Below are 56,832 nucleotides of genomic sequence, written 5' to 3'. Positions count from 1 at the left end.
CACCCGGATCTGCGCGGCGCTTGCGTGCGCGCCGCCGATATAGCCGAGCACGGGCATGCTCGCGCGCACGGCCGCCGTGACGCCCGTCACGCTGTCCTCGACGACGAGACACCGCGCCGGCGGCACGCCGAGGTCGGCCGCGGCGCGCAAATAGACGTCGGGCGCGGGTTTCGGATGCGCGACGCGGTCCGCGCACCAGAGCCGGTTGTCGAAGAACCGCGCAAGGCCCGTGCGAATCAGCGCGGTCTCGACGTACTCGGTGTGACTGTTGCTCGCGCACGCCTTCGGCAACCCGATCCGGTCGAGCGCATCGGCAATGCCCGGCACCGCGGGCGCGAGCACGGCCGCGTCCTCGACCTTGCGCCGGATCTGTTCGACGTCGTCGTCGGACAGCGTGTCGCCCGCATGCGCGGCCATGGCGTCGAGCACGCGCTCGATACGCAGGCCGAGCAGCGGCTGGATCAGCGGCTCGATGTCGAGCGCCGGCCAGCGCCGTTCGAGCAACTCGACGAGCACCTTCGACGCGACGGCTTCGCTGTCGATGAGCACCCCGTCGCAATCGCAGATCAGCGCGTCGAACGAAGACGTCATGGCTTGGACATTCATCTACGGTCTCCCGGATCGAAAAGACATACGCGCATCGCGCGCTCTCCGGTTCCTCTTACATGCTCGTGGCGGACGCCCCGCGCTTGCCCATCCGCGGCCCGGCGCGGCGAAGGCCGCCGGGTCGCCGCCCAACCGATCGCGGTGCGGCCGCGGCGCGCGGCTCGGTTCGATCCGAATTCCGCCCACCGTGGCCGCCCGCCTCCCTGATCGCCCGTCTACTTGACCGCGCCAAACGTGAGACCGCGCACGAGTTGCTTCTGCGACACCCAGCCCACGATGAGGATCGGCGCGACCGCGAGCAACGAGGCGGCCGACAGCTTGGCCCAGAACAAACCTTCGGGACTCGAATACGACGCGATGAACACCGTCAGCGGCGCCGCGTGCGAGCTCGACAGATTGATGCTCCAGAACGCCTCGTTCCACGCCATGATCACGAGCAGCAGCGCGGTCGACGCGATGCCGGGCAGCGCCATCGGCACGAGCAGGAACACGATCTCCTGCCATGTGAGCGCGCCGTCGATCCGGCCGGCTTCGAGAATGTCGCGCGGGATTTCGCAGAAGTACGTGTACGCCATCCAGACCGCGATCGGCAGGTTCATCAGCGTGTAGACGATGACGAGACCGCTGACCGTATCGAGCAGGCCGACGTTTTTCCAGAGCACGTAAATCGGGATCAGCACGCCGACCGACGGCATCATCTTCGTCGACAGCATCCAGAGCAGGATCTGCTGCGTCTTCTTCGTCGGAAAGAACGCCATCGCGTACGCGGCCGGCACGGCGATGATCAGGCAGAGCACCGTGACGCCGATCGAGATCAGGATCGAGTTCCACGCGAACGCGAAGTAGTTGCTGCGCGCGAAGACCTCACCGAAGCTTTCGAGCGTCGGCGTGAAGAACAGCAGCGTCGAATACGCCTGGCCTTCGGACTTGAACGCCGTGATCGCCATCCAGAAGATCGGGAAGAACAGCAGCAGCGCGACGATCCACGCGACGATGCCGAGCATCTGGTCGGCGAACGACGTCTTGGCCTTGGGCTTGCGCCGCTTCTTCGCGCGCGCGCCGGGTGCGCTCGCCGGTGTCGCCGGCGTTCCGGACGTATGCGCGATCGTGCTCGCGAGCGGATGGCCCGCGGGCGTGACGGCGCCGGCCGCGGCGTCCGCCGCCGCGCTCGCCGCGACGGGCGAGCCGTAATCCGCGCCGGAGGTCGATGAAGCCGTGGCGGAGTAACTCATGATTCATACTCCCCTTTGAGGTTGCGCGCGAGCATGCGCACGAGGAAGAACGAGACGATGTTCGCGAGCACGACCGCAATGATCCCGCCCGCCGACGCGAGGCCGATATCGAACTGCTGAAGGCCCAGCGAATAGATCAGGTACGAGAGATTCGTCGTCGCCGTGCCCGGGCCGCCGCTCGTCGTCGTATAGATTTCGGCGAAGATCGACAGCAGGAAGATGGTCTCCATCATGATGACGACCGTGATCGGCCGTTTCAGATGAGGCAGCGTGAGGTTGAAGAACATCGAGATCGCGCCTGCGCCGTCGATTTTCGCGGCTTCCTTTTGTTCCTGGTCGAGCGACTGGATCGCCGTGAACAGAATCAGGAACGCGAACGGCAGCCATTGCCACGCGACGATGACGATGACCGCGAACATCGGGTATTGGGCAAACCAGTCGATCGGCTGCAGACCGAGCGCGAGCATGCCGCGCGCGATGAGTCCGTAGACCGGATGCAGGATCATGTTCTTCCAGATCAGCGCGCTGACCGTCGGCATCACGAAGAACGGCGCGATCGCGAGCAGACGCGCGACGCCCTGGCCCACGAATTTGCGGTCGAAGAGCACCGCCATCAACGTGCCGCCGACGATCGTGATGATGAGCACCGAGGCGATGAGCACGAGCGTGTTGACGATCGCGGGCCAGAACGCGGGATCGCCGACGAGGAACTGGTAGTTCTGGATCCCCGCGAACCCCTTGAGGTCGGGATTCAGCAGGTTGTAGTTCGACAGCGAATACCAGATCGTCATCGCGAGCGGTACCGCCATCCAGATCAACAGGAGCGAGACCGAGGGCGACATGAGCCATCGGCTCGCGCGACGCGCCTTCGGCGGCGTGAGGGTCGATGCGTCGACCACCACCGGTCCGGTGGCGAGCGCCGCGCGACGCGAGATCGGGTTAGGCATGATGAATTCGTCTCCTATGTCCTGCCGGGTGCTGCACGGTACGGCGGGGATTGCGTTGTATCGCCGGGCGCCGCCGTGTCACGCTAGATGCCGCTCGATACCGCTTGGTGCCGACGAACGCGGCCGCGTGCCGCGCGCCGTCGGATGCCGCGAAGGCTGACGTGGACCGGCGCGGACCCGCTCTTGGCGGTCCGCGCCGCCGACGGTGCGCGGCGGCGAATCGGCCGCATCGCGCACGCGGCGCACCCGAGCCTGCCGGGCGCGCCGCTCGTACCGCTTACTTCTGGTACCCGGCCTGCTTGACCGCGCGATCGGCGGCCGCATTGCCCGCGGCAAGCGCCTGGTCCACCGACATCTGACCCGCGACCGCTCCCGAGATCGACTGGCCGACGACCGTGCCGAACGACTGGAACTCGGGAATGCCGACGAATTGCACGCCCGTGTACGGCACCTTCTGCGCCGACGGATCGTTCGGATTCGCGGTCTGGATCGCGTTGAGCACGAAGCTCGCGAACGGCGCGGCAGCCTGGTATTCAGGGTTCTTGTACGTCGATTCGCGCGTTCCCGGCGGCACCGAGGCCCAGCCTTCATCCTTCGCGACGAGCGCGATATAGTCCTTCGACGTCGCCCATTGGATGAACTTCTTCGCGGCGTCCGGCGACTTCGACGACTTCGGAATCGCGAGCGCCCACGACCAGAGCCAATGCGAACCCTTGGCCGTGACTTCGGTCGGCGCGGCGGCGAAGCCGACCGTATCGGCGATCTTCGAATCCTTCTTGTTGTAGAGCATGCCCGCGGCGACGGTCGCATCGATCCACATCGCGCACTTGCCGCCCGACATCAGCGTCAGGTTTTCGTTGAAGCCGTTCGAGCTCGCTCCCGGGGGACCGTCCTTCTTGAGCAGGTCGACGTAGAAATTGATCGCCTTCTTCCACTCGGGCGACGTCAGCTGCGCATGCCAGTTTTCGTCGAACCAGCGGCCGCCGAACGCGTTGACGAGCGTCGTCGTATAGGCCATGTTTTCACCCCAGCCGGCCTTGCCGCGCAGGCAGATGCCGTACTGGCCGTTGGCCTTGTCGGTGAGCTTGTCGGCGAAGTCCTTGATCTGATCGTAGGTCGGCGCGTCGGGCATCTTGAGCCCCTTGGCCGCGAACAGATCCTTGCGATAGAACGTCATCGAGCTTTCGACGTAGAACGGCAGCGCATAGAGCGTGCCGTTGTACGAGAGACCGTCGCGCGCGGTCTTGACGACGTCGTCGAGGTCGTAGTCGGGCGACAGGCCCGTCATCGGCGCGAGCCAGCCGCGCTTGCCCCACTGCGGCGCTTCGTACGTGCCGATCATCATGACGTCGAACTGGCCGCTGTTCGTCGTGATGTCGGTCGTCGCGCGCTGACGCAGCACGTTTTCCTCGAGGATCACCCAGTTGAGCTTGATATCGGGGTTCTGCTTCTCGAAGTTGTCGGCCGAGATCTTCTTGAGCTCGATCATGTCCGGGTTGTTCAACGTCGCGATCGTCACCGTCGTGGCCGCTTCGGCGTTGACCGCCACGCATGCGAGCGTTGCACAGGCTGCCGGAATCATGGCCTTCCACGGCCGGAAATTACGTTTCATGTTGCGTCTCCTGAGGATGCCGGCTTGTTGATCTTGAACGCCGGTGTGTGGTGTTGCTATGGGTGGTGCGGATCGTGTTGCCTGCCTATGACCTCTGCCCTGCGTGCGGACGTCCGTGCGTGCGAGCAAGGCGCGGACCCGCGATGCCTCTGAATCAGCTCATCCAGTTCCCGCCGTCGACGTTGAGCGTCTGCGCGGTGATGTAGTCGGCGTCGCGCGACGCGAGAAACAGCGCCGCGCCCGTCAAGTCGTCGGGCACGCCCATGCGTCCGAGCGGCACCGCATCGCCGACGAGCTGCCGCTTCTCGCCGAGCCGACGGCCTTCGTACTTCGCGAACAGCGCATCGACTTCGTCCCACATCGGCGTGTCGACGACGCCCGGCGCGATGCCGTTCACGTTGATCCGATGCGGCGCGAGCGCGAGCGCGGCCGACTGCGTATAGCTGAGCACCGCGGCCTTCGTCGCACAGTAGTGCGACACGAGCGCTTCGCCGCGCCGGCCCGCCTGCGACGCCATATTGATGATCTTGCCGCCCTCGCCCTGGTCGACCATGCGTTGGGCAATCGCCTGCATCAGGAAAAACATGCCCTTCACATTGACCGCGAACAGACGGTCGTAGACGTCCCACGACTCGTCGAGCAGCGGCCGCATATCGAACAGCGCCGCGTTGTTGAACAGGATGTCGATGCGGCCGAACCGCGCGACGGTCTCCGACACGATCCGCGCGATGTCCTCGCGCCGCGTCACGTCGGCCTGGAGCGCGAGCACGCGCTCGGGACCGTAGACGCCGAAGCGCTGTTCGATCGCGGCCGGGGGCTTCACGTCGACGAGCACGCAGCGCGCGCCCGCGTCGAGGTAGCGACGCGCCACGGCTTCTCCGATACCGCTGGCCGCGCCCGTGAGCACGGCAACCTTGTCTTTGAGGATCAAAGCGTCTCCTGGCGATCGATGCCGTGTGGTGCGGCGTTCATCGGGCGATCTGACGTTCGTCCGATGAACCGAAATCGATCTTTTGTTCATTGAATGATCGAATGATCTGTAATGAGTCTAGGAAAGTCAAGGTCGGGTAAACACGTTTGCTCGCGTCCGGCCGTCTTTGCTTGCATCGGAAGCGCGGCTCGACGCGACGCGTCGGCACGCGAATTACCCGCGTTTTGGGACGCATCCCACTTAGATCTCACTTCGGCGCAAAGCGAGGCATACTGGGCGCCCCCGAGCCGCTACGCGGCCCGGACCGAAACACCCCGAACCGCCCCTGTAAGCCGCACGCCCATTGACCGACCTATGAAAATCACGAAGCTGACCACCTACCGCCTGCCGCCGCGCTGGATGTTCGTCAAGATTGAGACCGACGAAGGCATCGTCGGCTGGGGCGAGCCGGTCATCGAAGGCCGCGCGCGGACGGTCGAGACGGCCGTCATCGAGATGGGCGAAACGCTGATCGGACAGGATCCGTCGCGGATCAACGATATCTGGCAGACGCTCTATCGCTCGAACTTCTATCGCGGCGGCCCGATTCTCATGAGCGCGATCGCCGGCATCGACCAGGCGCTCTGGGACATCAAGGGCAAAGCCCTCGGCGTGCCCGTCTACGAGCTGCTCGGCGGCCTCGTGCGCGACAAGATGAAGACCTATAGCTGGGTCGGCGGCGATCGTCCCGACGACATCGTCGAGCACATGAAAAAGCTCATGGCCGTCGGCTTCGATACGTTCAAGATGAACGGCTGCGAGGAAATGGGCATCGTCGATACGGCGCGCGCGGTCGACAAGGCCGTCGCGAAGATCGGCGAAATCCGCGCGAAGCTCGGCAACGCGGTCGACTTCGGCCTCGATTTCCACGGCCGCGTGTCGGCGCCGATGGCGCCCGTGCTGATCAAGGAACTCGAACCGTTCCGTCCGCTGTTCATCGAGGAACCCGTGCTCGCCGAACAGGCCGAGTACTACCCGCGGCTCGCCGAGCGCACGTTCATTCCGATCGCGGCCGGCGAACGCATGTTCTCGCGCTTCGAGTTCAAGCGCGTCTTCGCGCAGAGCGGCCTGTCGATCGTGCAGCCCGATCTCTCGCATGCGGGCGGCATCACCGAATGCGTGAAGATCGCATCGATGGCCGAGGCCTACGATATCGCGCTCGCGCCGCACTGCCCGCTGGGTCCGATCGCGCTCGCGTCATGCCTGCACGTCGACTTCGTCTCGCGCAATGCCGTGCTCCAGGAACAGAGCATGGGCATTCACTACAACCAGGGCGGCGAGGTCAACGACTACGTCAAGAACAAGGACGTCTTCAAGTTCGACAACGGCCATATCCACGCGATGAAGGGACCGGGTCTGGGGGTCGAGATCGACGAGGAGGTCGTGATCGAGCGCAGCAAGCAGGCGCCCGACTGGCACAACCCGGTCTGGCGTCATCCGGACGGCGCGGTCGCCGAATGGTAAAACGCTGAGCGCGGCGTGCGCGCGCGATCGGTCGATCGGCTAGTCGGCTAATCGGTCCATCGCTCGCCGCGCCGCATGCGCACATCGGGTCATGCATCATCGGGGCGCATCGGGCCGCCGCGCGAACGATCGCGGTACGCGCATCGCCCGCCTCGCCGTGTCCATGACCGTCTGTTTCAATCGCCTTCCGCGCGCCCGTTTTTCCTGCGAAATCCCTGCGACTTCCTTTCATTCACACGACACTCAAGACCCCGTCGGCCCCCGTCAGACGGGCCTCCGAGCGAGATTGGCGCGGTCTCCCTTACCCGGAATTACGCGCCGTGAAATTGAGAAAGCGGTGCCCTTCATATTGAAGATTTCGTAATAGACGCGGTGCTTATCGTGAAGGCTCCTAACACCAAGAGGAGTCCACCATGAGCATCAGCAGTCTCACCAGCAGCACCGCGAGCAGTTCGCTGTACGGGCTGTCGACGACCCTGTCGACCACGCCCGCGTTGAGCGACAGCCTCGCTTCGCTGACCGATTCGAGCAGTTCGAGTTCGGGCACCAGTTCCTTCCTTGCCGCGCTCGAAAAGACCCTGGCCGAACTCGGCCTGTCGATCGACGAAACGAACGGCACGTCGGCCACGTCGGCGACGACCGCCTCGACGTCGACATCGGGCACGACGTCCGCGGATACGACGACCGCATCGACCTCGACGAGCGATTCGACCGGTTCGACGGATTCGACCTCGGCGAGCACCGACACGTCGTCGACCGACGACACCGATTCCTCGTCCAACACCGCGCTCCAGGAACTCATCGGCGCCATGTTCCAGATGCTCTCGAGCCTCCAGCCGAGCGGCGCGACGTCGTCCTCGTCGAGCAGCGATTCGTCGGTCAGCGCGGCAAGCAGCGCACCGCCGCCGCCTCCGTCGGGCGGCTATAACGATCTCGGCGGCGCGCTCAACGCGCTCGCGCAGGCGATCGGCGCGAGCAGCTCGTCGAGCAGCTCGGGCGACTCGACCTCGGGCGATTCGTCGAGCGATGCATCGGACACGGCGTCGGATACGTCATCCTCGTCGTCGACGAGCTCGACGTCGTCGCTGAGCAGCGAACTCGCGACGCTCGAATCGGACTTCACGAGCGCGTTCGGTTCGAACTCGGGCACGACGCTCGAAAGCTTCGTGCAGACGCTTGCCGACAACCTGGGCTCGGGATCGGGCTTCGGGCAGTCCGGCAGCTTCGTCGCGACGTCCGCCTGAGCTTCGATCGATCCGGCAGCCGACGCCCCGCCCCATCGCGCGCAATCCCCGCGTCGCGCGATGGACGCGCGGGCGTTCCCCGGCAAATCTGACCGATCCCCTTTCTCCGCCAATGCTGGCGCGCCTGAGCGCGATGTCCGACGCGCGCGTTCGCCTCGGGAGTAAGGTCCGGTAAGGCAAAACGGACCCTTCCGGTAAGGAATGAAAGCGGCCGCGACGCCCTTGCACGCTCGTGCGTCATAGAATGAGCCGCATGAAACCTCATGTACTTGTCGTCGACGACGACCCCGTGGTGCGCGATCTGCTGCGCCGCGTTCTGCAAGGCAACGGCATGGACGTCTCCGTGCTCCACGACGCGTCCGGGCTGCGCCGCCGGCTGACACTCGAACGGCCGTCGCTGATCCTGCTCGACATCATGATGCCGAACCTCGACGGCCTTCAGGCGCTCAAGGCGCTGCGCGAAGCCGGCGACGACGTGCCCGTGATCTTCCTGTCTGGCCGCGGCGGCGTGGTCGATCGCGTCGTCGGCCTCGAATTCGGCGCGGACGACTATCTGACCAAACCCTGCGACTCGCGCGAACTGCTCGCGCGGATCAACGCCGTGCTCCGGCGCCGTGGCCGCGTGCCGAGCGCCGCGCCCGAACAGCGCGACACGTTCACGTTCGGCCCCTACTTGCTCGACTACACGACCCGCACGCTCGTGCGCGACGGTGAGCGCATGGACCTGCGCGACGGCGAATATGCATTGCTCAAGGTCTTCAGCACGCATCCGCTGACCGTGCTGTCGCGCGCGCGGCTGCACGATCTGCTGCACGGCGACGACTACGCGTTTCGCGACCGCTCGCTCGATGTGTCCGCGTGGCGACTGCGGCGCGTCATCGAGACCGATCCGTCGAATCCGCGCTACGTGCAGACGGTGCGCGGCAAGGGCTATATCTTCGTGCCGGATGCGCGGGAATTCGCGGAGCTCGGGATCGGCAGCGAAGTCGCATGAAGCGTCGGTTCGATACGCTGTTTGTCCGGCTTGCGCTGACCTCGCTCGTCGTCGTGCTGCTCGTGCAGATCGGCGGCATCGCGATCGTGCTGATCCAGCGTCCGAAGCACGACGTCGAGGGTTACGCGCGCGGCCTGCAGATCGCGGTCGAAACCGCGCATATGCACGAACAATCGGGCCTCATCGAGCCGCTCGACTTCGGACCGCCCGGGGGACCCGGGCACGGATATCCGCCCGGACCGAACCCGATCGCGGGCCTCGGGCGCTATGCGCCGCACCCGCATCCCGGCCCCGGCGACATCGACCGCGGTCCGCCGCACGGCATGGACGGCGGCCCCGAAGGCCCGCTTTCCGGACCGCGACCCGATGACGGCGACGGACCGCGGATTCCCCCCGACACGGATCTCTCGCATCGGCCGCCCGACATGGGCCCGATGCATCCGCCGCGGCGCGTGCGCTACGTCGACGTCAAGGCGTCCGAAGCGCTGTCGTTGCCGGCCAATCCGATCATGCGCAACCGGCTGCTCGCGGTGCTCGCCACCAAACTGCCGACGGGTACCGATATCCGCGTCGACAACGAACAGCCGACCCACCTCTGGGTTCGCTACCCCGCCAGCGCGCGCTGGATCGTCATGCCGTTCGACGAACCGCCGTCGCCGCCGATCTTCGCCGAACTCAGCATCATGGCGATCGCGTCGATCGTGCTCGCGTTGATCGCCGCCTGGCAACTGCAATTACCCGTGCTCCGCGTCGCGCAGGCGGCGCGCGCGTTCGGCCGCTCGCGGCGTCTGCCGCCCGTCGAACCGAGCGGCCCGCGCGAGCTGCGCGAACTCGCGATGTCGTTCAACGACATGATGCGGCGCGTCGAGGAAGCCGAGAACAGCCAGGCCGTCATGCTCGCGGGCGTCGCGCACGACCTCAAGTCGCCGCTCATGCGGCTGCGCTTGCGCGCCGATCTGCTCGACGACATCAGCGAGCGGCAAGGCTTCCTGCGCGATGTCGAATCGCTCACGCATATCGTCGAGCAGTTCCTGCTGTTCGCGAACGAATCGCCCGAACCGGGCCCGCAGATCGAGGTCGACGACGCGTTGCGCGCGCAGTACGGGCAGGACGAAACGAGTGACGAATCCGATATCGATGCGCTGTTCGCGCTGTCGCTCCACGCGGGCCGCGCATTCCGGCTGCCGCGCACGCTGATCGACCGGCTGATCGGCAACCTCGTCGACAACGCGCTCGATCACGGCGAACCGCCGGTCTCGATCGCGACACGCCGCGACGGCGACCATTGGGTCATCGAGATCCGCGATCACGGTCCGGGCATCGATCCCGCGCAGATCAACACGGTCATTCAGCCTTTCGTGCGGCTCGATTCGTCACGCGGCGGCGAAGGGCATTGCGGGCTCGGCCTCGCGATCGTCCATCGGCTCACCCAGCAGCAGGGCGGCGAATGCACGTTCGCGAACGCGCCCGACGGCGGACTCGTCGTGACCATCCGCCTGCCGGTCGCGGGCCCTGCCGGCGCGGCGATCACAGCCTCGAAACGCTTGCCTTCCTGACGCTCCGGTATATCCATCCGATACGCGGTCTCCTACGCTCCAGCGCCTCGCTGCGCCCCAAACGCATCGGGCCGCGTGCAGACGATATCTGCGCGCGGCCCGATCGGTTCGACTCACCTTCGACTCACTTTCGACTCACTTTCGACTCAACCCGGATCGGCCCTGACGAACCGTCGCGCACGGTGACGGACGATCACGCGCAACGGCGCAAGACAACGCGCCATCGCGAACCATTGCGAAAGGTGCCGATCGATGTTTCAGATCAATGCTTGGGCCCACCGTGCGGCAGGCTGTCGAGACGCGCGAGCGACTCGTCGAGCGCGCCGCGCAGCGTGGCGATCGCGTCGTCCGCGTGCGCCGGCTTGAGTTGCGTGTCGGCCAGGCGATGGAAGACCAGGTCGCGGATGATGGGGTCGTGCGTCTTCGCGAGCACGCTCCGGTAGAACGCGGGCAACTCGGAAGCGCGGTCGGTCTCGACGTAGAGCGATGCGATCTCGTCGATCGTGCGGATCGCGGCGTGAACCTCGGGCGGGCCTTCGGGCCGTCCCTCAAAGCCAGGCCCGCCGTGATGCGGACCCCGATCGGCGAACCCGGCGCCGGGCGGCGGCGGGAAACCGCGCGGGCCGTCGGGCAGCGCGCCCGCGGGCGGCGCGATCGACGCGGGCGCCGACGATGCGGTCGTGGGCGAGTTCGCATCGGCAGTCTGCGCAAGCACCGGCGCGGCAAAATGGCACGCGACGCAAAGCGCCAGCAATTTGGCCAACTTCATTGAAAAGACCTCACGGATCAGACGTCCCCATCGACCATATGGTCCGGACGATGCGTGAAGCCTGACACGGGCGCCAGGTATCCGAGGTGAAACGTAAGGTCGCGTAATCTTGCAATCGGATACCGATATCGCACGGCCTCCGTATCGCGATAATCGCTCGCCCCGAAAGCGAAGCGGTGCGCGCGACGAATCGTCGCTGAATCGCCGCTGAATCGCGTATTTCAATCGACCGGCACCTGAATCCGCCGTCTCGCATCACGCCCATTTTCGACGCGCCGCCCTTTCAATATGAAAAATATCGAAAGCCCGATAAAACAACGACGACATCCCTGACGACTCTTCCATTTCACGCGCAAGTCGATTGCACATCGCGTATCGAGCACGATAATCAAGAGAAGACTTTTTATGCATCCGATTCATCTTCGATCCAAGAAAATATAATCGGCAATCGATGTGGTATCGCTTGATTCCGCTTCGATATTTTCCTATGTTTACGGGGCAGCAAACCCTTTACCCATGGCCGCGCCAGGCCGATTCACGGGAGCCCCTATCGACGCACATCCCCCCCTCGATTGCAATCTCGTCACGCTGATTCACGATGATATTTTCAATCCCTCATCGGAATGAGCGCATGCGACATTCCATGAATTGGGTCCGCCATCCAATTTCAGGAGGCGCACATGGCCAAAGAAGAGAAGTCATTTAAAGAATTAGTGGATGAAGCGCCCGTGCATGCCGTCCATGAGACGGCCACGCTCACCGGCACATTATCGCGCTCGGACGAGTCCGGCAAATTCGTGCTGACGCTCGGCGACGGCCGAACCGTGAAACTCGCGGTCGATGCGGTCAAACGCCATAAAGTCCTCGGCAGCTCCGGCGCGCAAGCCATCGTCGAAGTCGAGGTCGACGTCAAAAGCATCCCGGCCGACACGCCGGCTCCGTTCGGACAGACGACCGACCTCAAGCTCAAGCCGCTGCTCGACACGTTCTATACGTTCGATCATCCGAAGAGTCCGTTCCTCGATACGCACCCGGGCGTGGCGCCCGACGTCACGATCGCCTGGTGGGATCCTCCTCTCCCCAAGGAGCGCGACGCGGTCCATGCGTTCAAACCGCCCTTGCACGATCACAGCGTCGCGTGGTTCGACCCTCCGCCGAAGCCTCCGTTCGTCGATACGCACCCGGGCATGCCCGAGGTCTCGGTCCCGGTCTTCGACAAGCCCCCGTACGACGAAGTTGTCGGGCCCGTTACGCCGCCGTTCGGCTCGACCGTGCAGAACCCGGCCGCTCAGCAAGGCGCCGCGCCGTTTTCGCTCGCGGCGGCCCGGCAGGCGCCGGCCAACGCGCTGGCCGCCTTGCAGAATCCGTGGGCGGCCTGGGCGGCCGCATGGACGGGCGTCGCCCAAGACACCGCTTAGCCGATACGCCGACGCGCACGCCATCGCGCCGTGCGCGCATCGGCGTGCGCGGCGCACTTGATCGAGGCATGTGCCCTTGAAAATCCTGATCGTCTCGTCCCTCGACGACCCCCACGCCCTCGCGGTCATGCGGGCGCTCGCCGGCATGCGCGGCGTCGATACGGCGTTGCTCGATCTCTCGGCCTTTTCACAGCGCCTGTCGGTCTCGATGGACTTTCGAGGCGGCGCGCGAACCTACGGCCTGCATCATGCGGACGGCCATGTCTCGGACCTCGGCGAGATCGGCGCGATCTGGTGGCGCCGGCCGCAACCGTTCGCCTTGTCGGCGGCCATGACGGATCCGCATTATCGGCAGTTCGCGATGTCGGAAGCGCAGACCGCGTTCCGGGGCCTCTGGCAGTCGCTCGATGCGTTCTGGATCAATGCGCCCTCGAAGGATGCGATCGCGTCCGACAAACCGTGGCAATTGAAGCTTGCGCAGCAGGCGGGCCTCGAGATCCCCGCCACGCTGATCACGAGCGACCCCGATGCCGCGCGCGCATTCTGGCGCGAGCACGACGGCAACGTGATCTACAAACAGTTTCTCGCGCTGCCTCAGACCTGGCGGGAAACCCGGCGGCTCACACAGGCGGACATGGCGTTCGCCGACACCGTGCGCGAGACGCCCGTCATCTTCCAGCGCTTCGTCGAAGCCGACGCGGATATCCGGGCGATCGTCGTCGGCGACGCGATCTTCGCGGCCGGCACCGACGTCCGCGCGGCCGCCTATCCGACCGACGTGCGCATGAACCTCGACACGCGCTACACGGCCTGCTCGTTACCGCCCGCGGTCCACGCGGCGCTGCTCGCGCTGATGCGCGAGATGGGCCTGGAATACGGCGCGATCGATCTCCGGCGCACTCCCGATGGACGGTATGTGTTCCTCGAAATCAATCCCGCGGGCCAGTTCCTCTACATCGAGATGATGACGGGCCTGCCGATCTCGGCGGCGCTCGCCGCACATCTGGCAAGCGGCAGCCGCGCGGCATAAGCGCGGGCGAAAAAAAACCCTCGTGCCAGGACGAGGGCTTTTTTGTGCGACGCCTGCGACATCGCGATGATTCGATGCGCGCCGCGCACGTCAACGGCAATCGGACGATACGAGTCGGCATGCGCCACGATCCGCGCGACGCCGGCGCCGACATCGATCCATCCGGATCGACGCAATCAAGCGCCGAAGTTTTGCGCCGCGAAGTCCCAGTTCACGAGGCTCCAGAATGCCTCGACGAACTTCGGACGCGCATTGCGATAGTCGATGTAGTACGCGTGTTCCCAAACGTCGAGCGTGAGCAGCGGCTTCGCATCGGTCGTCAGCGGCGTCGCGGCGTTGCTCGTCGAGACGATGTCGAGCGAGCCGTCCGGCTTCTTGACGAGCCATGCCCAGCCCGAACCGAACGTGCCGACGGCGACCTTCGTGAACTCTTCCTTGAACTTGTCGTACGAGCCGTACTTCGCGTTGATCGCTTCGGCGAGCTTGCCCGTGGGCTGGCTGCCGCCCGGCTTCAGGCTGTTCCAGAAGAACGTGTGATTCCAGATCTGCGCCGCGTTGTTGAACACGCCGCCCGACGACTTCTTGACGATCTCCTCGAGCGAGAGGTTCTCGAACTCGGTGCCCGGGATCAGCTTGTTCAGGTTCGTGACGTAGGTCTGGTGATGCTTGCCATAGTGAAACTCGAGCGTCTCTTCCGAGATATGCGGCGCGAGTGCGTTCTTGGCGTACGGCAGCGGCGGCAACGTATGTTCCATGGTCATTCTTCCTGTTGTGGGGGGACTTGAATAAAACGGGGCGGGGACTACCGTTGATGCTCGGCGTGACGCGCGACTTCGGATTGTAGGCGATCACGCATCATGAGGGGTCCCCGCGATTTTCATGCCCGTCGCGACGCGCCGCGAGGCGGCATATCGGACCGGATGAATGCGATATCGACGACGCGTGCATGGCGGCCCTCGTCCTAGAACTCGGTATCGAGCCGGGGCTGGACGTCGGTAATCCCGATGTCGGCCGAACCGTCGGCGAGATGCACGGTGACGCGGCGGCCGCGTTCGAGCGCGCGCGGGTCGCGCACCGCGTGTCCCTTGGCGTCGAGCACGGCCGCGTATCCGCGTTCGAGCGTGCGGCGCGGGCTCAGCAATTCGGCACGCGCGCGAAGTTCGCGCACGCACGCGAGACGCCGCTCGTGCGCGCGCTCGAACGATTGGGTCAGCCGCGCGCGCGCCTGGGCGATCCGCGCGATCTCGGCCGCGAGATCGGGACGTTGCCGGCGCCACCGCATGTCGAGCAGCGCAAAGCGCGCACGCGCATGCTGGGTCGTGCCGCGCGCCGCGCGCGCGAGCCGCGTCGCCCATTGGTCGAGCTGCTGCCGCTGGCGTGCCAGACGCTCGGCGGGGCTCACGAGCCGCCGCGCGAGCCAGTCGATCTGCTGCGCGCGGCGTTCGATACCGCGTTCGAGCGCGCGCGCGAGCTGCGCATGGTGATGGCCGAGTTCGCGCACGAGCAACGCGCGCTGCGGACTCGCGAGTTCGGCCGCGCCGGTCGGCGTCGGCGCGCGCACATCGGCCGCGAAGTCGGCGATCGTGAAGTCGGTTTCGTGACCGACGCCGCTCACGACGGGAATCGGCGAGCTCGCGATCGCACGCGCGAGCGCCTCGTCGTTGAACGACCAGAGATCCTCGATCGATCCGCCGCCGCGACATACGATCAGGACGTCGACCTCGTCGCGCCGGCCCGCGCGTTCGACCATCTCGCGCAAGCGCTGTGCCGAATCCGCGCCCTGCACGGGCGCCGGATAGACGATCACCGGCACATGCGGCGCGCGGCGCACGAGCGTCGTGACGACATCGCGCAACGCGGCGGCCGCGAGCGACGTGACGACGCCGATCGCACGCGGATGCGTCGGCAGCGCGCGCTTGCGCTGCGCATCGAACAACCCTTCGGATTCGAGCTGCTGCTTGAGTTTGAGGAACGCCTCGAACAGCCGCCCCTGCCCCGTGCGCCGGACCTGTTCGACATTGAGCTGGAGTTCGCCGCGCGGTTCGTACATCGCGACAAGCGCGCGGACCTCGATGCGGTCGCCTTCGCGCGGCGTGAAATCGGCGTATTGCGCGCGTCCGCGAAACATCACGCAGCGGATCTGCGCCGACGCATCCTTGATCGAGAAATACCAGTGGCCGCTCGCGGCGCGCGTGAAATTCGAGACCTCGCCGGCGATCCAGGCAAGCGGAAACGCGCGTTCGAGCACGTTCGCGATCGCGCGATTGAGCGCCGACACAGGCAGGACGAGGTCGCCGCCGCTCATCGGCGTCTCCGAGGCGCGTGAATTCGGCCAGTCGTCGTCTCGATTCATCTGAGCTCGTCAGCTTTGCGGGGATGTCAAGCTTAACCGACATCGGGGCCCGATCACGAGATAGCCCCACGAACCGGCATCCCGTGCGACGCCCGCCTCGGCCGCAAGCTCAACCAAGCGAGGGTCGCAAACCACGGGCCCGGGCATGGTTTTTAAAACGCGGGCTCGAAGCTATCCACATCGGCGCCCGATCCACGCGTCTGGTCTGAGAAATGTGCGGTCGCGCACACTGAAACCCGCATGGCGCTTGGCTTTGCGGCAATTTCTGCCGTGTCAGAGAGTTTTGCCCGAATCGCGCGGAGCCTTGCCAGGCATAGGTTTGCGGGAAATGTCAAGCGCCGGCGGCGGCAAAAAGATGTGTGCGGCTGCGTACTTTACCGAGAAGCCTCAAAACACGGCACGCCAACGCAATTCTTGCCGGATGAACGACTTATGCCGGATTTAGCAGAGTTCTTCACAAAGTTATCCACAGCAACTGGGGATAGCCGCCCAACCCGCGCGGAGGCGGCTCGCCGGGCGTTCGCGCGGGCTCGGCGACCTTGTCCGAGGGCGCGGCTCAGGCTACAGTGCTGAGCCAGTCGCCGGCCCTCCGCGAAAAAATTGCAAGCTTCGCGCGGCCGGCTCACGCTTCGTGCGTTTCCTGAGTGACTCCCGTCTTGACCTCGACCCGCTCGGCACAGGCCGAACTCTTCATTACGCGCGCATGGCAAAAACGCGGCGGATTCGCGTGGGCGCTGTGGCCGCTGTCGCTCGTGTTCGGCGCGATCGCCGCCGCGCGTCGCGCGAGTTTTCGGCTCGGGCTGCGCACGGTCGAGCATGCCGGCATTCCGGTCGTCGTCGTCGGCAACGTGACCGTCGGCGGCACCGGCAAAACGCCGACCGTCATCGCGCTCGCGCATGCGCTGCGCGAGGCGGGCTTCACGCCCGGCATCGTGTCGCGCGGCTACGGGGCGAAAGTGAGCGTGCCTGTCGAAGTCCGTGTCGCCTCGAACGCGGCGCACGCCGGCGACGAGCCCTTGCTGATCCGGCGGCGCAGCGCGGCCCCCGTCTTCGTGCACCCGGACCGTATCCGCGCGGTGCGCGCGCTGCGCGCCGCGCACCCCGACGTCGACGTCGTGATCAGCGACGACGGGCTCCAGCACTACCGGCTTGCGCGCGACGCCGAAATCGTCGTCTTCGACCATCGGCTCGGCGGCAATGGCTTTCTGCTGCCCGCCGGACCGCTGCGCGAACCGTTGTCGCGCGCGCGCGACGCGACGCTCGTGAATAACCCGTACGACCGTGCGCTGCCGCCCTGGCCCAACACGTTCGCGCTGCGGCTCGCGCCCGGCGATGCATGGAACGTCGCGAACCCGGCGCTGCGCAGACCGCTCGCGCAGTTCGCGCATGCGCGCGTGCTCGCGGCGGCCGGTATCGGCGCGCCCGAGCGCTTCTTCGCGACGTTGCGCGCGCAAGGCATCGTGCCGTCGACGCGCGCGCTGCCCGATCATTACCGTTTCGATTCGAACCCATTTATCGACGACGACGTCGACACCGTCCTGATCACGGAAAAGGATGCGGTAAAATGCTCCGCCTGGCGCGACGACCGGCTCTGGGCCGTCCCGGTCGATGCCGTCCTGGACCCGCGCCTGATTGCGCTTGTTGTGGAGAAACTTCGTGGACGCACGCCTGCTTGAAATTCTAGTCTGCCCGTTGTGCAAGGGCCCGCTGACGCACGACCGCGCCGCGCAAGAACTGATCTGCAGCGTCGATAAACTCGCGTACCCGATCCGCGACGGCATTCCCGTGATGCTCGTCGGCGAAGCCCGTCAAACTGTCGAAGGCACCCTCGTCGAGCCCGGTCCCGCCGGGGATCGATGAGTCGCCCCGAGCGCGGCCAGGCCGCGCCCGCGACGCACGGCGGCGCATCGATTCCGTTCATTGCCGTCGTACCCGCGCGTCTCGCCTCGACGCGCTTGCCCGATAAACCGCTGGCCGATATCGGCGGACGGCCGATGGTCGTGCGCGTCGCCGAACGCGCGCGCGAGGCGGGCGCGCGGCAGGTGCTCGTGGCGACCGACGCGCAATCCGTCTTCGACGCGGTGACCGATGCGGGCTTCGACGCCGTGCTCACGCGCGCCGATCATCCGACGGGCACCGATCGTCTGGCCGAAGTCGTCGAACAGCAAGGCTGGGACGACGAGCAAATCATTGTCAACGTGCAAGGCGACGAACCGCTGATCGACCCCGCGCTCGTGCGCGACGTGGCCGCGCATCTCGCGAAGCTGCCCGACTGCGCGATCGCGACGGCCGCTCATCCGATCACGGATCCGGCCGAGGTCTTCAATCCGAACATCGTCAAGGTCGTACCCGACGCACGCGGCGTAGCGCTCTACTTCTCGCGCGCGCCGATTCCGTGGTCGCGCGACGCCTATCAGGCGGCCTGGCCCGACGTCGCGTCGATGCCCGCGTCGACGGCCGCCGTTTATCGGCATATCGGACTCTATGCGTATCGCGCGGGTTTCCTGCGGCGATTCCCGCATCTGAGCCAGGCGCCGATCGAACAGGCCGAAGCGCTCGAGCAGTTGCGCGCGCTCTGGCACGGCGAGCGCATCGGCGTGCTGGTCACCGAGCACGCGCCCGCACCCGGCGTCGACACGCCGGCCGACCTTGAACGCGTCCGCGCCCTCGTGGCGGCGGGCGACTGAAAAAAATTCACATCTTCTTTGGAGACATCACCATGCGTTTGATCCTGTTGGGCGCTCCGGGCGCGGGAAAGGGCACCCAGGCCAATTTCATCAAGGAGCACTTCAACATCCCGCAAATCTCGACGGGCGACATGCTGCGCGCGGCCGTCAAGGCGGGCTCGCCGCTCGGCGTCAAGGCCAAGGGTTTCATGGACGCCGGTGAGCTCGTCCCCGACGATCTGATCATCAATCTCGTCAAGGAACGGCTCGCCGAGCCCGATTGCGTGAACGGCTACCTGTTCGATGGTTTCCCGCGCACGATTCCGCAAGCCGAGGCGATGAAGCAGGCCGCCGTGGCAATCGATTACGTCGTCGAGATCGACGTGCCGTTCGACGAGATCATCGTGCGCATGAGCGGACGCCGCACGCACCCCGCGTCGGGCCGTACGTATCACGTCAAGTTCAATCCGCCGAAGGTCGAAGGCAAGGACGACGTCACGGGCGAGCCGCTCGTGCAACGCGACGACGACAAGGAAGAGACCGTGCGCAAGCGTCTCGACGTCTATGTCGCGCAGACGCGTCCGCTCGTCGACTACTACTCGGACTGGGCCAAGCACAACGGCACGGACGCACCCGTCGCGGCGCCGGCCTATCGGAAGATCTCGGGAACGGGATCGGTCGATGCGATTCGAGACCGCGTACTCGGCGCACTCGCGTGAGCGAGGCACGCGACGCGATCTCGCGACGGACACAGGCGACCCTCGGGTCGCTTTTTTTTCGCGCGCGCGAACGCAATCGGGACGCCTCGCACGCGCCGGTGAACCCGCAGTGTCATGCCCGATCCGCGCGAGACGGTCACAGACGGTCTCGCCTCTGTACGACCGGCATCGATCCGATGCCGGCCCTTCGCTGAACGCCGACAAGGAGCACGCGACATGCAGATCCAGGACAACGTTTTTATCGTGACCGGCGGCGCGTCGGGCCTCGGCGCCGGCACAGCGCGACGGCTCGCGGAGCAAGGCGGCCGTGTCGTCATCGCGGATCTCAACATCGATGCGGGCACGGCGCTCGCGCGCGAGATCGGCGCCGCATTCGCTTCATGCGACGTGACGCGCGAGGCCGACGCACGCGCCGTGGTCACGGCGGCTGCCGGCCTCGGTCCCGTGCGCGGCCTCGTCAATTGCGCGGGCGTCGCGCCGGCCGCGAAGACCGTCGGCAAAGACGGCCCTCACCCGCTCGACCTGTTTGCGAAGACGGTGTCGATCAACCTGATCGGCACGTTCAACATGATCCGGCTCGCGGCCGCCGCGATGCAGTCGCTCGACCCGAACGGCGATCAGGAACGCGGCGTCATCATCAATACGGCATCGGTCGCCGCCTACGACGGGCAGATCGGCCAGGCGGCCTATGCGGCCTCGAAAGGCGGCATCGTCGCCATGACGCTGCCGATCGCGCGCGATCTCGCGCGCAGCGGTATCCGCGTCATGACGATCGCGCCGGGCATCTTCGAGACGCCCATGCTGCTCGGCATGCCGCAGGAGGTCCAGGACGCGCTCGGCGCGAGCGTGCCGTTCCCGTCGCGGCTCGGCAAGCCGGTCGAGTACGCCATGCTCGTTCAGCAGATCCTCGCGAACCCGATGCTCAACGGCGAAGTGATCCGCCTCGACGGCGCGATCCGGATGCAGCCCAAATAGACCGGCGGACGCGGGCCGGTGCCGGACGCACGCGACCCGCACGCACGAAACGGGCCGCAAGCAGGTCACGAACGGGCCACAAACGGGCCACGAGCAGGCCGCAAGCGGACCTCGAACGGCGCCCGCGCGGCGCGTTCGAGCGGCGCCTCCAAACGCGGGGCGACCGGCGCGAAAAAGGCGCGTGCCGGCCTACAATCGAACGTACGCGCGGCGTCGTGCGGCTGTCCGCTCGCGGGCAGTCGGCCCGTCACGCGTCGCCCGTGCCGCCGCACCGGGCAGGCTGCGCACCCATAACAACAAGACACGACGATCAGGAGGCCCCGCATGAAGTCGCTTGCCGAGCAGATGTCGATTTATCAGCGCTACCACCGCAATCCGAAGAACAAGGCGACGCATTTCGTCGGCGTCCCCGCGATCGTGCTCGCCGTCATGCTCGCGTTGTCATGGGTACCGATCGGGCACTCGGGCATCACGCTCGCCGACGTCCTCGTCGTGCCGTTGCTCGTCTATTACTTCCGTCTCGACGGCCCGCTCGCGCTCGCGTCGACGATCGTGCTCGGGGCGCTGCTCGCGCTCGCGCACGGGCTCGACGCGAATCTGTCGCAGACCGGCGCATGGATCGCGTTCGGCGTGCTGTTCGTCGGCGGATGGATCGTGCAACTGGTCGGACACGCGTTCGAAGGACGCAAGCCGGCGCTCGCCGATAACCTGTTCCAGGTCTTCATCGCGCCGATCTTCCTCGTGGCCGAGGTCTTCTTCGCGTGCGGCTACAAGCCGGGACTGCGCGAGGCCGTCGAAGCGGGGCATCCGCGACACGCATGACGCCGCGCGCGGCGAGCGACGGGTGTGTCGCGCGTTACAGCGCCTCGTCGTCGCCGCCGCGCGTACGCTGACGCAGTTCTTCGAGCTGCGATTCGATGACGGTCGCGTCGTCGGCGTCGGGCCGCAGTTCGAGATACCGTTCGAGGTCCTCGACGGCGGGGCGGAAGAAATCGAGCCGCGCGAACGCGAACCCGCGGTCGCGCCGCTCCTCGATCCGCTCGGGCAACAGCACGACGAGCCGCTGCTGGATCGCGAGCAGGCGCTGCCAGCGCTCGGTCTGGATATAGAGCGATTTCAACGTGCGCAGCATCTTGGCGACGATCTCGCGATCGGTCGCCGGCATCAGCAGCGTGCGCAGCACGCTCGAGATCGATTCGCCCGAATGCTGGCGCACATACGGTTCGAGCATATCGACGAGACGCGACTCGGACAGCGCTTCGCCCGTCGTCGGATCGAGCATGATCTCGCCCGCGGGCGTCGTCACGCGCAGCAGGAAATGACCGGGGAACGAGACGCCTCGCGCGGGGATCCCGAGCTGCGAGCTGATCTCGAGATAGAGCACGGCCAGCGAAGTCGGCACGCCGCGCCGGCGCTGGATCACGATGTTCAGATGACTGTTGTCGGGATCGTTGTAGTCGTTGAGATTCGCCCCGAAACCGAGCTCGCCGAAAAAGAACCGGTTCAGCGTCTGCAGTTTCTGCGTGATCCCCGCATCGGCCGCGATGCGCTTGCGCACGCGCAAGGCGAACTCGTCGATCGTCGCGAGACACCCCTGCAGATCGAGATCCGGATAGGCATCCTGAGCGATCGCAAGGGCCGCTTCCGTCAGTGGAAAACCGACATCTTCGGCCACGAGCGTGCCGAAGTATTCGAGCAGGCGTGTCGCCATCAACTGACCCGTCGTTTGAAGAACGTGTACTTGAATCCCATTGCCCACAGCATGCCGAAGTACAGCGCGGCCACCGCGACCAGGCTCGCGCCGAGCAGGCTCAAACGCACGAACGGCGTGTGACGCAGGCCCACCCAGTCGAAGCTCTGACTCAACCATAGCAGAACGCCGGCCAGAACGAGGCACGCGCCGAGCAACTGAACGAGAAATTTGCCCCAACCGGCCGACGGCTTGTAGATGCCGCGCCGTACGAGCCCGATATAGAGCAACACGCCGTTCAGGCAGGCCCCGACGCCGATCGCGAGCGCCAAGCCCGCGTGCGCGAAGATCGGTACGAACAGATAGTTGCAGATCTGCGTGACGACGAGCACGACGAGCGCGATCTTGACCGGCGTCTTGATGTCCTGCTTCGCATAGAAGCCCGGCGTCAGGATCTTGACGACGATCAGGCCGACGAGCCCGACGCCGTAAGCGGTCAGCGCGCGCGACACCATCTCGACGTCGTGCGCGTTGAACCGGCCGTAGTCGAGAATCGAAGCGACGAGCGGCTTCGCGAAGAAGAACAGCGCGATCGCGCTCGGCGCCGCAAGCAGGAACGTCAGGCGCAGGCCCCAGTCGAGCAGCGCCGAATACTCGCCGTGATCGGCGTCGCTATGCGCTTTCGAGAGGCTCGGCAGCAGGATCGTGCCGAGCGCGACACCGAGCATCGCGCTCGGAAATTCCATGAGCCGGTCCGCATAGGTGATCCACGAGACGCTGCCCGCGGCGAGCCGCGACGCGATGTTCGTGTTCATGATCAGACTGACTTGCGCGACCGACACCGAGAACGTCGCCGGCACCATCTTCGCGAGCACGCGCTTGACGCCCGGATGCCGGAGCGCGCGCATGAAATGCAGACCGATGCGCGGCAGCATGTCGATCTCCTTGAGCCCGGGAAGCTGCACCAGGAACTGGAGCACGCCGCCCACGAGCACGGCCCACGCGAGCGCGTAGATCGGCACGGCCACGTGGGGCGCGACGAAGAGGGCCGCGAAAATGAACGACACGTTGAGCAGCACGGGCGCGAACGCGGGCAGCGAGAACTTGCGATAGACGTTGAGCACGCCCGCGGCCAGCGAGGTCAGCGAAATCAGCGCGATGTAGGGAAACATCACGCGCGTCATGTGCACGGCGGCGGGGAAGCCGTTGCCTTCGTCCTTGAGGCCGGTCGCGACGGCGAACACGACGGCCGACGCGCCGAGCATGCCGAACAGGGACAGCAGCGAGAGCACCCAGGTCAGGACCGTCGACATGGCGTCGACGAGCGCCTTGGTCTCGTCGTGGCCCTTTTGCTGCTTGAACTCGGCGAGGATCGGCACGAAGGCCTGCGAAAACGCGCCCTCGGCCGAAAGACGCCGAAGCAGGTTCGGGATCCGGAATGCGACATTGAAGGCGTCGGTGAGTGGACTGGCGCCGAACGTACGTGCGATCAGCACTTCGCGCGCGAGTCCGGCGATCCGCGAGAGCAGCGTGAAGCCGCTGACGGTGAGGAGGGCTCGGAGTAGATTCATGTTGGCGCGTATTATACGGACCGATACCAGCCCGGCAGCCTCCGCACCACGAGGAACTCGTAACGGGCGGTAAATGCCCGCGGACGGCATCGGATAGAGCCGACCGGGCGCCTCCCGGTTCGGCACGGCCAAGCCGCCCGACCCCCGCGGTTCGACGGGTTCAGTGGGTTCGGCGGCGCACGAACGGGTGCGGGCTGTCGTGTGATCCCAGCCCAAGCTAGGGCGCCGGATTCCCGAGCGCCGGTGCCCGATCCAGACGAATGCGTCACGCTCGGCTTGTCATTCCGGCCGGGACGCTGCTATACTCCGCCGTTTCTGAATTTCCTTTTCCGCGACCGCGGCCGAAGCCGGCAGTCGCATTGCCGGAACCGATCGAGGACACCATGGCCAACACCGCACAAGCACGTAAGCGCGCTCGCCAAGCCGCCAAAGCCAATTCCCACAATTCCGCACTGCGTTCGAAGCTGCGCACGGCCATCAAGGCTGTCCGCAAGGCGATCGACTCGGGCGACAAGGAAAAGGCTGCCGAAGTGCTCAAGGCATCGTCGAAGACGCTCGACATCATTGCCGACAAGAAGATCGTTCACAAGAACAAGGCTGCTCGCCACAAGAGCCGCCTCGCCGCTGCCGTCAAGGCGCTGTCGACCGCTGCCTAAGCGTCCGAAGCACGTTTGACGCGCGTCCGGTATTGCGCCGGACGCGGCTTCCAGGCCGGCTCGATGCCGGCCTTTGCACGATATTGACCGATCCGCGCTCAGGCGCCCTGCCGCCCTCCGAAAGGACCGGCGCGAGGTTCAGACGCGCGAGCGTCGGATTCACCGAGGCTCGAAGCGCCCACGCGCATCGCTTCGTGCGGATTCGACTGGCCCGAGGCTCAGGGCGCGCGTTGAACCGCGCTCGACTCGATCCACGTCAGCCAAGCGACGAAAAAAAGCCCGCTGTTGCAGAAGCGGGCTTTTTGCCGTTTACGCGACCCTCGCGCGAACCTTTCGAACTCAAGCGCATCGCGCCGGCGTTATCGCACGCCCAACTTAACGCACGCCCGATTAACGCACGCCCGATGCGAGACGCGCCTTCTCGGCCGCGACCGATTCCGCGTGATCGGGCATCGAACAGCCCTCGGTGACCTGCAGATTGTTGTCGCGCGCGAAATTCATGACGAAGTCGAACGCCATCGGCTCGATATCGCGCAGCCGTTCGTCGACAACCACGCACTTGATGTTGCCGAACATCTCGGGCCGCACGTAAAGCGAGTACTTGAGCCTCGCGTTGGCGCCCGACGCGCCCGGACCGAATGCCGACATCACGCCGCAGAGCCGCTCCGACCAATCGCTCGGCCGAAACGTCTTTCCCTCTTTCGTCACGCCCTGTATGAAAAACTCTCTTGGGAAAGATGTGTCGGCCATATGCAATACCTTGTGGGCCGGCGGTCTGAGCTCCGGCTCTGACTGAAAACTCACACCATCGCGTGAATGGATCGCACGTCCGCGCCGATTGCCCGCGAACAGCATGCACGCGCGGTTCGCGGCACGCTCTCCGGCTCGTTCCACGCACCGGAAAGTGTCGGAATTATACCGCAGAGCAACAAACCAAACACGAGATTCAACCCAACTCTTCTATAAGACCTAACACGTTCGACCCGTGTGCATCCGCATCGCCGCACGGCCGCTCAGGATACTCCGGACCCGCTGCGTTTCGCCAGGCTGCGTGCCGCGCATGCGCTCGGCCCGGCTCGTCAAAGACGGTGAAATCCTTTATGCTTGAGACACTTATTCCACGAACGGCGGCGCCGTCCGGATCGACAGATCCGGGTCAGTCCGCCGATTTTGTTTTATGGCTCAAAAAAACATTCGGCACTATCTGCAGTTCAAGGACCTGACCCGCGACGAGTACACCTACCTGCTCGATCGATCGCGCCTCCTCAAGCAGAAGTTCAAGAATTACGAGACCTATCACCCGCTGCACGACCGCACGCTCGCGATGATCTTCGAGAAGAACTCAACGCGCACGCGGCTCTCGTTCGAAGCAGGCATTCACCAACTCGGCGGTCACGCGGTCTTCATGAATACGCGCGACACGCAACTGGGCCGCGGCGAACCGATCGAGGACGCTGCCCAGGTCATTTCGCGGATGACCGACATCATCATGATCCGCACGTTCGGCCAGGACATCCTGCGCCGGTTCGCCGACAACTCGCGCGTGCCCGTCATCAACGGCCTGACCAACGAATATCACCCCTGCCAGGTGCTGGCCGATATCTTCACGTTCTACGAACATCGCGGACCGATCGCGGGCAAGACCGTCGCCTGGGTCGGCGACGCGAACAACATGCTCTACACGTGGATCGAGGCCGCGCACATCCTCGGCTTCAAGGTCCGGCTCTCGACGCCTGCCGGCTACGCGCTCGATCCGGCGCTCGTCGCGCCCGAGACGCACGGCGATTTCGAGGTCATCGCGAACCCCAACGAAGCCTGCGACGGCGCCGATCTCGTGACGACCGACGTCTGGACGAGCATGGGCTTCGAACAGGAGAACGAGATCCGCAAGAAGGCGTTCGCCGACTGGTGCGTGACCGAGTCGATGATGGCGCGCGCCAAGCCCGACGCCTTGTTCATGCACTGCCTGCCCGCGCACCGCGGCGAGGAAGTCACGGCCGAGGTCATCGACGGTCCGCAGAGCGTCGTCTGGGACGAAGCCGAAAACCGGCTGCACGTCCAGAAGGCGCTCATGGAGTTCCTGATGCTCGGCCGCGTGAGTCATTGAACGCCGTTCACCGAACGCGTCCGCGCTCGCTTCGCGGCGGCGGCCCGGCGGCCTCCGCCTGTTTTAATGTCACAATAACGGGCTTCGCGGCCTCGTCTGGCCGCCGCGAACCTGTCACGAGTCAACCATGAGCGAAATCAAGAAAGTAGTGCTCGCCTATTCGGGCGGTCTCGACACCTCAGTCATTCTCAAGTGGCTGCAGGACAACTACGACGCCGAAGTCGTCACGTTCACGGCCGATATCGGCCAGGGCGAAGAACTCGAGCCGGCCCGCGCCAAGGCCGTCAAGCTCGGCATCAAGCCCGAGAACATCTACATCGACGATCTGCGCGAGGAATTCGTCCGCGATTTCGTGTTCCCGATGTTCCGCGCGAACGCGATCTATGAAGGCGAATACCTGCTCGGCACGTCGATCGCGCGTCCGCTGATCGCCAAGCGCCAGATCGAGATCGCACGCCAGACCGGCGCGCAAGCCGTCTCGCACGGCGCGACGGGCAAGGGCAACGACCAGGTCCGTTTCGAACTCGGCTACTACGCGCTCGAACCCGGCATCAAGGTCATCGCGCCGTGGCGCGAATGGGACCTGCTGTCGCGCGAGAAGCTGCTCGCCTATGCCGAGAAGGCCGGCATTCCAATCGAGATGAAGCACAAGCAAGGCGGCGCGCCGTACTCGATGGACGCGAACCTGCTGCATATCTCGTATGAAGGCCGCCACCTCGAAGATCCGAAGGCTGAAGCCGAAGCCGATATGTGGCGCTGGACCGTCGCGCCCGAACAGGCGCCCGACACGCCCGAATATCTCGACATCGGCTACGAGCACGGCGACCCCGTGTCGCTCAACGGCAAGCGCCTGAGCCCCGCCGAGATGCTGACCGAACTCAACCGGATCGGCGGCAAGCACGGCGTCGGACGTCTCGATCTCGTCGAAAACCGGTATGTCGGCATGAAGTCGCGCGGCTGCTATGAAACGCCGGGCGGCACGATCATGCTCAAGGCGCACCGGGGCATCGAATCGATCACACTCGACCGCGAAGTCGCCCACCTCAAGGACGACCTGCTCGCGCGCTATGCCTCGCTGATTTACAACGGCTACTGGTGGGCCCCGGAGCGCAAGGCGATTCAAGTGCTCATCGACCATACGCAGCAGAACGTCAACGGCTGGGTTCGCGTGAAGCTCTACAAGGGCAGCGTCTCGGTCGTCTCGCGCGACTCCGAGAACACGCTGTTCGACAAGACGATCGCGACGTTCGACGACGACGGCGGCGCATACAACCAAGCCGATGCGGGCGGGTTCATCAAGCTCAACGCGCTGCGTATGCGAATTGCCGAGAACGCGCGCCGCAAGCGTTCGTAAAACGCGTCATCGCACGCGTCATCGCGGGTCCGGTGCATTGCGCGCCGCGCCTATCGCACCGCAAGCCACCCTTCGAACGTCACGTTCAGCGAGGGTGGCTTTTTTTATCAAACCACGACCGGTTCCGCTTCGAGCATGACGCCGAACCGCTTGAACACGTCGTCGCGAATCGCATCCGACAGCGCGAGCACATCGGCGCCCGTCGCCCGTCCGCGATTGACGAGCACGAGGGCCTGCCGATCATGAACGGCCGCGTCGGCGATCGCGCGTCCCTTCCAGCCGCATCGATCGATAAGCCAGGCCGCGGCGAGCTTGCGCGATCCGTCGGGCTGCGCATACGACACGACGTCCGGCACGGCCGCGGCGAGTTCGGCGAACTGCCGCGCATCGATGACCGGGTTCTTGAAGAAGCTGCCCGCATTGCCGAGCGTCGCGGGGTCCGGCAATTTCGCGCGGCGCACGCGGACGACCGCGTCGAAGATGTCGCGCGGCGACGGATCGGTCACGCCCGCCTCGGCGAGCGCGCGCGCGATATCTGCATACGCGGCCCGCGCGCGCCACGTCTTGGGGAAGCGAAACCGCACCGAGACGATCAGAAAGCGTTCGCGCGCGACGTGCTTGAATACGCTGTCGCGATAGCCGAACGCGCAACGCGCGTCGTCGAATTCGACGATCTGTCCCGTTTCGAAGTCATAGGCGCGCAGCGAGTCGAAGTATTCGGCCATTTCGAGGCCGTAGGCGCCGATGTTCTGGATCGGCGCGGCGCCGACCGTACCTGGGATCAGCGCGAGATTCTCGAGGCCGTTGCATCCTTGCCCGAGACACCACGCGACGAACGCATGCCAGTTCTCGCCCGCGGCCGCCTCGACGATCCACGCATCGTCGTCTTCGTCGACGATGCGCCGCCCTTCGAGCGCGACGAGCCAGACCGAACCCGGAAAATCGCGCGTCAGCACGACGTTGCTGCCGCCGCCGAGCACGAGACGCGGCGCGGCGGCGAGCGCCGGATCGCGCGCCGCGAACGCGCGCGCCTCGTCGATATCCGACTCGTGCTCGATTCGGCACGCTTGACGCGCGCGGACGTCGAAACCGAACGTGTTGTGTTCGCGAAGGGCGTAATCGGAGAAGAAACTGGGCATGGAGGCGACGCGACGGGGGCTTGGAAAAGCAGGCCACGCCGGTAAAATGACGGCGACCCGTGATTATAGCGAGGGCCTGACGGGCCCCGGAGAAAACGCCATGCCATCGTTCGACGTCGTCAGTGAAGCAAACATGATCGAAGTCAAGAACGCGGTCGAGCAATCCAACAAGGAAATCTCGACGCGCTTCGACTTCAAGGGCTCAGACGCCCGCATCGAACACAAGGAACTCGAACTCACCGCGTACGCGGACGACGATTTCAAGCTCGGTCAGGTCAAGGACGTGCTGACGTCGAAAATGGCCAAACGCAACGTCGACGTGCGCTTCCTCGACTACGGCAAGATCGAGAAGATCGGCGGCGACAAGATCAAGCAGGTCATCAAGATCAAGAAAGGCGTGAGCGGCGACCTCGCGAAGAAAATCGTCAAGGCGATCAAGGATAGCAAGCTCAAGGTCCAGGCAAGCATCCAGGGCGATGCGGTCCGTGTGACGGGCGCCAAACGCGACGATCTGCAATCGGCGATCGCGCTGCTCAAGAAAGACGTCACCGATACGCCGCTCGATTTCAACAATTTCCGCGACTGAAAAAACGAACGGCCCGTCGTGACGGGCCGTTTGATGTGTCGTTGGACGTGTCGCTCGATCGCATGCGCCTGATGCTTTCGCACGACGCTTTCGCACGATGCGTGCGCGCGTTCGCTCAACGCGCCCGCGACGCGATCACTCGCGTTTCTTCTGGCCGATGCGGCTCTCCTTGCCGGCCATGAGCTTCGCGATATTCGCGGAATGGCGCCAGATCAGCAGGATCGACATGACGATCACGGCGACCGAAATCGGCCCGGGACCGTACATGAAGAACTCATAGAACGGCGCGAAGACGGCCGCCGCGAGCGCGGCCAGCGACGAGTAGCGGAAGAAGAACGCGATGATAAGCCATGTCGCGAGTGTCGCGAGACCGAGCACCCAGCTCAACGCGAACAACACGCCCGCCGCCGTCGCGACACCCTTGCCGCCCTTGAACTTGAAGAACACGGGATAGAGGTGGCCGAGGAACACGGCGATCGCCGACAGCGCGATCGCCTCGTCGCCGAGGCCGTACCGGGCGCCGAACGTCGACACGAGCCAGACCGCGAACCAGCCCTTGACCGCATCGCCGAGCAGCGTGAGGATCGCCGCCGTCTTGTTGCCGCTGCGCAGGACATTGGTCGCCCCCGGATTGCCCGAGCCGTACGTGCGGGGATCGTCGAGCCGCATCGCCTTGCTCACGACGACGGCGAACGAGATCGACCCGATCAGATAGGCCAGCACCAGCGCGATCAACAGGTTCAGCATGGAGAATTCCGAATAAGAGGACGGGCGCAATTGTAACGAAGCACGGACACGCCCGCGCTTGGGGCAACTATGGACCTCAATCGACGCTCGCGCAGTCGACGGGTTTCGCGTGAAGCCATTCCGTGAGCGCCGCCGGCGCCATGCTCACGAGATACCCGCGCTTGCCGCCGTTCAGATAGATGCGATCGAGGGCCAGCACGCTCGACTCGACATAGACGGGCATCGTCTTGCGCGTGCCGAACGGCGAGGTCCCCCCGACGAGGTAACCCGAATGCCGGTTCGCGACCTCGGGCTTGCACGGTTCGACGCGCTTCACGCCGATCTGGCGCGCGAGATTCTTCGTCGACACGGTCCGATCTCCGTGCATGAGCACGACGAGCGGCTTCGCGTGCTCGTCCTCCATGATCAGGGTCTTGACCACATGGTGTTCGTCGACGCCGAGCTGGCGCGCCGACTCGGACGTACCGCCATGTTCGACATACTCGTACGGATGCTCGCCGAACGCGATCTGGTGACGGCGCAGAAACTGCGTGGCCGGTGTTTCGGAAACATGCTTGGTCTTGCTCATCGTTCAGCTCGGGGGGCGGTTCGGAGTTCGAGATTGGGTGGGAAGTCTGGTTCAGCGATCAACGCGCGGCTCGGATCCCGACGTCTGACGCGCGCCGCGACGGCGGCACGCAGAAACGTCGCGCATCGTCCCGGATACCTCAGCCGCGCGGATGATGCGTCGCATGCAAGCTCTTCAGGCGTTCGCGCGCGACGTGCGTATAGATCTGCGTCGTCGAAATATCCGCATGACCAAGAAGCATCTGCACGACGCGCAGATCCGCGCCGTGATTGAGCAGATGCGTCGCGAACGCGTGTCGCAGCGTGTGGGGCGTGAGGCGCGCCGCGATATTCGCCGTCAGCGCATAGCGTTTGACGAGGTTCCAGAACTGCTGCCGCGTCATCGCGTCGCCGCGCGCGGTCACGAACATCGCGTCGGCCGCGCGTGCGCCAAGGATCTCGCCGCGCGCTTCGTGCAGATAACGCGAGAGCCACTCGTGCGCCTGCTCGCCGAAGGGCACGAGCCGCTCCTTGAGCCCCTTGCCCATCGCACGCACGACGCCTTCGTTGAGCCCGATCTCGACCGTCTTCAGATTGACGAGCTCGGAGACCCGCAGCCCGCTCGCGTACATGAGTTCGAGCATCGTGCGGTCGCGCAAACCGAGCGCGGTCTCGACATCGGGTGCGTCGAGCAGCGCCTCGACCTGGGCTTCGGTCAGCGTCGACGGCATGCGCAAGGGCTGCTTCGCCGTCTGCAGGCGCAGCGTCGGATCGACGCTCACGAGATGCTCGCGCAGCGCCCACGCGAAAAACCGTCGGAACACCGAGAGCCGGCGGTTCGCCGAGGTCGCCTTGTCGCGGCTGCGCGCCGCCGCGTACGCGATCAGATCGCCGCCGTCGGTCTGCGCGATCGGCTTCGCGTTGCGTCGCGCGAGCCAGTCGGCGAACAACCGCAGATCGCGCCGATACGCATCGAGCGTATTGCGCGAAAGGCCCTGTTCGAGCCAGAGCGCGTCGCAAAACGCATCGATCGCGCGCAGGCTGTCCGCGTGCGACGCGGGAAACGGCGCGTCCTGATCGACAGCCACGTTCGATTGCCGGCCGCGCCGCCGCGGCGCGACGTCGCCGGACACGCCCGGGTTCTCGGCGGCGGCGCCGCGCGTGCTCGTCATCTCGCTGTCCACTGTCCGTCGTCGCGTCGTTGAATAGGGTCTGTCGTCAAATCTCAGGCCTCGCGCAGCGCCCATTCGACATGCTCGCGAATCAGCGGCGACGCGTCGTCGGCGCGGCTTCGCAGCGCCTCGATATACGCGTCGCGCTGCGCGCCGTGCGCCGTCGCGCGCACCGCGTTGCCGAGCCCGACCGCGAGGTTGCGGACCCACCGCTCGTAGCCGATGCGCCGGATCGCCGTGCCCGCCAGTCTGTCTTCGAAATCGCGCGACGTCCACTGCCAGAGTTCGAGCAGCGTCGCGCGATCGAGGCCGTTGCGCGTCTCGAAGTCGTCGACGCGTGCGGGCTGCGCGAACTTGTTCCACGGACACACGAGCTGGCAGTCGTCACATCCGTAAATGCGATTGCCGATCAGCGGCCGCAGCGGTTCGGGAATGCTGCCCGCGAGCTCGATCGTCAGATACGAGATGCAGCGACGCGCGTCGAGCGTGTACGGCGCGATGATCGCCTGCGTCGGGCAGACGTCGATGCAGCGCGTACATGAGCCGCAGTGTCCGGATGCCGGCGCGCGCGCGACGCGCCCGCCCGAGGCGACCGTCGCGACGTCATCGCTCGTCGCGGGCGTCGGCGATGCCGCCGTCGCGCCTGCGCCGTTCGACACAAGCGTCTGCGCGGTCGTCTGCGGCGCAGGTTCCGCGGCCGTCGCGGACAGCCGCGATGCGTCCCGCGCGTGCGGCTCCCGATCGGCCGAATCCACCGGCAACGGCAGATCGACGAAGATTTCGCCGAGGAAAAAGAACGAGCCGGCGTCGCGTTCGAGCAACAGTGTGTGCTTGCCGCGCCACCCGATATCCGCGCGTGCGGCGAGCGCGACTTCGAGCACGGGCGCCGAATCGGTAAATACGCGATAGCCGAACGGGCCGATCTCGGTCGCGATGCGCTCCGAGAGCTTCTGCAACCGGTTGCGCAACACTTTGTGGTAATCGCGGCCCCGTGCGTAGACGGACACGACGGCGTCTCCGGGACGCTCGGCGCGCGCGAGCTGCGCGGCGCGCCACCCCGAACGCGGCTGCCCGGGGGGCCGCCGGGTCGTCTCGGCACGCTCCGGACCCGCGCCCGACGCGTCGGAGGCGGTCAAATCGACCGGCAGATAGGCCATCCGTAGGCTGATGACGCGCAGCGTGCCCGGCACGAGTTCGGCGGGCCTCGCGCGTTTGAGCCCATGTTTGGCCATATAATCCATCTCGCCGTGGAAGCCCGCTGCAAGCCATGCCTGCAGCGCCTGTTCGGCATCCGAGAGGTCGGTGTCCGTGATGCCGACCGCATCGAACCCGAGTTCGCGCCCCCACTGCCGAATGCGCGCGGCGAGCGTCGCAAGCGCATCGGCGTCGAGCGCGGCATGCGGCGCATGCCCCGTCTCGACAGCGCACGGATCAAGCGCGGACTCGGTGTTGAGTGGATTCATCCTGAACATTTTACGCAATGCCTGCAGCCCCCGTTGCATCCGTCGAGCCCCTGACACCGCTGAGCGAGCGTGTCTTCGAACTGCCCGATGAAGCGGCGAGCCTCGCATTCGGCGAACGATTCGCGAATGCGCTACGCGCGACGCGCGCCGGGCTGCACGTCCATCTGCTCGGCGATCTCGGCGCAGGCAAGACGACGCTCGTGCGCGCGACACTGCATGCGCTCGGCCACACGGGACGCGTGCGCAGCCCGACCTACACGCTCGTCGAACCCTATCGGATCGTGCCGCGCGAAGACGATGTCAACGAACTCGAGGCCCCGCGCGTCTACGACATCTATCACTTCGATCTTTATCGATTTGCCGACCCCGCCGAATGGATCGAAGCGGGCTTTCGCGAATATTTCGACGGCCATGCGCTGTGCCTTGTCGAATGGCCGCAAAAGGCCGGCGCGCTGATCGGCGCGCCCGACCTGTCGCTGAGCCTCGACCTCGCCGGCGAGGGCCGTGTACTGACCGCGCGTGCGTACAGCGCGCGCGGCAAGGATTGTCTGGACCGATGCTGATCAAACCGTTTCATTCGCTCGAAGCCGCCGCGACCGCGACACCGAACCGCAAGCGCCGCCAGGTGCTGCGCGCCGGCGTGTCGACCCTCGCGCTCGCGCTCATCGGCCCGAAACTCGCGCATGCGAGTTCGGTGCTCGGCGTGCGCGTGTGGCCCGCACGCGACTACACGCGCGTGACGATCGAATCCGATCAGCCGCTCGACTACACGTCCCGTCTGCTCGAGAACCCCGATCGCGTCGTCGTCGATCTCAACGGGCTTGAACTCGATCAGGCCCTGCGCGATCTCGTCTCGAAGATCACGCCGAACGATCCGCAGATCCAATCGGTCCGCGTCGGGCAATTCGCGCCGCACGTCGTGCGCCTCGTGCTCGATCTGAAGGACGCGGCCAAGCCGCAGGTCTTCGCACTGCCGCCCGCGGGTTCGTACCGCTACCGGCTCGTGTTCGATCTCTATCCGGCCGTGCCGCCCGATCCGCTCATGGAGCTGCTCGCGCGTACCGAGCACAAGGAAGAGACGTTTGCGGCGCAACAGGCGCAGGCCTCGAACAACGGCGTACCGCGGCCGCCCGCGAGCTCGCAGCGCGCGCTCGCGGGCTCCGCGGATCACGTCGCCCCCGGCGCGCTGGCCGGTACCGCGCGCGGCGCGGCGCCGAATGCCGGTCAGGGCAGCGACGACGACGCGAACGGCAACGCGGGGGCGGGCTTCGGCGCCGGCGGCGGCACGAACGCGGGCACGCTCGCCGCTGCGCCGCTCCACGACACGTCGCCGGGCGAAGACAGCGATGCGTTCTTCCAGAAGTACGCGAGCGGCGGCAACACGAAGCCGGCCGCCCGAAACGCGGCGAACCCGACGCTCGCCGACGCGACGCCGAACACGGACGGCGCATCGCGCGGCAAGACGACCGCCACCCCGCCGCTCGCGAAAGCGACGACGGCCACGACAGGCACGACAGCCACGGCGCCCGCGACGACCGTCGCGCAATCCAACGATCGCGCCGACGACCACACCGACGACGACGGCCTGCTGCCGGCCGCACCGCCGCGCAAGGGCGCCAAAACCGTGCGCCTGCTGACCGTCGCGATCGACCCTGGTCACGGCGGCGAAGATCCGGGCGCGATCGGCGGCGCGGGCACCTACGAGAAACACGTCGCGCTCGACATCGGCAAGCGCCTGCGCGCGAAGATCGACGCGCAACCGAATATGCGCGCGATGATGACGCGCGACGACGACTTCTTCGTGCCGCTCAACGTGCGCGTGCAGAAGGCGCGCCGCGTCGAGGCCGACCTCTTCGTATCGATTCACGCCGACGCGTTCACGACGCCCGAAGCGCGCGGCTCATCGGTGTTCGCGTTGTCCGATCACGGCGCGTCGAGCACGGCCGCGAAGTGGATGGCGGACAAGGAAAACTCGTCGGATCTGATCGGCGGGATCAACATCAAGAGTCAGGACGAAAGCGTATCGCGCGCCCTGCTCGACATGTCGACAACGGCCCAGATCCGCGACAGCATGCGTTACGGCGGCTTCGTGCTCGACGAGATCGGCGACATCAACAAGCTTCACAAGGGCTCGGTCGAGCAGGCCGGCTTCGCCGTGCTCAAGGCGCCCGACATCCCGTCGATCCTCGTCGAGACGGCGTTCATCAGCAATCCCGAAGAAGAGACGAAGCTCAAGAACGACGCCTATCGCGACCGGATGGCCGACGCGATCCTGCGCGGGATCAAGCGCTATTTCGCGGCCAATCCGCCGCTCGCGAAGAACCGGATGGCGTGAAGAAGAACGCTCGACAGCGTCCGCGCTAGACGACGACCTGCGCCGTCGTCGGCGCAAGCTGCCCCTGCTTCGCGAGAAAGCCGTGGATTTGCGCGACGACCGCGGCCCCCTCGCCGACGCCCGACGCGATCCGCTTCGTCGAGCCCGAGCGGACATCGCCGATCGCGAACACGCCGTCGACACTCGTCTCGAGCGTCAGCGGCGGCGTCTCGGTACCGGGCCGCGCCGCGACGCCCGTCAGCACGAAACCGTGGCTATCGAGCGCGACGCCGCAATGACGCAGCCACTCGGTATTGGGGTCCGCGCCGATAAACAGGAACAGATAGCGCGCGTCGATCGACTGCTCGCCGGGCAGCGATGCGCTTCGATAGCGAATCCGCGCCAGCCCGCGCTCATCGCCTTCGAGCGCTGCGATCTCCGTGCACGGATGCAAGGTCACGTTAGGCAGCGCCGCGATCCGGTCGATCAGATAGCGCGACATGCTCGCATCGAGACTCGTGCCGCGAATATAGATGTGCAGATGCTTGACGTACGACGCGAGATAGACGGCCGCCTGCCCGGCCGAATTGCCGCCGCCGACGAGCACGACCTCCTCGTGCTTGCAGAGCTTGGCCTCGACGGGCGACGCCCAGTAATAGACGCCGCGCCCCTCGAAATTCAAGAGATTGTCGATCGGCGGACGCCGGTAAACCGCGCCCGACGCGACAACGAGCGCGCGCGTATTCACGTGCTGTCCGCTCTTGAGCGAGATGCCGAGCTGATAGTGCGTCGCCGCCGAGCAACTGCAATCGAGCGCGACGATTTCGGCCGGAATCGCGATATGCGCGCCGAACTTCTGCGCCTGCACGAACGCGCGGCCCGCGAGCGCCTGCCCCGAGATGCCGGTCGGGAAACCCAGATAATTTTCGATGCGCGCGCTCGCGCCGGCCTGCCCGCCCGGCGCCCGGCAATCGAAGACGGCGACCGACAGCCCCTCGGACGCTGCATAGACCGCCGCCGCGAGCCCCGAAGGCCCCGCGCCGACGATCGCGACGTCATAGACCTGCGATTCGTCGAATTCGGGCAGCCATCCGAGGCACGAGGCGAGCCGCCCCTCGTCGGGATTACGCAGCACGGTGCCGTCCGGACAGATCACGAGCGGGAAATCGTCGGGCTTGGCGGCCACGCGCTCGACAAGCGCCGCGGCTTCGGGATCGGTCTTCGCGTCGATGACCGTATGCGGATGATTGTTGCGCGTCAGGAACCCCTGGAGCGCGGTGAGCTGAGGCTCATTGCCCGTACCGACGAGCACGGGGCCGCCCGCGCCATGCTGGATCAGCGAGACGCGGCGCAGAATCAGCGCGCGCATGATCACTTCGCTGAGTTCGGCATCGGCGATCAGCAGCGCGCGCAGGCGCTCGGGCGTGATCATGATCGCTTCGAGGTCCGTCGCGGCGAATCCGTCGACGAGCGTCGGGCCGCCCGAGATCGACGCGACCTCGGCGATGAAATGACCCGCCCCTTTGTCGCCGACCGATTCGTTGTGCCCGAGCGCGTCGCGCCGCACGACGCGCATCGCGCCCGAGAGCACGACGTACATGCCCGGCGCGGGTTGCCCGACGCGCAGCAGTTGCGTACCGGCCAGATAGTGCCGGACGTCGCCGAACTGCCGCATACGCGCGATGTTCGCGTCCGTGAGCTTCGGGAACATCTGGTGCATGCGCGAGTTCAGCGACGAAAACGGCGCCTCGACCGGAGCAAGCTCGACGGGCGCAACGGGGGCCGCGGCCGCCGTCGCGTCATCCGCCGCGCCTGAGGCCGGCGCTTGCGACGCCGCGGGTTTTCCTTCCGAATTCGAAGTCATTGCGATTCCTGAAGAGATCGTGCAGAAATTCAGCGTTCACCGAAATCCGTCGCTTGGCCATCCGGGCACGTGTCGGGTCGCCATCGGCGTCGAAGTCCGGGATCGGGATCGGGATCGGGATCGGGATCGGGATCGGGATCGGGATCGGGATCGGGATCGGGATCGGGATCGGGATCGGGATCGGGATCGGGATCGGCACTATTGCATCACGCCGGAAGTCCCTTGTCCGGCCGGGATATCGAACGCGTCGAAAGACGCCGCCGGCGCCCGCCGCCCAGCGGCCTCCGAGCGGGCACGCCGACGCCGCATGGCCGCAGCCGGACACGCACACGCGGAACGGGATGCGATCCGCCCGATCGCGTCGGCGCGCGTTCAGACCGCCTTGACGGCGATCCCGATCTCCGCGTCGTTGGCCGCTTCCTCGACAATCGGCGCGACCTGCCAGCCCGCCTCGCGCCACGCATCGAGTCCGCCGCGCAGCGGCAGAACGTCCTTGAAGCCCATTTCGGTGAGCTTTTTCGCCATCCACGCGGCCGACACCTCGTTCGGGCACGAGCAATAGATCACGACCTTGCGTGCCCGATCGTACTTCTCGGCGATCGCGTCGAGCTGACGCTCGTCGGCGAAGATCGAGCCGGGGATCTGGAACGGATCGAGCGTGCGCTTTTCGGCCGAACGGATGTCGAACACGACCGGGCGCGTGGTATCGACCTGCGTCTCGGCTTTCATGAGGTGATAGAGCTCGTCGACCGACATCCGCGCGTCCGAGAGCGTCTTCATGAGGGTCTCGCGACGCCACCAGCGATAGCTGACGTAGAGGACCACGATGACGGCGAGCACGAGCGCCGCATCCTTGCCGAGCCGGTTCATGCTCATGAAGATCATGTCGATCTGCGGCGCGAACGCAACGCCGACGAGCAGACCGACGGCCGCCCAGAGCGCGGCGCCGATCGCGTCGTAGCGCAGGAACATCGTCAAGGGCACGCCCATCGCACCCGCGAGCGGAATCGAAACGAGCGACAGGCCCGGGATGAACTTCGAGACGGCGAGCACACGCACGCCCCAGCGGCCGAAGAAACGCTCGGTCTTCTTGACGCAGGTGTCGCGCGACAGCGAAATCTGGCAGATCGTCTGCAGCGTCTTGCCGCCATAGACGCGGCCCGCGAGGAACCAGAGCGTATCGCCGAGCACGCTGGCGCAGACCGACATCGCGAGCGTGGGCAGCAACTGAGTCCAGAGCGGACCCGGATGCATCATCGCCATCGCGCCAAACAGGATCAGCGTCGGCAACGCCGGCACCGGCAGGCCGACGGCCGACGCAAATACGCTGATAAAGACGATTACCGGGCCGTACTGCGCCAGCAGGTCGTGCAACATGCGAACTCTCCGCGAGATCCAGGTGCCGATCGCCGATACCGGCCGGCCCTCTTTCGAAAAGGCCGGGGCGGCACGCTCGCCCTGCGCGTCGGCGCGGCAGCGTGCCGCGGCGCAACCCGCCAGGCGATACGATCAATCAAAATATTATGGTGTCAATATCGCCGGTCGCAAGGGGCATTTCAGCACGCTTTCGACGCACGGCGCGAAACGACCGGATCTCGCGCCTGGCGCCGCGTAAAAATTTCACCTGCTTGAGATGACACCCGCATGATGACGCGAACGCATTGTGCGTGCGACGGCCCTGTGCCGACGCCTACGACCGCACGCGACCGTCGCGCCGCGCGAGCTTGTACAGCGCACCCGCCGCGACCGGCACGGCGGCCGCCGCGACACCGACGAGCACGATGACGTTCAAGTACTGACGCACGAACGGCAGATTGCCGAAAAAATACCCGCCGAAAACGAGCAACAGCACCCAGAGCGCCGCGCCGAGCACGTTGAAGATCTGAAACCGGATCGCGCTCATCGCGCCGACGCCCGCGACGAACGGCGCGAACGTGCGCACGACGGGCACGAAGCGCGCGAGCACGATCGTCTTGCCGCCATGACGTTCGTAGAAATCATGCGTCTTGCGCAGCGCCTTCTGATCGATCAGCCGCCAGTCGCGCTCATAGACCTTCGGTCCGATATATCGGCCGATATGGAAGTTGACCGTGTTGCCCAGCACGGCCGCGACGATGAGCAGCCCGATCAGCACGGGCAAACTCAGCGCATGCGAGACGCAGAACGCGCCGCCCACGAACAGCAGCGTGTCGCCGGGCAGGAAAGGCAGCACGACGAGCCCGGTTTCGCAGAACACGATTGCAAACAGCACGAGATAGATCCATGCACCGTACTGCGCGACGAATGTGCCGAAAAATTTGTCGATGTGCAGCACATAGCCCGCGAATTGCAAAAGTGTATCCAAGTGAGCTTCCTGTCGATCGAATGGGACGTGGCACGATGATACCGGATCGATTTTGCGGCGCCGCGACACGACGGAACCGCGATGTCGACTGGCTATAATGCGCGCATGTCCGACGCTCAAACGCCCCTGCTGCCGCCCGATCAGGCCCTTGCCCGCGCGGCCGATTCCGAACGCGCCGAGGCACCGCGCGCCCCGCGCCGCTCGATCGCCGCGCTGCCCGACCAGCTGATCAGCCAGATTGCCGCGGGCGAAGTCGTCGAGCGCCCGGCCTCCGTCGTCAAGGAATTGCTTGAAAACGCGCTCGACGCGGGATCGAACACGATCCGGATCGTGCTCGACGACGGCGGCGTCAAACGGATCTCGATCGCCGACGACGGCTCGGGCATCCCGTCGAACGAATTGCCGCTCGCATTGATGCGGCACGCGACGAGCAAGATCCGCTCGCTGGCCGATCTCGAAGCCGTGGCGACGCTCGGCTTCCGCGGCGAAGCGCTGGCGTCGATCGCGTCCGTCTCGCAACTCGTGATCACGAGCCGCACGGCCGAGGCGCCGCACGCCGTGGCGATCGACGCCGAGACGGGCGACCTGTCGCCGGCCGCCGGCGGCGTCGGGACGACGATCGAAGTCCGCGAGCTCTATTTCAATACCCCTGCGCGCCGGAAATTCCTCAAGACCGACCAGACCGAACTCGGCCACTGCCTCGAAATGGTCCGCCGCGCGGCGCTTGCCCGGCCCGATGTCACGTTTTCGGTCATGCACAATGGACGCGCGCTCGAACATTGGGGCGCGACGACCCCGGCCCAGCGCGTCGCGAAGGTGCTCGGCGACGGCTTCGCGCAAGCGCACCTGCCGCTCGACGAGCGCGCGGGGCCCGTGGCCGTTTATGGGTTCGCGGGGCTGCCGACCGCGAGCCGCGGCCGCGCGGATCAGCAATATTTCTTCGTCAACGGCCGCTTCGTGCGCGACAAGCTGCTGACCCACGCCGTGCGCTCGGCATACGAAGACGTGCTGCACGGCGAGCGGTATCCGTCGTATGTGCTGTTTCTCGACGTGCCGCCCGAATCGGTCGACGTCAATGTGCATCCGTCGAAGATCGAGGTCCGGTTCCGCGAGTCGCGCTCGGTCCACCAGTTCGTTTTTCACGCCGTGCAGCGCGCGCTCGCGCGCCACGCGGGCGCCTCGCCCGACACGACCGCGCTGGGCCACGCCACGCACATCGAAGGCTCGGGTACCGCCGGGCAATTGTCGCGCGCGCTGGACACCGCGTCGGCCGGCGCACAGGCGGGTGCTTCGTCAGGCAACGCGGCGCAGGGATCGACCGCGGCCTGGATCTCGCAAATGCGCATGCGCCAGGGCACGCTGCCCGTCGCCCAGCCGCTCGCGCTCTACGACGCGCTCTATGGCCAGCGGCGCGACGGCAACGGACTCGTCGCGCGCGAAACCCCGCCTCCCGCATGGGCCGCGGACGCCACGGCGGCGCGCGCAGCGCAGGGGGCCGATCTCGTCGACGGCGCGCAGTCGGATTCGGCGGGCTCCGCCGCTTTGCCGGGCTACCAAGCAGGCTTCCAAGCAGGCGATCAAGCGGGCGTGCAGGCATTCGCGGCGGCTTCGAGCAAAGGTGCGTCGAGCTACGGCGCGAGCGCGTTCGGCATGCCTGGCGCGAGGGCGGACGCAGCCGCGATAGGCGCCCCCGCCGACGCCTATCGCGGCTTGCCCGACGATGCGCCGCTCGGCTTTGCACTCGGCCAGCTGCACGGCGTCTACGTGCTCGCGCAGAACACGCGCGGCCTCGTACTCGTCGACATGCACGCGGCCCACGAACGCATTCTCTACGAGCAGTTCAAGCACGCGCTCGTGGACCGCGCGATCGCGGTCCAGCCCTTGCTGATTCCGGTTTCGATGCCGGCAAGCCCGGTCGAGATCGGCACGGTCGAAGAACATCGCGAGGTGCTCGACGCGCTCGGCTTCGACATCGCCGCGCTATCGCCGACGACACTCGCGATCCGCGCGGTCCCGGCGCTGCTCAAGGATGCGGATCTGACGTCGCTCGCGCGCGCGGTGCTCGCCGATCTTCAGGCATATGGAGGATCGCGCGTGCTGACCGAGCGCCAGCATGAATTGCTCGGCACGCTCGCCTGTCATCACGCCGTGCGCGCCAATCGGCATCTGACGCACGACGAAATGAACGCGCTGCTGCGCCAGATGGAAGCGACCGAACGCGCGGACCAATGCAATCACGGCCGCCCGACGTGGTTCCAGCTCACGCTCGGCGATCTCGACCGACTCTTCATGCGCGGCCAATGACGGTTCCGGTTGCCTGCCTGCTCGGCCCGACCGCATCGGGGAAGACGGCCGCGGCGCTCGCGCTCGCGGCGCGCGAGCCCATCGAGATCATCAGCATCGATTCGGCGCTCGTGTATCGCGGCATGGATATCGGCACGGCGAAGCCGACGCGCGAAGAGCTCGCGTCGGTGCCGCATCACCTGATCGACATCATCGATCCGGCCGAAGCCTACTCGGCAGCGCAATTCCACGACGATGCGCTGCGCTTGATCGGCGAGGTGCGGGCGCGAGGCCGCCGTCCGGTGCTCGTCGGCGGCACGATGCTCTACTACAAGGCTTTGACTGAAGGACTCAACGCTTTGCCGACGGCCGACCCGGCGCTGCGCGCGCAACTCGACGCCGACGGACTGCGCGATGGATGGCCCGCGATGCATGCGCGGCTCGCCGACGTCGATCCGGTCACGGCGGCGCGTCTGCCGCCGAACGACGCGCAACGCATTCAGCGCGCGCTCGAAATCTATCTGCAAAGCGGCAAGCCGATGTCGGCATGGCTCGCCGAACCGCGCCACGCGCCCGACACGGGGTACCGCTTCGTGCCGATCGCGCTCGAACCGTCGGATCGCGCGGTCCTGCACGCGCGCATCGCGGCGCGCTTCGACGCGATGCTGACGCACGGCTTGATCGACGAGGTCGAACGGCTCCGGCGACGCGGCGACCTCGAGCCGTCGATGCCGTCGATGCGCTGCGTCGGCTATCGACAGGTCTGGGAGTATCTCGACGGACTCACGGATCGCGCGACGATGCGCGACAAGGGGATCTTCGCGACGCGCCAGCTTTGCAAACGTCAATTGACCTGGCTGCGCTCGATCCCCGATCGCGTGATCGTCGATTGCAGCCGGGACGGGACGACCGATCGCGTGCTCGACGCGATCGCGTCACACTAGATCGGCGTCAGACGACGACGGTCTGGGCCTCGCCCGCCGCGCTTCGACGAATCGTGCCGATACGCGAGACGGTCTCGCCGGCTTCGCTGAGTTGCGCCTGCGCCGCATCCGCATCCGCGGCCGAGACGACGAGCACCATGCCGATCCCGCAATTGAACACGCGGTGCATTTCCGCGTCGGCGACGCCGCCTTCCTTCTGAAGCCACTTGAACAGCGGCGGCATCGTCCATGCGCTTTGATCGAGTTCGGCCGTCAAGCCTTCCTGCAGGATCCGCGGCACGTTCTCGACGAGCCCGCCGCCCGTGATGTGCGCGAGGCCCTTGACCTTGACCTTCTGCATCAGCGCGAGCACGGGCTTCACGTAGATGCGCGTCGGCGCCATCAGCGCGTCGGCCAGCGAGCGGCCGTCGAAGTCCGCGTCGAGATCCGGCTTCGCGCGCTCGATGATCTTGCGCACGAGCGAGAAACCGTTCGAATGAATGCCGCTCGACGCGAGGCCGAGCACGACGTCGCCGGGTTCGATCGACTTGCCGTCGATGATCGCGCTCTTTTCGACCGCGCCGACCGCGAAGCCCGCGAGGTCGTATTCGCCGTCGGGATACATGCCCGGCATTTCGGCCGTCTCGCCGCCGATCAGCGCGCAGCCCGACAGCTCGCACCCTTCGGCGATGCCCTTGACCACGCGCGCCGCCGTATCGACGTCGAGCTTGCCGCACGCGAAGTAGTCGAGGAAGAACAGCGGCTCGGCGCCCTGGACCAGAATGTCGTTGACGCTCATCGCGACGAGATCCTGACCGACCGTGTCGTGCTTGTTCAGATCAAACGCGAGCTTGAGCTTCGTGCCGACGCCGTCGGTGCCCGACACGAGCACGGGTTCGCGGTACTTCTTGGGCACTTCGAACAACGCGCCAAAGCCGCCGATGCCGCCGAGCACGCCGTCGCGCAACGTCTTTTTCGCAAACGGCTTGATGCGGTCGACCAGCGCATCGCCCGCGTCGATATCGACGCCTGCGTCGCGATAGGACAAACCAGATGCGGCGGGGGCGGCTTTGGGATCATTCATGGCGGGGCAAACAAAGAGGTTCGGTAGAATGCGGATTTTAACCGATGCGCACGGGTCTGCCCCGACTCACCGCATATCCTCTCGTGCATCCGTGCAGCAGGCCCTGTCTTTCCTGATGTCCTCCGTCGCGCCACCGTCCTCGTCCACGCCGCCCGCGCGCCAACTCGTGCTCGACCTCGGCACGCCGCCTCCGGCGACGTTCGATTCGTTCGTCACGGCCGCGAATCTCGAGCCGGTCGCGCGCCTGCGCGGTCTCAACGACGCGCTCGGCGCGAACGAGCCGCCCTCGGACCGCACCTTCTATCTTTGGGGCGACGCCGGCAGCGGCCGCAGCCACCTGCTTCATGCGCTCTGCCACGCGACGCCCGCGGGACGCGCGCGCTACGCGGGACCGCACAGCCCGCTCGCCGCGTTCGGTTTTTCGCCCGAGATCGCGATCTACGCGATCGACGACGTCCAGGCGCTCTCGGGCGCCCAGCAGATCGCGCTGTTCAATCTGTTCAACGAAGTCCGCGCGCACGCGCGCCACGCGCTCGTCGTCGCCGGCAATGCCGCGCCGCTCGGGCTCGGGGTGCGCGACGATCTGCGCACGCGGCTCGGCTGGGGCCTCGTCTACCAGATCGCCGCGCTCGACGACGACGGCAAGATCGTCGCGCTCAAGAACGCCGCGCGCGATCGCGGCATCGCGCTCGCCGACGACGTGCCGCCCTATCTGCTCACGCATTTCAAGCGCGACATGCCGAGTCTCATGACGCTGTTCGATGCGCTCGACCGCTTCTCGCTCGAACAAAAGCGCGCGGTCACGCTGCCCTTGCTCCGCGCGATGCTCGCGAGTCCCGACGCCGGACCGCCCGCGACATGAGCGCCACGCGGAACGCCCTTCCCGCTTCAAGTAAAATGTCGCCCCATGACTAAAGCCGCACGCAACCTCGCACTGTTCGATCTCGATCACACCCTGCTGCCCACCGACAGCGACCACGAGTGGGGCCGCTTCATGGTCCGGCTCGGCATCGTCGACGAGACGAGCTTTCTGCGCGCACACGAGAAGTTCTACGCGGACTACAAGGCCGGCACGCTCGATATCTACGCGTATCTGCGCTTCGCGCTCGCGCCGCTCGCCCGCCATACGCGCGCCGAACTCCATGCATGGCATGAGCAGTTCATGCGCGAAGTCATCCATCCGGCGATGCTGCCGGCCGCGCTCGAACTCGTGCGCGGGCATCAGGACGCGGGCGATCTCGTCTGCATGATTACGGCGACCAATGCGTTCGTGACCGCGCCGATCGCGCGCGCGTTCGGCATCGACTGCCTGATCGCGCCGATGCCGGCGACGGTCGATAACGATCCTCACGGCGCCTACACGGGCGAAGTCGACGGCATTCCGAGCTTCCAGGAAGGCAAGATCATCCGGACCGAGCAATGGCTCGCGTCGCTCGGACTCGACTGGACGAGCTTCCCGCGCAGCTACTTTTACAGCGATTCACGCAACGACATCCCGCTGCTCGAGAAGGTCACCGACCCGATCGCCACGAATCCCGACCCGACACTGCGCGCCCATGCGACCCAGCATGGCTGGCGCGTGCTCGAACTGTTCGAAGCCAAGTGATAAAAAAACTCATACGCCGGCTCCTGGGCCAGGACGAATCCGCCGCCTCGAGCGCTTCCGCCGAGGCCGTGCGCATCCCGACGACACCGACCGTCGTCTCGGCCGATGTTCACCATATCGATCCCGCGCTGATCTCGCGCAACGCGGTCCGCGTGACCGACACGCTCCAACAGGCGGGCTTTCGCGCGTTCATCGTCGGCGGCGCGGTGCGCGACCTGCTGCTCAACGTCGCGCCGAAGGATTTCGACGTCGCGACCGACGCGACGCCTGAACAGGTCCAGAAGCTGTTCCGCCGCGCGCGCATCATCGGGCGCCGTTTCCAGATCGTCCACGTGCAGTTCGGCCAGGACATCATCGAGACCTCGACATTCCGCGCGCTCGTCGATCAGCCGGCCGATGCAACGGGCTCCGCGGGCGCTGCGGGCACCACGGCCGCCGAGCCGCCGCGCCGTCTCAAGCGCGCCGAACTCGATCGCCGCACGCATGCGGTCGACGCGAGCGGTCGCGTGCTGCGCGACAACGTCTGGGGCGAGCAGCACGAAGACGCGACACGGCGCGACTTCACGATCAACGCGATGTACTACGACCCGGCCACGCAGACGGTGCTCGACTATCACAACGGGATGGCCGATATCCGCGCGCGCACGCTGCGCATGATCGGCGACCCGGCGACGCGTTACCGCGAGGATCCCGTGCGCATGCTGCGCGTCGTACGCTTCGCGGCCAAGCTCGGCTTCGAGATCGATGCCGCCACGCGCGCGCCGATCACGCGGCTCGCGGACCTCATCAACAACGTGCCGGCGGCGCGCCTGTTCGACGAGATGCTCAAGCTGCTGCTGTCGGGCCATGCGCTCGCGTGCCTGCAGCGTCTGCGCGCCGAGGGCCTGCATCACGGGCTGCTGCCCTTGCTCGACGTCGTGCTCGAACAGCCGCACGGCGAGAAATTCGTCACGCTCGCGCTGACGAACACCGACGACCGCGTGCGCGCGGGCAAGCCCGTTTCTCCGGGTTTCCTGTTCGCCGCGCTGCTTTGGCAACAGGTCCAGGACCGCTGGAACAAGCTCACGGCCGCGGGCGAGTATCCGATTCCGGCGCTGCATCGCGCGATGGATGACGTGCTCGATACGCAGACCGAAAAGCTCGCGATCCAGAAGCGCTTCGTCGCCGACATGAAGGAAATCTGGTCGATGCAGCCGCGGCTCGAAAAGCACAACGGGCGCACGGCGCTGCGCGCGCTCGAGCATCCGCGTTTTCGCGCGGCCTACGATTTCCTCGTGCTGCGTTGCGAGTCGGGCGAACTCGAAGCGTCGATCGGCGCCTGGTGGAAAGCGTTTGTCGAAGGCGACGTCGAAGCGCGCGAAATCCTGCTCACGCAGGGCGCCGCACGCGAGCGCGCACCGCGCCGCCGGCGCCGTCGCAGCGGCCGTGGCGGTCAGGGTGCGGGCAGCGACGGCACGGCCGGCGACGCCGAGCCGACGCGCGGCCCGGATGCCGCGTCCGACGATTCTTTCGACGCCTGAGCGGCGCGCCCGCGATGGAGAGGGGCGAACACGCCGGCGCTCACGCCGGTTCGCCGCGCGATGCGCGTCGGAGAGCGGCTGCGCGCCGCGCGCCGGCGCATGCCGAGCACATCGACGCGAGCCGTGGCAAGATGCACGCCGAGGTGGGCGGCATACGCCGTCCGAACGGATCAGTGACCAGCGAAGCAAAGCGATGACGTTAGCCTATCTCGGCCTCGGGGCGAACCTCGGCGACGCGCGACAGACGCTCAAGGATGCCGTCGTCTGCCTGGCGCAGCACGCGGGGCTTGCCGTGCTCGCCAAATCGGGTTTCTATCGGACCGCGCCCGTCGATGCCGGCGGCGACGACTATATGAACGCCGTCGTCGCGATCGAGACGTCGTTCGACGCGCTGCGGCTGCTCGCCTTGTGCCACGCGATCGAGCACCATTTCGGCCGCGAGCGCGCGTATCGCAATGCGCCGCGTACGCTCGACCTCGATCTGCTGCTTTACGGCGAGAGCCTCATCGACCTACCCGAGTTGACCGTCCCGCATCCGCGCATGACGCAACGCGCATTCGTGCTCGTGCCGCTCGTCGAAATCAGTCCCGACATCGAGATTCCGGGCGCCGGACGCGCCGCCGATCTGCTCGACGCGGTCGCCGGCCAGCGGATCGAGAAGGTCGAGATCTGCCAGTGCCCGATCGCGAACCGCGTCCCTTCTTCCTGAATCGCGCGCCGCCCGACGCGCTTCCCGGAGTTCAGTCCATGACTTACCTGCAAGAAGCCGAGCGCTCGGCCGTCACGGTGCCGCGCCTCGCCGAGATGCGCGCACGCGGTGAAAAGATCGCGATGCTGACCGCCTACGATGCGAGTTTCGCGGCCGTCTGCGACGCGGCCGGCGTCGATTCCGTGCTGATCGGCGATTCGCTCGGCAACGTCCTCCAGGGCCACACGACGACCCTGCCCGTGACGGTCGACGACATCGCCTATCACACGGCGTCGGTGAGCCGCGGCAACAAGAACGCCCTCGTGATCGCGGACCTGCCGTTCGGCAGCTACGGCACGCCGGCCGACGCGTTCAACAACTCGGTCCGGCTCATGCGCGCGGGCGCGCAGATGGTCAAGCTCGAAGGCGGCGAATGGGTCGCCGAGACGATCCGCTTTCTCGTCGAGCGCGCGGTGCCCGTCTGCGCGCATATCGGCCTGACGCCGCAATCGGTGCACGCGTTCGGCGGGTTCAAGGTGCAGGGCAAGACCGACGCGGGCGCCGAGCAACTCAAGCGCGACGCGCGCGCGATCGAACAAGCGGGCGCGCAGCTCGTCGTGATCGAAGCGATTCCCGCGACGCTGGGGACCGAGGTCACGCAGGACCTGACGATTCCGACGATCGGCATCGGCGCGGGCGCCGGATGCTCGGGCCAGGTGCTCGTGCTCCACGACATGCTCGGCATTTTCCCCGGCAAGCGGCCGCGCTTCGTCAAGAATTTCCTCGAATCGGGCGGCAGCGTGCACAACGCCATCGCGGCCTACGTCAAGGCCGTCAAGGACGGATCGTTTCCGGGTCCCGAGCATACGTTCTGACGGCGTGCGCGGACGCGCGTGTCGAGTACGGAAGCACTGACGCACGGAACGCATGGCGCGCGCGCCGTCATCGGTGTGGATCCAACGCGGTTCAGACGTCGATCAGCCGCGCGTGCATCGCACCGCGCAAGGCGTTGCAGATCACGATGTCCTCGGCGCGCAGCAGTTCGTCTCGCGTGATCACGCGCTCGGTCGCGCCCCATGCCGGATCGTCGAGCAACACCCCGCGCATGACGCCGGGCAACACGCCGCAGGCGAGCGCGGGCGTGTACCACCGGCCGTCGAGACGCACGAATACATTGCTCCGGCCGCCTTCGGTCAACTCGCCGCGCGCATTGAAGAACAGCATGTCGAACGCGCCGTGCGTTTCGGCCAGACGCCACGCGCGATCGTAGGTCTCGCGCGCGGTCGTTTTATGGCGCAACAGCGGATCGTCGGCATCGGTCGGCGCGAATCCGTGCGCGTCGGCCAAGCAGGCGCGGACCGCCGATGACGCATCGCCCGCGTCGGCCTGCGCACGCGACGCGCGGGACTGTCCTGAGGCATCCGGCGCATCGGTCCCGTCGGACAGATGCAAAGGACTCAGCGGACCGCCGCCGATGTCGATGCGCCCCGTGCCGTCGACAGCCAGCCGCATGCGATGCACGCCTTCGCCGAGCGCCGCCACATAGGCGTCGATACGCTCACGAACGGCATCGAGATCGACGCGCATGCCGAGCGCCACGACGCCGCGCGCGAGCCGCGCGAGATGCCGGTCGAGATGATCGACGCCCCCGCGTGTCGCGCGCATCGTCTCGAAGAGGCCGACGCCCGAGTCGACACCGGTCGCGAACGCCGCCTTGACGTTGCACTCGTCCCATTCCGACGCGGCCACGCTATCGAGCACAATGCCGGCGCCGACGCCCATCCGCCCCACGCGCGCGCCGGGTTCGAGCACGAGCGTCCGGATCGCGACCGACAGGCAGAAGTCGCCGCACCGCCGGCCGGGCGCGCGCGCGTCGAGCCAGCCGATCGCCCCCGTGTACAGACCGCGCGGCGACGTTTCGAGCGCCGCGATGATCTCCATCGCGCGGTGCTTGGGCGCGCCCGTGATCGAGCCGCACGGAAACATCGCGCGCAGCATCTGCGCGAACGTCAGCCCGTCGCGCGCCTCGGCGCGAACCGTCGACGTCATCTGCCAGACGTCGCCATAGGCATCGACCGAGAACAGCTCGGGCGTCGAGACCGAACCCGTCCGCGCGATGCGGCCGAGATCGTTGCGCAGCAGATCGACGATCATGAGGTTCTCGGCGCGATTCTTCGGGTCGGCCGCGAGCGCCTCGCGCACCCGTTGATCGGCGGCGCGATCGACCGCGTAATCGGCTACATGAGTGGCCCCATGAGCGGCCCCATGAGCGGCCACGCGCGCGGCGGTGCCCTTCATCGGTTGTGCGTGCAGCACGCCGTTCGCGTGACGGAGGAACAGTTCGGGCGAGCACGACAGCACCCAGCGCGCATCGGGCAGCGCGATCAGCGCGCCATAGCGGACCGGCTGTCGCGCGCGCAGACGACGATAGAGCGCCACGGGCGAACCGAAGGTCTCGAACCCGAAGCGATACGTGTAGTTGATCTGATAGGCGTCGCCGCGTTCGAGAGCGGCATGAATCTCGGCGATCGCATCGTCGAATCGCTCGCGCGTCGTATCGCGTGAGACGTTCGCGAGCCCGGCGAGACCCGCATCGTCGTCGAGCCATCGATCGACGGCCTCGCGCGACAGACGCTCGCAGCGCGCATAAAGGACAAAGCGCAGCGCCGGTTTCCCGGCCTGCGCTTGCTCGACGCGCTCGCGCGCGACGTGATCGTCGCTCGCGAGCGCGCCCCATTCGTAATCGGCGACGACGACCGCGTGCAGTCCTTCGTCGATGGCCTGCGCCGCCTCTTCGCAGACCCGCTCGACATCATCGGCGCCGTACGACACGAGCGTCCGAACGAAGCCCGTATAGAGCCGGCTCGTCGCGTGCGCCGCCGACGCCTCGCAATCATCGAGCAGCGCGAATGACATCACGCGCGCTGCTTATTCGAAGAAGCTCTTGACCCGGTCGAACCAGCCCTTGCTCTGCGGACTATGGCGCGCGCCGCCTTCGTTCAGCGACTTCTCGAACTGCTTGAGCAGATCGCGCTGCGTATCCGTGAGCTTGACCGGCGTCTCGACGACGACGTGCACGTAGAGATCGCCGGGCACCGACGCGCGCACGCCCTTGATGCCCTTGCTGCGCAGACGGAAGGTGCGGCCCGACTGCGTGCCTTCGGGCACCGGGAACGTCACGCGCCCCGACAAGGTCGGCACTTCGATCTCGCCGCCCAGCGCGGCGGTCGTGAAGGCGATCGGCATCTGGCAATGCAGATCGTCGCCGTCGCGCTCGAACACCGTGTGCGCCTTGATATGGATCTCGACGAACAGGTCGCCCGGCGGACCGCCGTTGAGTCCCGGCTCGCCGTTGCCGGCCGAACGGATCCGCATGCCGTCGTCGATGCCCGCGGGAATCTTGACTTCGAGCGTCTTCGTCTGCTTGACCTTGCCCGCGCCGTGACAGTTCGTGCACGGCTCGGGAATGTAGCTGCCGGAGCCATGGCACTTCGGGCACGTCTGCTGAATGCTGAAGAAACCTTGCGACATGCGGACCGCGCCGCTGCCGCCGCAGGTCGGACACGTCTCGGGCTTCGTGCCCGGCTTCGCGCCGTTGCCGTGGCAGATATCGCAGGTCGTCCAGCTCGGCACGCGAATTTGCGTCTCGTAGCCGTGCGCGGCCTGTTCGAGCGTGATCTCCATGCTGTAGCGCAGGTCCGCGCCGCGATACTGCTGCGGACCGCCGGCGCCGCCGCGGCCGCCGCGCGCGCCGCCGGCCTGGCCGAAGATGTCGCCGAAAATATCGCCGAACGCCTCGGCGAAGCCGCCGAAGCCCTGACCGCCCGCGCCCGCCATGTTCGGGTCGACGCCCGCGTGGCCGTATTGGTCGTACGCGGCGCGCTTCTGTGCGTCGGACAGCATTTCATAGGCCTCCTTGGCCTCCTTGAAATGGTCCTCCGCATCTTTGCTGTCCGGGTTCCGGTCAGGGTGATACTTCATCGCGAGCTTGCGATACGCCTTCTTGATCTCGTCTTCGCTCGCGTTCTTGGCAACGCCCAGAACGTCGTAATAATCCCGTTTCGCCATAATCCTAGGTGCGACTCGCAGCGGGCCTCGCGACCCTCACAAAACGATATGGCCTGGTCGCCCCGAAGGGGTCGCCAGGCGCCGTATTCAACAAGCGAAACGGCCGTCCGGTCTGACGCGGACGGCCGGTTTGGACCGCTTAGTCCTTCTTGACTTCCTTGAAGTCGGCGTCGACGACATCGTCTTCCGCCTTACCCGATGCTTCAGGCGCATCGGCGTGCTCGGCGCCCGCTTGCGCGCCGCCCGCGGCCTGCGCCGCCTGCATGTCGGCGTACATCTTTTCGCCGAGCTTTTGCGAAGCCGCCGACAACGCTTCGACCTTCGCTTCGATGTCGGCCTTGTCGCCGCCGCGCACGGCGTCTTCGAGGGCCTTGATCGCGTCTTCGATCTTCGTCTTCTCGCCCGCTTCGAGCTTGTCGCCGTATTCGGTCAGGGCCTTGCGGCTGCTGTGGATCAGCGCGTCGGCCTGATTGCGCACGTCGGCGAGCTCACGCAGCTTGCGGTCTTCCTCGGCGTTGGCCTCGGCGTCCTTGACCATGCGATCGATTTCCTGATCCGACAGACCCGAATTCGCCTTGATCGTGATCTTGTTTTCCTTGCCGGTCGCCTTGTCCTTGGCCGACACGTGCAGGATGCCGTTCGCGTCGACGTCGAACGAGACTTCGATCTGCGGCACGCCGCGCGGTGCGGGCGGGATGCCTTCGAGGTTGAACTCGCCGAGCAGCTTGTTGCCCGCGGCCATCTCGCGCTCGCCCTGGAACACCTTGATCGTCACGGCGTTCTGGCTGTCGTCGGCCGTCGAGAACACTTGCGAGTGCTTCGTCGGGATCGTCGTGTTCTTCGCGATCATCTTCGTCATCACGCCGCCAAGCGTTTCGATGCCGAGCGACAGCGGCGACACGTCGAGCAGCAGCACGTCCTTGCGATCGCCCGAGAGCACTTGGCCTTGAATCGCCGCGCCTACCGCGACGGCTTCATCGGGGTTCACGTCACGGCGCGGTTCCTTGCCGAAGAACTCCTTGACCTTCTCCTGGACCTTCGGCATCCGCGTCATGCCGCCGACGAGAATCACGTCGTCGATGTCGCCGATCTTGACGCCTGCGTCCTTGATCGCGACGCGGCACGGTTCGATCGTGCGTTCGATGAGGTCCTCGACGAGCGCTTCGAGCTTGGCGCGCGTGATCTTGAGGTTCAAGTGCTTCGGACCGCTCGCATCGGCCGTGATGTACGGCAGATTCAGTTCGGTCTGCGCCGAGCTCGACAGTTCGATCTTCGCCTTTTCCGCGGCTTCCTTCAGACGTTGGAGCGCGAGCACGTCCTTCGACAGATCGACGCCCTGGTCCTTCTTGAACTCGCCGATGATGTAATCGATGATCCGCTGGTCGAAGTCTTCACCGCCGAGGAAGGTATCGCCGTTCGTCGACAGGACTTCGAACTGCTTCTCGCCGTCGACATCCGCGATTTCGATGATCGACACGTCGAACGTACCGCCGCCGAGGTCGAACACCGCGATCTTGCGGTCGCCCTTCTCGTTCTTGTCGAGGCCGAACGCGAGCGCAGCGGCCGTCGGTTCATTGATGATCCGCTTGACTTCGAGACCCGCGATGCGGCCGGCATCCTTCGTCGCCTGACGTTGCGAGTCGTTGAAGTACGCCGGCACCGTGATCACGGCTTCGGTCACGGGCTCGCCGAGATAGTCTTCGGCGGTCTTCTTCATCTTGCGCAGGACTTCGGCCGAGATCTGCGGCGGCGCGAGCTTCTCGTCGCGCACTTCGATCCACGCATCGCCGTTATCGGCCTTCGCGATCTTGTACGGCATCAACGCGATGTCTTTCTGCACTTCCTTTTCTTCGAAGCGGCGACCGATCAGGCGCTTGACCGCGTACAGCGTGTTGCGCGGGTTCGTCACGGCCTGGCGCTTCGCGGGCGCGCCCACCAGAATTTCACCGTCTTCCATGTAAGCGATGATCGACGGCGTCGTCCGAGCGCCTTCGGCGTTCTCGATGACCTTCGTCGTATTGCCTTCCATGATCGCCACGCACGAGTTCGTGGTGCCGAGGTCGATGCCGATAATCTTGCCCATTTGTCAAATCTCCGTGAATTCTTGAGAACACGCCTCGCGATCCGGGCGAGGCGTTCAATGTCCGATGCGGCTTAAATAAGGGCGCGCTAGTTCGTTTCAAGGCCCTTTTTCAATCAGGGCCTTTGTTTTTTTCTATTGCGGGGTGCGGGCGCGCGTCGAATCGGGTTCGGCGCGCCGCGGCTCCCCGCGGACATCGACCTGCGTGACTACTTGGCGGCCGCGACCGTCACGAGCGCCGGACGCAGGACGCGGTCGGCGATCAGAAAGCCCTTCTGGAGCACCGCCACGACCGTGTTCGGCTCCTGTTCGGCGGGCACCATCGAAATAGCCTGGTGGCGATGCGGGTCGAACTTCTCGCCGACCGGATTGATGACCGCGACACGGCCTTTTTCGAGGGCCGAGCTGAGCTGACGCAGCGTCAGTTCGACGCCTTCGCGGATTTTCGCGAGATCGCCGGTCGTATCGCCGGCGGCGGCCTCGAGGCTGTCGACGACGGGCAGCAAATGCTCGGCGAAGCGCTCGATTGCGAATTTATGCGCCTTTTCGACGTCTTCCTGCGCCCGGCGGCGCACGTTTTCGGTCTCGGCCTTCGCGCGCAGGAAGTTTTCCTGCATTTCGGCGAGCTTGGCCTGCACATCGGCCAGGGCCTGAGCGTTGACCGGTGCCGCGTCCGCGGCCGGCGTCTCGACGCCGGCGGCCGCCTGGCTCGCGGCCTCGGCCGCCGCGGCGGTCTCGGGGGTCACGCCCGGATTCTGCGTCGCTTGGTTCTCTTCCATGCTCATTCCGTTTCGGTCATCGATCAAAAACAGGTGGATTCGGCGCGCGCGGGATGTCGCGCCGTGGCGCAAGCGATGCGCGCACGCCCGCATCCCGTAGCTGCAATCCGCGCGGCATGCTATCAGTTCCTGATCGGGCCCCGAAATTTTTCGAGCCGGATGGGGATGCCGCGCCGCCGAAATCGCACTCCGGCCGATATCGGGCCGATCGGCATCATTTCAAGGCCGATTTGTCGAAATTTTTCATACGACAGTGTTTGCAATGATCCGTTACAACCGGTGTGGCGCCGAAACCTCAATCTGATTGAGGGGTCATTTTGGCTGACCTACACTTCATCACATCACGCGCAGACGACCGCGTTGCGCGGCGTCCCCGGCGACAGACCCTCAATCGAGAGGCGGCGTCGGGAAACGCTTTTCGCGCTTCGCGTCGACGGCATTCGGAGATCAGGGTGCGCCGGTGGCGCCCATCGGGGCCGCCGGAGCGCGGCGACCGCCATCCGGCGATCGCCGGCCGAACGTGCAAGGCGCATGCGAAGGATTCGTCATGAAACTGAGCTTTGCGATTGCGACCATCATGGCCGTGCTGATTGCCACGACCTTTGAGATCTGCGCGTCCGGTGCGGTCACGCGGTGCAATTCCGAATACGGCAGTGCGAAGGCGACGATCATGACGTGGGTCGCGCCGCGCGCGATCGCCTGCCGGTAGGCCCCTGTCCGCCCGTTCGCCGCCCGCCGGGTTGCCGGTGAGGTCGGTAGAGATCGGGCCTCCGGGTTCGTATTGCCTTGTCTGCTTGGTCCCCTTCTGCCCTCTGCCCTCTGCCCTCTGCCCTCTGCCCTCTGCCCGTCCTGCCGTCCTGCCGTCCTGCCGTCCTGCCGTCCTGCCGTCCTGCCGTCCTGCCGTCCTGCCGTCCTGCCGTCCTGCCGTCCTGCCGTCCTGCTTTTAGCGTAGGCTTCACGCGTGCCTTGTCCAGCCTCGTGCGAGATCTGCCCGGCCTCTGCCCACGGGACCGATCCGCCCGTTGCCGGCGAACCCGGGCTCAATCTCCGCCCGAATAACGGTCGATGATCCGCCGATCGCGCTTGGTCGGCCGGCCATGAAGGTCGGCGGCCGGTTCGTGGAAGGTCTTGCGGCGCTCGAGTTCGGCCGTCCGTGCGCGCAAGCTCTCGGGCGTTTCCGCATAGAGCGTCTGCGCAACGCTCGCGGGACCGCGCACGTCGCAGATGCCGAGCACCTCGACCTCCCAGCGCAGACGCTCGATCTCGATCGTCACGAGATCGCCGACGCGGACTTCCTTGGCCGTCTTGACTGCGTCGCCGTTGATCCGCACATGCGCCTTGCCGACCGCGTCGGCGGCCAGCGTGCGCGTCTTGAAAAATCGCGCGGCCCAGAGCCATTTGTCGATGCGCAGCCGCGCATCGGGTTCCGTCGAAATCTTGTATTGCATGGATGAAAAGCTCAGTCGTGTATCGATCTGCTACGTGCGGCGTTAGCGCGTATCGGCGGGCGCGCCTTCAGGGTGGCTTCGCGGTGCCTCGGCCTCAGGGGTGCCACCGGGTCTCAATAGTCTCAAGGGTCTGAGGAGTCTCAGGGGCACACCAGACGTTCCGGCGGACCATCTCGGGCGGGCGCGTCGGCGCAGCCGCGCATAGCGCCGTTCCGCGGCCCGGCTGCACGACATTCAGCGACCCG

General features: G+C 66.1%; 53 protein-coding genes and 2 pseudogenes (2 of these 55 cut by a window edge). 27 read left to right on the top strand and 28 right to left on the bottom strand.

Annotated features, from left to right (window positions below; all coding sequences use genetic code 11):
• The 5 genes from D7S86_RS21980 to D7S86_RS21960 all read right to left on the bottom strand — a co-directional run.
• A protein-coding gene (locus D7S86_RS21980; RefSeq protein ID WP_121089327.1) for an HAD family hydrolase crosses the window boundary here: on the bottom strand, positions 1-606 show its 5' portion. It extends 105 nt beyond the left edge of the window; 606 of the gene's 711 nt are visible here — the first part of the coding sequence; its start codon is at positions 604-606; the stop codon falls past the left edge of the window.
• A gap of 215 nt (positions 607-821) precedes the next feature.
• On the bottom strand, positions 822-1,610 hold the full coding sequence (locus D7S86_RS21975; protein WP_121089410.1) for a carbohydrate ABC transporter permease: 789 nt from the start codon (positions 1,608-1,610) through the stop codon (positions 822-824).
• A 224-nt stretch (positions 1,611-1,834) separates the two neighbouring features.
• Positions 1,835-2,785, bottom strand: a complete 951-nt coding sequence (locus tag D7S86_RS21970) for a carbohydrate ABC transporter permease (protein WP_121089325.1) — start codon at positions 2,783-2,785, stop codon at positions 1,835-1,837.
• 277 nt (positions 2,786-3,062) lie between these two features.
• Positions 3,063-4,397 (bottom strand): ABC transporter substrate-binding protein, encoded by a 1,335-nt coding sequence (locus D7S86_RS21965; RefSeq protein WP_420813296.1) that lies wholly within the window; start codon positions 4,395-4,397, stop codon positions 3,063-3,065.
• 154 nt (positions 4,398-4,551) lie between these two features.
• Complete coding sequence (locus D7S86_RS21960; protein ID WP_121089321.1) at positions 4,552-5,328, bottom strand: L-iditol 2-dehydrogenase; 777 nt, start codon at positions 5,326-5,328, stop codon at positions 4,552-4,554.
• Between the two features lie 354 nt (positions 5,329-5,682).
• Here D7S86_RS21960 and dgoD point away from each other — a divergent pair, with 354 nt between their 5' ends.
• The 4 genes from dgoD (at position 5,683) to D7S86_RS21935 (ending at position 10,625) form a co-directional block, all read left to right on the top strand.
• Entirely contained in the window at positions 5,683-6,831 is a 1,149-nt protein-coding gene (dgoD, locus tag D7S86_RS21955) for a galactonate dehydratase (protein WP_121089319.1), read from the top strand.
• 413 nt (positions 6,832-7,244) lie between these two features.
• Complete coding sequence (locus tag D7S86_RS29250) at positions 7,245-8,075, top strand: hypothetical protein (RefSeq protein ID WP_147432420.1); 831 nt, start codon at positions 7,245-7,247, stop codon at positions 8,073-8,075.
• A 253-nt stretch (positions 8,076-8,328) separates the two neighbouring features.
• Positions 8,329-9,069, top strand: coding sequence for a response regulator (locus D7S86_RS21940; RefSeq protein ID WP_121089408.1), 741 nt, complete (start codon positions 8,329-8,331; stop codon positions 9,067-9,069).
• Positions 9,066-10,625, top strand: a complete 1,560-nt coding sequence (locus tag D7S86_RS21935) for an ATP-binding protein (protein WP_121089312.1) — start codon at positions 9,066-9,068, stop codon at positions 10,623-10,625. Before D7S86_RS21940 ends, D7S86_RS21935 begins: the two co-directional genes overlap by 4 nt.
• 262 nt (positions 10,626-10,887) lie before the next feature.
• On the opposite strand, the gene D7S86_RS21930 is transcribed toward D7S86_RS21935, so the two are convergent.
• Complete coding sequence (locus D7S86_RS21930) at positions 10,888-11,394, bottom strand: YfgM family protein (RefSeq protein WP_121089310.1); 507 nt, start codon at positions 11,392-11,394, stop codon at positions 10,888-10,890.
• 680 nt (positions 11,395-12,074) lie between these two features.
• On the opposite strand from D7S86_RS21930, the gene D7S86_RS21925 reads away from it, so the two are divergent.
• On the top strand, positions 12,075-12,812 hold the full coding sequence (locus D7S86_RS21925) for a hypothetical protein (RefSeq protein ID WP_147432419.1): 738 nt from the start codon (positions 12,075-12,077) through the stop codon (positions 12,810-12,812).
• 76 nt (positions 12,813-12,888) lie between these two features.
• Complete coding sequence (locus D7S86_RS21920; protein ID WP_121089306.1) at positions 12,889-13,842, top strand: MvdC/MvdD family ATP grasp protein; 954 nt, start codon at positions 12,889-12,891, stop codon at positions 13,840-13,842.
• A gap of 176 nt (positions 13,843-14,018) precedes the next feature.
• Here the strand turns inward: D7S86_RS21920 and sodB are convergent, their stop codons facing one another.
• Both sodB and xseA read right to left on the bottom strand, forming a co-directional pair.
• A complete protein-coding gene (gene sodB / locus D7S86_RS21910) occupies positions 14,019-14,597 on the bottom strand; it encodes a superoxide dismutase [Fe] (RefSeq protein WP_121089302.1) in 579 nt (192 codons plus the stop codon).
• A gap of 206 nt (positions 14,598-14,803) precedes the next feature.
• On the bottom strand, positions 14,804-16,195 hold the full coding sequence (xseA, locus tag D7S86_RS21905) for an exodeoxyribonuclease VII large subunit (RefSeq protein WP_121089301.1): 1,392 nt from the start codon (positions 16,193-16,195) through the stop codon (positions 14,804-14,806).
• Positions 16,196-16,851: 656 nt separating this feature from the next.
• Between xseA and lpxK the strand changes: the two genes are divergently transcribed.
• The 6 genes from lpxK to D7S86_RS21875 all read left to right on the top strand — a co-directional run bounded on the left by lpxK (position 16,852) and on the right by D7S86_RS21875 (position 21,377).
• Entirely contained in the window at positions 16,852-17,871 is a 1,020-nt protein-coding gene (gene lpxK, locus D7S86_RS21900) for a tetraacyldisaccharide 4'-kinase (protein ID WP_240648338.1), read from the top strand.
• A complete protein-coding gene (locus D7S86_RS21895; RefSeq protein ID WP_121089297.1) occupies positions 17,852-18,055 on the top strand; it encodes a Trm112 family protein in 204 nt (67 codons plus the stop codon). Before lpxK ends, D7S86_RS21895 begins: the two co-directional genes overlap by 20 nt.
• Positions 18,052-18,882 (top strand): 3-deoxy-manno-octulosonate cytidylyltransferase, encoded by an 831-nt coding sequence (gene kdsB, locus D7S86_RS21890; protein ID WP_121089295.1) that lies wholly within the window; start codon positions 18,052-18,054, stop codon positions 18,880-18,882. Before D7S86_RS21895 ends, kdsB begins: the two co-directional genes overlap by 4 nt.
• 32 nt (positions 18,883-18,914) lie before the next feature.
• A complete protein-coding gene (gene adk / locus D7S86_RS21885) occupies positions 18,915-19,580 on the top strand; it encodes an adenylate kinase (protein WP_121089293.1) in 666 nt (221 codons plus the stop codon).
• 216 nt (positions 19,581-19,796) lie between these two features.
• Positions 19,797-20,555, top strand: coding sequence for a 3-hydroxyacyl-CoA dehydrogenase (locus tag D7S86_RS21880; RefSeq protein ID WP_121089291.1), 759 nt, complete (start codon positions 19,797-19,799; stop codon positions 20,553-20,555).
• A gap of 324 nt (positions 20,556-20,879) precedes the next feature.
• A complete protein-coding gene (locus tag D7S86_RS21875; protein ID WP_121089288.1) occupies positions 20,880-21,377 on the top strand; it encodes an Mpo1 family 2-hydroxy fatty acid dioxygenase in 498 nt (165 codons plus the stop codon).
• A gap of 34 nt (positions 21,378-21,411) precedes the next feature.
• Here D7S86_RS21875 and D7S86_RS21870 read toward each other — a convergent pair whose 3' ends face one another.
• Complete coding sequence (locus tag D7S86_RS21870; protein WP_121089286.1) at positions 21,412-22,266, bottom strand: SirB1 family protein; 855 nt, start codon at positions 22,264-22,266, stop codon at positions 21,412-21,414.
• On the bottom strand, positions 22,266-23,816 hold the full coding sequence (gene murJ, locus D7S86_RS21865) for a murein biosynthesis integral membrane protein MurJ (RefSeq protein ID WP_121089284.1): 1,551 nt from the start codon (positions 23,814-23,816) through the stop codon (positions 22,266-22,268). Before murJ ends, D7S86_RS21870 begins: the two co-directional genes overlap by 1 nt.
• Positions 23,817-24,199: 383 nt before the next feature.
• Here murJ and rpsT point away from each other — a divergent pair, with 383 nt between their 5' ends.
• Positions 24,200-24,472 carry a 30S ribosomal protein S20 gene (gene rpsT / locus D7S86_RS21860; protein ID WP_121089283.1) on the top strand — a complete coding sequence of 91 codons (273 nt, stop codon included), beginning with the start codon at positions 24,200-24,202 and terminating at the stop codon, positions 24,470-24,472.
• Between the two features lie 390 nt (positions 24,473-24,862).
• On the opposite strand, the gene D7S86_RS21855 is transcribed toward rpsT, so the two are convergent.
• Positions 24,863-25,222: a DUF3579 domain-containing protein gene (locus tag D7S86_RS21855; RefSeq protein ID WP_121089281.1), complete on the bottom strand. Its 360-nt coding sequence runs from the start codon at positions 25,220-25,222 to the stop codon at positions 24,863-24,865.
• 427 nt (positions 25,223-25,649) lie between these two features.
• On the opposite strand from D7S86_RS21855, the gene argF reads away from it, so the two are divergent.
• Both argF and D7S86_RS21845 read left to right on the top strand, forming a co-directional pair.
• Positions 25,650-26,579: an ornithine carbamoyltransferase gene (gene argF / locus D7S86_RS21850; RefSeq protein ID WP_121089279.1), complete on the top strand. Its 930-nt coding sequence runs from the start codon at positions 25,650-25,652 to the stop codon at positions 26,577-26,579.
• A gap of 127 nt (positions 26,580-26,706) precedes the next feature.
• A complete protein-coding gene (locus D7S86_RS21845; RefSeq protein ID WP_121089277.1) occupies positions 26,707-27,933 on the top strand; it encodes an argininosuccinate synthase in 1,227 nt (408 codons plus the stop codon).
• A gap of 107 nt (positions 27,934-28,040) precedes the next feature.
• Here D7S86_RS21845 and murB read toward each other — a convergent pair whose 3' ends face one another.
• Complete coding sequence (gene murB, locus D7S86_RS21840; protein ID WP_121089275.1) at positions 28,041-29,072, bottom strand: UDP-N-acetylmuramate dehydrogenase; 1,032 nt, start codon at positions 29,070-29,072, stop codon at positions 28,041-28,043.
• Between the two features lie 100 nt (positions 29,073-29,172).
• On the opposite strand from murB, the gene D7S86_RS21835 reads away from it, so the two are divergent.
• Positions 29,173-29,658, top strand: a complete 486-nt coding sequence (locus D7S86_RS21835; protein WP_121089273.1) for a YajQ family cyclic di-GMP-binding protein — start codon at positions 29,173-29,175, stop codon at positions 29,656-29,658.
• Between the two features lie 135 nt (positions 29,659-29,793).
• Here D7S86_RS21835 and plsY read toward each other — a convergent pair whose 3' ends face one another.
• From plsY to D7S86_RS30705, 5 genes and pseudogenes are all read right to left on the bottom strand, one after another.
• Positions 29,794-30,405, bottom strand: a complete 612-nt coding sequence (gene plsY, locus D7S86_RS21830) for a glycerol-3-phosphate 1-O-acyltransferase PlsY (protein ID WP_121089271.1) — start codon at positions 30,403-30,405, stop codon at positions 29,794-29,796.
• A 76-nt stretch (positions 30,406-30,481) separates the two neighbouring features.
• Positions 30,482-30,973 (bottom strand): Cys-tRNA(Pro) deacylase, encoded by a 492-nt coding sequence (gene ybaK, locus D7S86_RS21825; RefSeq protein WP_121089269.1) that lies wholly within the window; start codon positions 30,971-30,973, stop codon positions 30,482-30,484.
• A 139-nt stretch (positions 30,974-31,112) separates the two neighbouring features.
• On the bottom strand, positions 31,113-32,123 hold the full coding sequence (gene xerD / locus D7S86_RS21820) for a site-specific tyrosine recombinase XerD (protein WP_121089267.1): 1,011 nt from the start codon (positions 32,121-32,123) through the stop codon (positions 31,113-31,115).
• Positions 32,124-32,176: 53 nt separating this feature from the next.
• A pseudogene (gene queG, locus D7S86_RS30555) lies at positions 32,177-32,683 on the bottom strand (tRNA epoxyqueuosine(34) reductase QueG); the annotation flags it as partial.
• Positions 32,684-33,022: 339 nt separating this feature from the next.
• Positions 33,023-33,355 (bottom strand): annotated as a pseudogene (locus D7S86_RS30705) (QueG-associated DUF1730 domain-containing protein); the annotation flags it as partial.
• Between the two features lie 248 nt (positions 33,356-33,603).
• On the opposite strand from D7S86_RS30705, the gene tsaE reads away from it, so the two are divergent.
• Positions 33,604-34,149: a tRNA (adenosine(37)-N6)-threonylcarbamoyltransferase complex ATPase subunit type 1 TsaE gene (gene tsaE / locus D7S86_RS21810; protein WP_121089262.1), complete on the top strand. Its 546-nt coding sequence runs from the start codon at positions 33,604-33,606 to the stop codon at positions 34,147-34,149.
• A complete protein-coding gene (locus D7S86_RS30310; protein ID WP_240648336.1) occupies positions 34,143-35,921 on the top strand; it encodes an N-acetylmuramoyl-L-alanine amidase in 1,779 nt (592 codons plus the stop codon). The genes tsaE and D7S86_RS30310 overlap by 7 nt, the downstream gene beginning before the upstream one ends.
• Before the next feature lie 25 nt (positions 35,922-35,946).
• Here the strand turns inward: D7S86_RS30310 and D7S86_RS21795 are convergent, their stop codons facing one another.
• The 3 genes from D7S86_RS21795 to D7S86_RS21785 form a co-directional block, all read right to left on the bottom strand.
• Positions 35,947-37,764 (bottom strand): FAD-dependent oxidoreductase, encoded by a 1,818-nt coding sequence (locus tag D7S86_RS21795; protein WP_121089260.1) that lies wholly within the window; start codon positions 37,762-37,764, stop codon positions 35,947-35,949.
• Positions 37,700-37,963, bottom strand: a complete 264-nt coding sequence (locus D7S86_RS30000) for a hypothetical protein (RefSeq protein WP_205962867.1) — start codon at positions 37,961-37,963, stop codon at positions 37,700-37,702. The genes D7S86_RS21795 and D7S86_RS30000 overlap by 65 nt, the downstream gene beginning before the upstream one ends.
• A gap of 173 nt (positions 37,964-38,136) precedes the next feature.
• Positions 38,137-39,141 carry a DedA family protein/thiosulfate sulfurtransferase GlpE gene (locus D7S86_RS21785; RefSeq protein ID WP_121089257.1) on the bottom strand — a complete coding sequence of 335 codons (1,005 nt, stop codon included), beginning with the start codon at positions 39,139-39,141 and terminating at the stop codon, positions 38,137-38,139.
• On the opposite strand from D7S86_RS21785, the gene D7S86_RS21780 reads away from it, so the two are divergent.
• Positions 39,140-39,379, top strand: a complete 240-nt coding sequence (locus D7S86_RS21780) for a hypothetical protein (protein WP_121089256.1) — start codon at positions 39,140-39,142, stop codon at positions 39,377-39,379. The genes D7S86_RS21785 and D7S86_RS21780 overlap by 2 nt on opposite strands.
• A gap of 75 nt (positions 39,380-39,454) precedes the next feature.
• Here the strand turns inward: D7S86_RS21780 and D7S86_RS21775 are convergent, their stop codons facing one another.
• Complete coding sequence (locus D7S86_RS21775; protein WP_121089254.1) at positions 39,455-40,108, bottom strand: VTT domain-containing protein; 654 nt, start codon at positions 40,106-40,108, stop codon at positions 39,455-39,457.
• A gap of 105 nt (positions 40,109-40,213) precedes the next feature.
• On the opposite strand from D7S86_RS21775, the gene mutL reads away from it, so the two are divergent.
• Together mutL and miaA are read left to right on the top strand one after the other, a co-directional pair.
• The gene (gene mutL / locus D7S86_RS21770) at positions 40,214-42,412 is read left to right on the top strand and encodes a DNA mismatch repair endonuclease MutL (protein ID WP_121089406.1); all 2,199 of its coding nucleotides are present in this window, start codon (positions 40,214-40,216) and stop codon (positions 42,410-42,412) included.
• Positions 42,409-43,335: a tRNA (adenosine(37)-N6)-dimethylallyltransferase MiaA gene (miaA, locus tag D7S86_RS21765; protein ID WP_121089252.1), complete on the top strand. Its 927-nt coding sequence runs from the start codon at positions 42,409-42,411 to the stop codon at positions 43,333-43,335. The genes mutL and miaA overlap by 4 nt, the downstream gene beginning before the upstream one ends.
• A gap of 7 nt (positions 43,336-43,342) precedes the next feature.
• On the opposite strand, the gene purM is transcribed toward miaA, so the two are convergent.
• Positions 43,343-44,398 (bottom strand): phosphoribosylformylglycinamidine cyclo-ligase, encoded by a 1,056-nt coding sequence (gene purM / locus D7S86_RS21760; protein ID WP_121089250.1) that lies wholly within the window; start codon positions 44,396-44,398, stop codon positions 43,343-43,345.
• Between the two features lie 115 nt (positions 44,399-44,513).
• On the opposite strand from purM, the gene hda reads away from it, so the two are divergent.
• The 5 genes from hda to panB all read left to right on the top strand — a co-directional run bounded on the left by hda (position 44,514) and on the right by panB (position 49,087).
• Complete coding sequence (gene hda, locus D7S86_RS21755) at positions 44,514-45,260, top strand: DnaA regulatory inactivator Hda (RefSeq protein WP_240648335.1); 747 nt, start codon at positions 44,514-44,516, stop codon at positions 45,258-45,260.
• A 45-nt stretch (positions 45,261-45,305) separates the two neighbouring features.
• On the top strand, positions 45,306-46,004 hold the full coding sequence (locus D7S86_RS21750; RefSeq protein WP_121089245.1) for a histidinol-phosphatase: 699 nt from the start codon (positions 45,306-45,308) through the stop codon (positions 46,002-46,004).
• Complete coding sequence (gene pcnB / locus D7S86_RS21745) at positions 46,001-47,524, top strand: polynucleotide adenylyltransferase PcnB (RefSeq protein ID WP_121089243.1); 1,524 nt, start codon at positions 46,001-46,003, stop codon at positions 47,522-47,524. Before D7S86_RS21750 ends, pcnB begins: the two co-directional genes overlap by 4 nt.
• Before the next feature lie 193 nt (positions 47,525-47,717).
• On the top strand, positions 47,718-48,233 hold the full coding sequence (gene folK, locus D7S86_RS21735) for a 2-amino-4-hydroxy-6-hydroxymethyldihydropteridine diphosphokinase (protein ID WP_121089239.1): 516 nt from the start codon (positions 47,718-47,720) through the stop codon (positions 48,231-48,233).
• Positions 48,234-48,271: 38 nt separating this feature from the next.
• Positions 48,272-49,087, top strand: coding sequence for a 3-methyl-2-oxobutanoate hydroxymethyltransferase (gene panB, locus D7S86_RS21730; protein ID WP_121089404.1), 816 nt, complete (start codon positions 48,272-48,274; stop codon positions 49,085-49,087).
• Between the two features lie 91 nt (positions 49,088-49,178).
• Here panB and D7S86_RS21725 read toward each other — a convergent pair whose 3' ends face one another.
• From D7S86_RS21725 to grpE, 4 genes are all read right to left on the bottom strand, one after another.
• A complete protein-coding gene (locus D7S86_RS21725) occupies positions 49,179-51,128 on the bottom strand; it encodes a chorismate-binding protein (protein WP_121089237.1) in 1,950 nt (649 codons plus the stop codon).
• A gap of 12 nt (positions 51,129-51,140) precedes the next feature.
• Positions 51,141-52,280, bottom strand: a complete 1,140-nt coding sequence (dnaJ, locus tag D7S86_RS21720; protein WP_121089235.1) for a molecular chaperone DnaJ — start codon at positions 52,278-52,280, stop codon at positions 51,141-51,143.
• A gap of 139 nt (positions 52,281-52,419) precedes the next feature.
• Positions 52,420-54,363 (bottom strand): molecular chaperone DnaK, encoded by a 1,944-nt coding sequence (gene dnaK, locus D7S86_RS21715; RefSeq protein WP_121089233.1) that lies wholly within the window; start codon positions 54,361-54,363, stop codon positions 52,420-52,422.
• Between the two features lie 206 nt (positions 54,364-54,569).
• Positions 54,570-55,139: a nucleotide exchange factor GrpE gene (gene grpE / locus D7S86_RS21710; protein WP_121089231.1), complete on the bottom strand. Its 570-nt coding sequence runs from the start codon at positions 55,137-55,139 to the stop codon at positions 54,570-54,572.
• Between the two features lie 547 nt (positions 55,140-55,686).
• Here grpE and D7S86_RS29845 point away from each other — a divergent pair.
• Positions 55,687-55,848, top strand: coding sequence for a hypothetical protein (locus tag D7S86_RS29845; RefSeq protein WP_166444149.1), 162 nt, complete (start codon positions 55,687-55,689; stop codon positions 55,846-55,848).
• Positions 55,849-56,179: 331 nt separating this feature from the next.
• Here D7S86_RS29845 and D7S86_RS21700 read toward each other — a convergent pair whose 3' ends face one another.
• Complete coding sequence (locus D7S86_RS21700) at positions 56,180-56,587, bottom strand: RNA-binding S4 domain-containing protein (RefSeq protein WP_121089227.1); 408 nt, start codon at positions 56,585-56,587, stop codon at positions 56,180-56,182.
• 234 nt (positions 56,588-56,821) lie between these two features.
• Positions 56,822-56,832, bottom strand: partial view of a ferrochelatase gene (hemH, locus tag D7S86_RS21695; RefSeq protein WP_121089225.1) — the final stretch only. The gene runs 1,096 nt beyond the window's last position; only the last 11 of its 1,107 coding nucleotides appear in the window; its start codon lies off the right edge, out of view — the gene reads right to left on this strand; its stop codon occupies positions 56,822-56,824.

The sequence above is a fragment of the Pararobbsia silviterrae genome, assembly GCF_003628125.1.
Lineage (GTDB): Bacteria > Pseudomonadota > Gammaproteobacteria > Burkholderiales > Burkholderiaceae > Pararobbsia > Pararobbsia silviterrae.
This window is presented reverse-complemented; position numbering and strand designations above follow the sequence as displayed.

Excerpts from the sequence above, each read along its gene's own strand:
- D7S86_RS21925 (WP_147432419.1), top strand. The coding sequence starts at position 12,075 with ATGGCCAAAGAAGAGAAGTCATTTAAAGAATTAGTGGATGAAGCGCCC.
- rpsT (WP_121089283.1), top strand. The coding sequence starts at position 24,200 with ATGGCCAACACCGCACAAGCACGTAAGCGCGCTCGCCAAGCCGCCAAA.
- murB (WP_121089275.1), bottom strand. The coding sequence starts at position 29,072 with ATGCCCAGTTTCTTCTCCGATTACGCCCTTCGCGAACACAACACGTTC.
- kdsB (WP_121089295.1), top strand. The coding sequence starts at position 18,052 with ATGAGTCGCCCCGAGCGCGGCCAGGCCGCGCCCGCGACGCACGGCGGC.
- D7S86_RS21725 (WP_121089237.1), bottom strand. The coding sequence starts at position 51,128 with ATGTCATTCGCGCTGCTCGATGATTGCGAGGCGTCGGCGGCGCACGCG.
- D7S86_RS21870 (WP_121089286.1), bottom strand. The coding sequence starts at position 22,266 with ATGGCGACACGCCTGCTCGAATACTTCGGCACGCTCGTGGCCGAAGAT.
- purM (WP_121089250.1), bottom strand. The coding sequence starts at position 44,398 with ATGAATGATCCCAAAGCCGCCCCCGCCGCATCTGGTTTGTCCTATCGC.
- D7S86_RS21780 (WP_121089256.1), top strand. The coding sequence starts at position 39,140 with ATGCGAACTCTCCGCGAGATCCAGGTGCCGATCGCCGATACCGGCCGG.
- folK (WP_121089239.1), top strand. The coding sequence starts at position 47,718 with ATGACGTTAGCCTATCTCGGCCTCGGGGCGAACCTCGGCGACGCGCGA.
- xseA (WP_121089301.1), bottom strand. The coding sequence starts at position 16,195 with ATGAATCGAGACGACGACTGGCCGAATTCACGCGCCTCGGAGACGCCG.
- dgoD (WP_121089319.1), top strand. The coding sequence starts at position 5,683 with ATGAAAATCACGAAGCTGACCACCTACCGCCTGCCGCCGCGCTGGATG.
- xerD (WP_121089267.1), bottom strand. The coding sequence starts at position 32,123 with ATGACGAGCACGCGCGGCGCCGCCGCCGAGAACCCGGGCGTGTCCGGC.
- D7S86_RS21970 (WP_121089325.1), bottom strand. The coding sequence starts at position 2,785 with ATGCCTAACCCGATCTCGCGTCGCGCGGCGCTCGCCACCGGACCGGTG.
- D7S86_RS21940 (WP_121089408.1), top strand. The coding sequence starts at position 8,329 with ATGAAACCTCATGTACTTGTCGTCGACGACGACCCCGTGGTGCGCGAT.
- sodB (WP_121089302.1), bottom strand. The coding sequence starts at position 14,597 with ATGGAACATACGTTGCCGCCGCTGCCGTACGCCAAGAACGCACTCGCG.
- D7S86_RS21785 (WP_121089257.1), bottom strand. The coding sequence starts at position 39,141 with ATGTTGCACGACCTGCTGGCGCAGTACGGCCCGGTAATCGTCTTTATC.
- D7S86_RS29845 (WP_166444149.1), top strand. The coding sequence starts at position 55,687 with ATGAAACTGAGCTTTGCGATTGCGACCATCATGGCCGTGCTGATTGCC.
- D7S86_RS21835 (WP_121089273.1), top strand. The coding sequence starts at position 29,173 with ATGCCATCGTTCGACGTCGTCAGTGAAGCAAACATGATCGAAGTCAAG.
- D7S86_RS21975 (WP_121089410.1), bottom strand. The coding sequence starts at position 1,610 with ATGCTCGGCATCGTCGCGTGGATCGTCGCGCTGCTGCTGTTCTTCCCG.
- miaA (WP_121089252.1), top strand. The coding sequence starts at position 42,409 with ATGACGGTTCCGGTTGCCTGCCTGCTCGGCCCGACCGCATCGGGGAAG.
- mutL (WP_121089406.1), top strand. The coding sequence starts at position 40,214 with ATGTCCGACGCTCAAACGCCCCTGCTGCCGCCCGATCAGGCCCTTGCC.
- grpE (WP_121089231.1), bottom strand. The coding sequence starts at position 55,139 with ATGGAAGAGAACCAAGCGACGCAGAATCCGGGCGTGACCCCCGAGACC.
- D7S86_RS30310 (WP_240648336.1), top strand. The coding sequence starts at position 34,143 with ATGCTGATCAAACCGTTTCATTCGCTCGAAGCCGCCGCGACCGCGACA.
- plsY (WP_121089271.1), bottom strand. The coding sequence starts at position 30,405 with ATGCTGAACCTGTTGATCGCGCTGGTGCTGGCCTATCTGATCGGGTCG.
- argF (WP_121089279.1), top strand. The coding sequence starts at position 25,650 with ATGGCTCAAAAAAACATTCGGCACTATCTGCAGTTCAAGGACCTGACC.
- D7S86_RS21855 (WP_121089281.1), bottom strand. The coding sequence starts at position 25,222 with ATGGCCGACACATCTTTCCCAAGAGAGTTTTTCATACAGGGCGTGACG.
- adk (WP_121089293.1), top strand. The coding sequence starts at position 18,915 with ATGCGTTTGATCCTGTTGGGCGCTCCGGGCGCGGGAAAGGGCACCCAG.
- D7S86_RS21930 (WP_121089310.1), bottom strand. The coding sequence starts at position 11,394 with ATGAAGTTGGCCAAATTGCTGGCGCTTTGCGTCGCGTGCCATTTTGCC.
- D7S86_RS21795 (WP_121089260.1), bottom strand. The coding sequence starts at position 37,764 with ATGACTTCGAATTCGGAAGGAAAACCCGCGGCGTCGCAAGCGCCGGCC.
- D7S86_RS21700 (WP_121089227.1), bottom strand. The coding sequence starts at position 56,587 with ATGCAATACAAGATTTCGACGGAACCCGATGCGCGGCTGCGCATCGAC.
- D7S86_RS21875 (WP_121089288.1), top strand. The coding sequence starts at position 20,880 with ATGAAGTCGCTTGCCGAGCAGATGTCGATTTATCAGCGCTACCACCGC.
- dnaJ (WP_121089235.1), bottom strand. The coding sequence starts at position 52,280 with ATGGCGAAACGGGATTATTACGACGTTCTGGGCGTTGCCAAGAACGCG.
- ybaK (WP_121089269.1), bottom strand. The coding sequence starts at position 30,973 with ATGAGCAAGACCAAGCATGTTTCCGAAACACCGGCCACGCAGTTTCTG.
- D7S86_RS21965 (WP_420813296.1), bottom strand. The coding sequence starts at position 4,397 with ATGAAACGTAATTTCCGGCCGTGGAAGGCCATGATTCCGGCAGCCTGT.
- tsaE (WP_121089262.1), top strand. The coding sequence starts at position 33,604 with ATGCCTGCAGCCCCCGTTGCATCCGTCGAGCCCCTGACACCGCTGAGC.
- D7S86_RS21880 (WP_121089291.1), top strand. The coding sequence starts at position 19,797 with ATGCAGATCCAGGACAACGTTTTTATCGTGACCGGCGGCGCGTCGGGC.
- panB (WP_121089404.1), top strand. The coding sequence starts at position 48,272 with ATGACTTACCTGCAAGAAGCCGAGCGCTCGGCCGTCACGGTGCCGCGC.
- murJ (WP_121089284.1), bottom strand. The coding sequence starts at position 23,816 with ATGAATCTACTCCGAGCCCTCCTCACCGTCAGCGGCTTCACGCTGCTC.
- dnaK (WP_121089233.1), bottom strand. The coding sequence starts at position 54,363 with ATGGGCAAGATTATCGGCATCGACCTCGGCACCACGAACTCGTGCGTG.
- D7S86_RS21750 (WP_121089245.1), top strand. The coding sequence starts at position 45,306 with ATGACTAAAGCCGCACGCAACCTCGCACTGTTCGATCTCGATCACACC.
- D7S86_RS29250 (WP_147432420.1), top strand. The coding sequence starts at position 7,245 with ATGAGCATCAGCAGTCTCACCAGCAGCACCGCGAGCAGTTCGCTGTAC.
- D7S86_RS21935 (WP_121089312.1), top strand. The coding sequence starts at position 9,066 with ATGAAGCGTCGGTTCGATACGCTGTTTGTCCGGCTTGCGCTGACCTCG.
- D7S86_RS21845 (WP_121089277.1), top strand. The coding sequence starts at position 26,707 with ATGAGCGAAATCAAGAAAGTAGTGCTCGCCTATTCGGGCGGTCTCGAC.
- hda (WP_240648335.1), top strand. The coding sequence starts at position 44,514 with ATGTCCTCCGTCGCGCCACCGTCCTCGTCCACGCCGCCCGCGCGCCAA.